At 47.3% G+C, this 57,671-nt stretch carries 52 protein-coding genes and 1 riboswitch (2 of these 53 running past the window's edge); of the genes, 47 read left to right on the forward strand and 5 right to left on the reverse strand.

Going from position 1 to position 57,671, the window contains the following annotated elements; all coding sequences use genetic code 11:
* The 16 genes from flhF to tsf form a co-directional block, all read left to right on the forward strand.
* On the forward strand, positions 1–1,089 hold the 3' portion of the coding sequence (gene flhF, locus FYJ59_RS02285) for a flagellar biosynthesis protein FlhF (protein WP_154495096.1). Its footprint begins 141 nt before the window's first position; 1,089 of the gene's 1,230 nt are visible here — the last part of the coding sequence; its start codon lies beyond the left edge, outside the window; its stop codon occupies positions 1,087–1,089.
* Positions 1,090–1,114: 25 nt separating this feature from the next.
* Positions 1,115–2,005 carry a MinD/ParA family protein gene (locus tag FYJ59_RS02290; RefSeq protein ID WP_154495097.1) on the forward strand — a complete coding sequence of 297 codons (891 nt, stop codon included), beginning with the start codon at positions 1,115–1,117 and terminating at the stop codon, positions 2,003–2,005.
* 15 nt (positions 2,006–2,020) lie between these two features.
* Positions 2,021–2,752, forward strand: coding sequence for a flagellar brake protein (locus FYJ59_RS02295; RefSeq protein WP_022153918.1), 732 nt, complete (start codon positions 2,021–2,023; stop codon positions 2,750–2,752).
* Positions 2,752–3,831, forward strand: a complete 1,080-nt coding sequence (cheB, locus tag FYJ59_RS02300) for a chemotaxis-specific protein-glutamate methyltransferase CheB (RefSeq protein WP_154495098.1) — start codon at positions 2,752–2,754, stop codon at positions 3,829–3,831. The genes FYJ59_RS02295 and cheB overlap by 1 nt, the downstream gene beginning before the upstream one ends.
* Positions 3,832–3,882: 51 nt before the next feature.
* Positions 3,883–5,976: a chemotaxis protein CheA gene (locus FYJ59_RS02305; protein ID WP_154495099.1), complete on the forward strand. Its 2,094-nt coding sequence runs from the start codon at positions 3,883–3,885 to the stop codon at positions 5,974–5,976.
* 17 nt (positions 5,977–5,993) lie between these two features.
* Complete coding sequence (locus FYJ59_RS02310; RefSeq protein ID WP_235897888.1) at positions 5,994–6,485, forward strand: chemotaxis protein CheW; 492 nt, start codon at positions 5,994–5,996, stop codon at positions 6,483–6,485.
* A gap of 13 nt (positions 6,486–6,498) precedes the next feature.
* The gene (locus FYJ59_RS02315; RefSeq protein WP_154495100.1) at positions 6,499–7,119 is read left to right on the forward strand and encodes a chemotaxis protein CheC; all 621 of its coding nucleotides are present in this window, start codon (positions 6,499–6,501) and stop codon (positions 7,117–7,119) included.
* 30 nt (positions 7,120–7,149) lie between these two features.
* Entirely contained in the window at positions 7,150–7,638 is a 489-nt protein-coding gene (locus FYJ59_RS02320) for a chemotaxis protein CheD (protein WP_154495101.1), read from the forward strand.
* Between the two features lie 24 nt (positions 7,639–7,662).
* Complete coding sequence (locus tag FYJ59_RS02325; protein ID WP_022153924.1) at positions 7,663–7,944, forward strand: hypothetical protein; 282 nt, start codon at positions 7,663–7,665, stop codon at positions 7,942–7,944.
* Positions 7,937–8,701 (forward strand): FliA/WhiG family RNA polymerase sigma factor, encoded by a 765-nt coding sequence (locus FYJ59_RS02330; protein ID WP_154495102.1) that lies wholly within the window; start codon positions 7,937–7,939, stop codon positions 8,699–8,701. The genes FYJ59_RS02325 and FYJ59_RS02330 overlap by 8 nt, the downstream gene beginning before the upstream one ends.
* A gap of 39 nt (positions 8,702–8,740) precedes the next feature.
* Positions 8,741–10,330 carry a DUF342 domain-containing protein gene (locus tag FYJ59_RS02335; RefSeq protein WP_154495103.1) on the forward strand — a complete coding sequence of 530 codons (1,590 nt, stop codon included), beginning with the start codon at positions 8,741–8,743 and terminating at the stop codon, positions 10,328–10,330.
* Positions 10,331–10,348: 18 nt separating this feature from the next.
* On the forward strand, positions 10,349–10,663 hold the full coding sequence (locus tag FYJ59_RS02340) for a hypothetical protein (protein ID WP_022153927.1): 315 nt from the start codon (positions 10,349–10,351) through the stop codon (positions 10,661–10,663).
* A 23-nt stretch (positions 10,664–10,686) separates the two neighbouring features.
* Positions 10,687–11,349: a DUF6115 domain-containing protein gene (locus FYJ59_RS02345; RefSeq protein ID WP_154495104.1), complete on the forward strand. Its 663-nt coding sequence runs from the start codon at positions 10,687–10,689 to the stop codon at positions 11,347–11,349.
* Positions 11,350–11,381: 32 nt separating this feature from the next.
* On the forward strand, positions 11,382–11,990 hold the full coding sequence (locus FYJ59_RS02350; RefSeq protein ID WP_154495105.1) for an endolytic transglycosylase MltG: 609 nt from the start codon (positions 11,382–11,384) through the stop codon (positions 11,988–11,990).
* Between the two features lie 182 nt (positions 11,991–12,172).
* On the forward strand, positions 12,173–12,928 hold the full coding sequence (gene rpsB, locus FYJ59_RS02355) for a 30S ribosomal protein S2 (RefSeq protein WP_154495106.1): 756 nt from the start codon (positions 12,173–12,175) through the stop codon (positions 12,926–12,928).
* A gap of 102 nt (positions 12,929–13,030) precedes the next feature.
* A complete protein-coding gene (gene tsf, locus FYJ59_RS02360; RefSeq protein ID WP_154495107.1) occupies positions 13,031–14,131 on the forward strand; it encodes a translation elongation factor Ts in 1,101 nt (366 codons plus the stop codon).
* 1,355 nt (positions 14,132–15,486) lie between these two features.
* On the opposite strand, the gene aroC is transcribed toward tsf, so the two are convergent.
* A complete protein-coding gene (gene aroC / locus FYJ59_RS02365; RefSeq protein WP_154495108.1) occupies positions 15,487–16,584 on the reverse strand; it encodes a chorismate synthase in 1,098 nt (365 codons plus the stop codon).
* 257 nt (positions 16,585–16,841) lie between these two features.
* On the opposite strand from aroC, the gene FYJ59_RS02370 reads away from it, so the two are divergent.
* From FYJ59_RS02370 to FYJ59_RS02445, 16 genes are all read left to right on the forward strand, one after another.
* Complete coding sequence (locus FYJ59_RS02370) at positions 16,842–17,927, forward strand: M15 family metallopeptidase (protein ID WP_118547401.1); 1,086 nt, start codon at positions 16,842–16,844, stop codon at positions 17,925–17,927.
* Positions 17,911–19,044, forward strand: coding sequence for a tRNA guanosine(34) transglycosylase Tgt (gene tgt / locus FYJ59_RS02375; RefSeq protein WP_022153842.1), 1,134 nt, complete (start codon positions 17,911–17,913; stop codon positions 19,042–19,044). The genes FYJ59_RS02370 and tgt overlap by 17 nt, the downstream gene beginning before the upstream one ends.
* A gap of 134 nt (positions 19,045–19,178) precedes the next feature.
* On the forward strand, positions 19,179–19,502 hold the full coding sequence (yajC, locus tag FYJ59_RS02380) for a preprotein translocase subunit YajC (protein WP_118550211.1): 324 nt from the start codon (positions 19,179–19,181) through the stop codon (positions 19,500–19,502).
* A 207-nt stretch (positions 19,503–19,709) separates the two neighbouring features.
* Complete coding sequence (gene leuB, locus FYJ59_RS02385) at positions 19,710–20,792, forward strand: 3-isopropylmalate dehydrogenase (protein WP_022153844.1); 1,083 nt, start codon at positions 19,710–19,712, stop codon at positions 20,790–20,792.
* A gap of 67 nt (positions 20,793–20,859) precedes the next feature.
* Positions 20,860–22,536 carry a dihydroxy-acid dehydratase gene (gene ilvD / locus FYJ59_RS02390; RefSeq protein ID WP_154495109.1) on the forward strand — a complete coding sequence of 559 codons (1,677 nt, stop codon included), beginning with the start codon at positions 20,860–20,862 and terminating at the stop codon, positions 22,534–22,536.
* A gap of 32 nt (positions 22,537–22,568) precedes the next feature.
* Positions 22,569–24,248, forward strand: a complete 1,680-nt coding sequence (gene ilvB / locus FYJ59_RS02395) for a biosynthetic-type acetolactate synthase large subunit (protein ID WP_154495110.1) — start codon at positions 22,569–22,571, stop codon at positions 24,246–24,248.
* Positions 24,248–25,657, forward strand: coding sequence for a L,D-transpeptidase family protein (locus tag FYJ59_RS02400; protein WP_154495111.1), 1,410 nt, complete (start codon positions 24,248–24,250; stop codon positions 25,655–25,657). Before ilvB ends, FYJ59_RS02400 begins: the two co-directional genes overlap by 1 nt.
* Before the next feature lie 149 nt (positions 25,658–25,806).
* Positions 25,807–26,889, forward strand: a complete 1,083-nt coding sequence (serC, locus tag FYJ59_RS02405) for a 3-phosphoserine/phosphohydroxythreonine transaminase (RefSeq protein WP_022153863.1) — start codon at positions 25,807–25,809, stop codon at positions 26,887–26,889.
* A gap of 11 nt (positions 26,890–26,900) precedes the next feature.
* Positions 26,901–28,064, forward strand: coding sequence for a phosphoglycerate dehydrogenase (locus tag FYJ59_RS02410; protein WP_154495112.1), 1,164 nt, complete (start codon positions 26,901–26,903; stop codon positions 28,062–28,064).
* Between the two features lie 164 nt (positions 28,065–28,228).
* Positions 28,229–29,002, forward strand: coding sequence for a PHP domain-containing protein (locus FYJ59_RS02415; RefSeq protein ID WP_154495113.1), 774 nt, complete (start codon positions 28,229–28,231; stop codon positions 29,000–29,002).
* A 341-nt stretch (positions 29,003–29,343) separates the two neighbouring features.
* The gene (locus tag FYJ59_RS02420) at positions 29,344–31,644 is read left to right on the forward strand and encodes an ABC transporter substrate-binding protein (protein ID WP_154495114.1); all 2,301 of its coding nucleotides are present in this window, start codon (positions 29,344–29,346) and stop codon (positions 31,642–31,644) included.
* 197 nt (positions 31,645–31,841) lie between these two features.
* Positions 31,842–32,576, forward strand: a complete 735-nt coding sequence (locus FYJ59_RS02425; protein ID WP_235897889.1) for a carbohydrate ABC transporter permease — start codon at positions 31,842–31,844, stop codon at positions 32,574–32,576.
* 83 nt (positions 32,577–32,659) lie between these two features.
* The gene (locus FYJ59_RS02430) at positions 32,660–33,526 is read left to right on the forward strand and encodes a carbohydrate ABC transporter permease (RefSeq protein ID WP_205839429.1); all 867 of its coding nucleotides are present in this window, start codon (positions 32,660–32,662) and stop codon (positions 33,524–33,526) included.
* A gap of 82 nt (positions 33,527–33,608) precedes the next feature.
* Entirely contained in the window at positions 33,609–35,327 is a 1,719-nt protein-coding gene (locus FYJ59_RS02435) for an HlyD family efflux transporter periplasmic adaptor subunit (protein ID WP_154495115.1), read from the forward strand.
* Between the two features lie 35 nt (positions 35,328–35,362).
* Positions 35,363–36,643: an ABC transporter permease gene (locus tag FYJ59_RS02440; RefSeq protein WP_154495116.1), complete on the forward strand. Its 1,281-nt coding sequence runs from the start codon at positions 35,363–35,365 to the stop codon at positions 36,641–36,643.
* Positions 36,644–36,677: 34 nt separating this feature from the next.
* Complete coding sequence (locus FYJ59_RS02445) at positions 36,678–39,203, forward strand: extracellular solute-binding protein (RefSeq protein WP_154495117.1); 2,526 nt, start codon at positions 36,678–36,680, stop codon at positions 39,201–39,203.
* 82 nt (positions 39,204–39,285) lie between these two features.
* Here the strand turns inward: FYJ59_RS02445 and FYJ59_RS02450 are convergent, their stop codons facing one another.
* Positions 39,286–39,717: a M48 metallopeptidase family protein gene (locus FYJ59_RS02450; protein WP_022153854.1), complete on the reverse strand. Its 432-nt coding sequence runs from the start codon at positions 39,715–39,717 to the stop codon at positions 39,286–39,288.
* 165 nt (positions 39,718–39,882) lie between these two features.
* Between FYJ59_RS02450 and FYJ59_RS02455 the strand changes: the two genes are divergently transcribed.
* The 7 genes from FYJ59_RS02455 to leuD all read left to right on the forward strand — a co-directional run bounded on the left by FYJ59_RS02455 (position 39,883) and on the right by leuD (position 46,989).
* Entirely contained in the window at positions 39,883–40,539 is a 657-nt protein-coding gene (locus FYJ59_RS02455; RefSeq protein ID WP_154495118.1) for a thiamine diphosphokinase, read from the forward strand.
* 86 nt (positions 40,540–40,625) lie between these two features.
* Positions 40,626–41,105: a DUF4430 domain-containing protein gene (locus FYJ59_RS02460; RefSeq protein ID WP_154495119.1), complete on the forward strand. Its 480-nt coding sequence runs from the start codon at positions 40,626–40,628 to the stop codon at positions 41,103–41,105.
* A gap of 3 nt (positions 41,106–41,108) precedes the next feature.
* Positions 41,109–41,627, forward strand: a complete 519-nt coding sequence (locus tag FYJ59_RS02465; protein WP_331464264.1) for a hypothetical protein — start codon at positions 41,109–41,111, stop codon at positions 41,625–41,627.
* 107 nt (positions 41,628–41,734) lie between these two features.
* The gene (locus FYJ59_RS02470; protein WP_022153851.1) at positions 41,735–42,451 is read left to right on the forward strand and encodes a response regulator transcription factor; all 717 of its coding nucleotides are present in this window, start codon (positions 41,735–41,737) and stop codon (positions 42,449–42,451) included.
* Positions 42,452–42,516: 65 nt separating this feature from the next.
* Positions 42,517–44,994 (forward strand): sensor histidine kinase, encoded by a 2,478-nt coding sequence (locus tag FYJ59_RS02475; protein ID WP_154495120.1) that lies wholly within the window; start codon positions 42,517–42,519, stop codon positions 44,992–44,994.
* Between the two features lie 211 nt (positions 44,995–45,205).
* The gene (gene leuC / locus FYJ59_RS02480) at positions 45,206–46,477 is read left to right on the forward strand and encodes a 3-isopropylmalate dehydratase large subunit (protein WP_154495121.1); all 1,272 of its coding nucleotides are present in this window, start codon (positions 45,206–45,208) and stop codon (positions 46,475–46,477) included.
* A 20-nt stretch (positions 46,478–46,497) separates the two neighbouring features.
* Positions 46,498–46,989 (forward strand): 3-isopropylmalate dehydratase small subunit, encoded by a 492-nt coding sequence (leuD, locus tag FYJ59_RS02485; protein WP_154495122.1) that lies wholly within the window; start codon positions 46,498–46,500, stop codon positions 46,987–46,989.
* Positions 46,990–47,074: 85 nt separating this feature from the next.
* Here leuD and typA read toward each other — a convergent pair whose 3' ends face one another.
* Entirely contained in the window at positions 47,075–48,913 is a 1,839-nt protein-coding gene (typA, locus tag FYJ59_RS02490; RefSeq protein ID WP_118547413.1) for a translational GTPase TypA, read from the reverse strand.
* A 263-nt stretch (positions 48,914–49,176) separates the two neighbouring features.
* Here typA and FYJ59_RS02495 point away from each other — a divergent pair, with 263 nt between their 5' ends.
* The 5 genes from FYJ59_RS02495 (at position 49,177) to FYJ59_RS02515 (ending at position 54,641) form a co-directional block, all read left to right on the forward strand.
* Positions 49,177–49,824, forward strand: a complete 648-nt coding sequence (locus FYJ59_RS02495; protein ID WP_022153846.1) for a single-stranded DNA-binding protein — start codon at positions 49,177–49,179, stop codon at positions 49,822–49,824.
* A 109-nt stretch (positions 49,825–49,933) separates the two neighbouring features.
* Positions 49,934–50,431, forward strand: coding sequence for a cob(I)yrinic acid a,c-diamide adenosyltransferase (locus FYJ59_RS02500; RefSeq protein ID WP_118547414.1), 498 nt, complete (start codon positions 49,934–49,936; stop codon positions 50,429–50,431).
* Positions 50,432–50,467: 36 nt separating this feature from the next.
* A riboswitch (Lysine riboswitch) is annotated at positions 50,468–50,645 on the forward strand.
* Positions 50,646–50,704: 59 nt separating this feature from the next.
* Positions 50,705–51,589, forward strand: a complete 885-nt coding sequence (dapA, locus tag FYJ59_RS02505; protein WP_118692024.1) for a 4-hydroxy-tetrahydrodipicolinate synthase — start codon at positions 50,705–50,707, stop codon at positions 51,587–51,589.
* 104 nt (positions 51,590–51,693) lie between these two features.
* The gene (gene dapB, locus FYJ59_RS02510) at positions 51,694–52,458 is read left to right on the forward strand and encodes a 4-hydroxy-tetrahydrodipicolinate reductase (protein ID WP_154495123.1); all 765 of its coding nucleotides are present in this window, start codon (positions 51,694–51,696) and stop codon (positions 52,456–52,458) included.
* A gap of 230 nt (positions 52,459–52,688) precedes the next feature.
* Complete coding sequence (locus tag FYJ59_RS02515; protein WP_154495124.1) at positions 52,689–54,641, forward strand: fructose-1,6-bisphosphatase; 1,953 nt, start codon at positions 52,689–52,691, stop codon at positions 54,639–54,641.
* Between the two features lies 1 nt (position 54,642).
* On the opposite strand, the gene FYJ59_RS02520 is transcribed toward FYJ59_RS02515, so the two are convergent.
* Positions 54,643–55,026: a hypothetical protein gene (locus FYJ59_RS02520; protein ID WP_154495125.1), complete on the reverse strand. Its 384-nt coding sequence runs from the start codon at positions 55,024–55,026 to the stop codon at positions 54,643–54,645.
* A gap of 152 nt (positions 55,027–55,178) precedes the next feature.
* On the opposite strand from FYJ59_RS02520, the gene hisA reads away from it, so the two are divergent.
* Positions 55,179–55,961: a phosphoribosylformimino-5-aminoimidazole carboxamide ribotide isomerase gene (gene hisA / locus FYJ59_RS02525; RefSeq protein ID WP_154495126.1), complete on the forward strand. Its 783-nt coding sequence runs from the start codon at positions 55,179–55,181 to the stop codon at positions 55,959–55,961.
* Positions 55,962–56,025: 64 nt separating this feature from the next.
* On the opposite strand, the gene FYJ59_RS02530 is transcribed toward hisA, so the two are convergent.
* Positions 56,026–56,226, reverse strand: a complete 201-nt coding sequence (locus tag FYJ59_RS02530; RefSeq protein ID WP_022154906.1) for a cold-shock protein — start codon at positions 56,224–56,226, stop codon at positions 56,026–56,028.
* A gap of 253 nt (positions 56,227–56,479) precedes the next feature.
* On the opposite strand from FYJ59_RS02530, the gene FYJ59_RS02535 reads away from it, so the two are divergent.
* Positions 56,480–57,205, forward strand: a complete 726-nt coding sequence (locus FYJ59_RS02535) for a M23 family metallopeptidase (RefSeq protein WP_154495127.1) — start codon at positions 56,480–56,482, stop codon at positions 57,203–57,205.
* Positions 57,206–57,228: 23 nt separating this feature from the next.
* Positions 57,229–57,671: the 5' portion of a bactofilin family protein gene (locus FYJ59_RS02540; protein ID WP_154495128.1), read on the forward strand. The gene runs 82 nt beyond the window's last position; only the first 443 of its 525 coding nucleotides appear in the window; the start codon lies at positions 57,229–57,231; its stop codon lies off the right edge, out of view.

Below are 57,671 nucleotides of genomic sequence, written 5' to 3' on the forward strand. Positions count from 1 at the left end.
ATAGAGATCACTGCTGCACTGGAGGAGGAAAAACCTCAGAAACCGCAATATGGAAGTATTACGCGCACGACGGATGCACCGTCGGAGAACAGAAATCTGTTTGTCAGAAACAGTACAGAGAATATAGAAAAAAAGCTGGACAGTCTGCAGACACTGTTGGAGAGTCAGTTAAACAGCAGACAGGCGACCGGGGAGGAGACAGGAACCCACCGGGAAACAGTCAGTGAAGAAAAAGAGAAAAAGGATTCGAAAGCGGAAACCCCGGAGAAGAAAGAGGAAGAGCAGAATCCGGAACAGGATAAATTTATCCGGCTGTTGTATAATAAAATGCTGGATAACGAGATGGACGAGAAATACGTAAACAGTATTTTGGAAGATGCCTCTAAAACCAAAAAAGCAGACCTGCCCTTTGATTATCTTCTGGCTAATATTTATCAGAAGATGGTATTGAAATTCGGAAAGTCAGAAGGGATTACGCCCTCTGCGGACGGACCGAGGATTGTATTATTTATCGGACCTACGGGAGTGGGTAAGACAACTACCATTGCCAAGCTGGCAGGAAAATATTGTGTGGAGGATAAAAAGAAAGTGGCACTGTTAACCGCAGATACCTATCGTATTGCGGCCGCAGAACAGCTAAGAACCTATGCCAATATTTTGGAGACACCTTTCCGGGTCATCTATACCCCGGAAGAACTGCAGACTGCAGTGAAGGATTATTGGGATTGTGATTATATTTTTATAGATACAGCGGGGAGATCACATCAGAATGCGGATCAGCTGGAGAAAATGAAGGAAATGGTGGGAGCACTGAAAGACCCCGGAAACTATCATGTGTTTCTGGTTCTCAGTGCAACTACCAAATATAGAGATCTTCAGAGGATTGCAGACTGTTATGGTAAGATTACGGATTATGAGCTGATCTTTACCAAGTTGGATGAAACGGAGGCAGTGGGGAATCTGCTGAATATGAAGCTTTATACCGGTGCACCGGTCGCTTATGTGACCTGTGGACAGAATGTTCCGGATGACATGGAAGTATTCAATCCACAGAAGACGGTAAAACAGATCCTTGGTGGAAAGGAATAAAGCTTAGACAGAAAGGCGCGAGAAAATGGATCAGGCGGAACAGTTAAGGATTATTAAAGCAAATAAGCAGATAAGACCGACTGCAAGAGTCATAACTGTCACCTCCGGAAAAGGTGGCGTTGGAAAATCCAATATGTCTATCAATCTGGCAATTCAATTTCGTAAAATGGGAAAAAGGGTCGTTATTTTAGATGCAGATTTCGGACTGGCGAATATTGAAATTATGTTTGGTGCAGTGCCAAAGCATAACTTATGTGATCTGGTATACGAAGGAAAAAGTATCAGTGATATTATAACCCAGGGCCCTATGGGAGTGGGATTTATCTCCGGAGGATCCGGAATTGCCGGAATGTCAAATCTGGGAAAAGATGCTCTTACCTGCATTATACAGAATCTGGCCGAGCTGGATGCCCTTACGGATGTGATCATAGTGGACACAGGAGCCGGAATATCGGACAGCGTATTAGAATTCCTGGTGGCGAGCGGCGAGGTGCTGCTGGTGACGACGCCGGAGCCTACTTCCATTACGGATTCTTATTCTTTGTTAAAGGCGTTGTACCGACATCCGAGATATGAAGAGGGCTATACTAAGGTCAAAATGGTGGCAAACAGAGTGGAAAATGTAAAAGAAGGCCAGGTGCTGTTTGATAAGCTGAATGCAGTGGTTACCAGATATCTTAAGACCTCCATGGAATATTTGGGGTGTGTACCACAGGATCCCCAGGTGGTGCAGGCAGTAATGCAACAGGTGCCTGTGTCGATACAGAATCCGGGAGCAAAATCCAGTCAGGCATATCAGAGAATTGCGGAGAGATTGTGCGATAAAACACAGGAAGAACAACCAAAGCGCGGAATGGCAGCTTTTTTCTCCCATATTATAGGGACCAGAAACAAAGCTGCAAAACAGTCCAGATAAGAGAGGTACAAAATTATGTTGTCCAGATTTGTGGAAGAAGGTTCTAAAGTAGAGCTTCGGGCGCTGGAACATGGATTGGGAGAATCCGGAGCCGAAAATACGACAAAGGTTTACCAGAGCCGTGTACTGCAGATCCTATCGGAGGATACACTGGAGATTTCCATGCCAATGGAACAGACCAGACTGATCCTTCTGCCGGTGGAAAGCGAATATGATATGGTATTTTTCGAAGAGAATAGTCTGTATCAGTGTTTTTCCAGAATCGTAGATCGTTACAAAAGTAATAATGTATATGTGCTGGTGATGGAACTGACCAGCAATCTGCGCAAATATCAGCGGAGAGAATATTATCGGTTCAGTTGTGCACTGGATATGTGTGCGCGGAATCTGGAGGAAGAAGAAATCGAGGCACTGGAAAAAAATTCACCCTATGAGCTTCAGCCGGGACTTCCGTTAAAGCATAGTGTGATCGTAGATATCAGTGGTGGCGGATTGCGCTTCCTGTCATCTCAGAAATATGAACCCGGGAGCCTGATCCTGTGCAGCTACCATCTGTTAAAAGATGGGGAAAGAAAAAAATATGATGTGGTCGGAAAGGTTTTAGCAGTCAAGGAACTGGAAAACCGGAGGGGAATGTTTGAACACAGAGTCCAGTACTACAATCTGGATGTAAATACCAGAGAAGAGATTATTCGGTTTATATTTGAAGAAGAGCGTAAGAGCCGTAAGAAGGAGAGACTGAACTGATGCCAAAAAAAATACTGGTTGTAGATGATTCTGCACTCATGAGAAGAGTGCTCTGTGATATAATAGATGCAGACATAAGGTTTCAGGTAGTTGACAGAGCAAAAGACGGATTAGAAGCTTTTGATCTGTTGAGCAGAAACAGTTATGACGCGGTTGTCCTGGATGTGAATATGCCGAGGATGAACGGACTGCAGCTGTTGCAGGAATTGCGAAAATACAAGATACCGGCAAGAGTGATGATGGCGAGTACCGACACTATGGAAGGTGCCAGAACCACCCTGGATGCACTGGAACTGGGAGCTCTTGATTTCGTACATAAGCCGGACAGTGCAGTCGACTGCCGGGGAGAGAATTTCCGCAGAGAGTTTTTACGGACACTGAATGTTGTGGCTAACGGCAGAATGCCGTCATTCAATGAGAAGAAGAAAATTTCCGAAGAGAAGGGCACAGTCAGGGAGATGATGAAGATCATCAATCATCACCCGGTCAGTGTGGGCGGCAACAAAGTGGTGGCAATTGCAAGCTCCACGGGAGGTCCGAAATCTCTGCAATCGGTGATCCCTCTGTTACCGGCCGACCTGGATGCACCGGTACTGGTAGTACAGCATATGCCGGCAGGATTCACAGCATCTCTTGCAGAGAGACTGGATAATTTAAGCCAGATTCATGTAAAAGAGGCAGCCGAGGGGGAAGAACTGAAAAAGGGCTGGGTCTATATCGCCATGGGAGGAAAGCATCTCCATGTGGTAACCTCACCGGCCGGACGTCATACACTGCATTTATCCGAAGAACCTTACAGGGAAGGAGTCAGACCCTGTGCCAATTATATGTACGAATCCCTGCAGGACAGCCGCTTTGATACGGTTGTATGTGCAGTTATGACCGGAATGGGTGCGGACGGAACGGAAGGGATCGGTAAATTGAGAACTTCCAGGAAAACATACGTGATCGCACAGGATCAGGAGACAAGCATTGTATTTGGAATGCCCAAGAGTATTATTGCAGCAGGACTGGCAGATCAGGTGGTACCGTTAGACCAGATCGCCCAGGAAATCATACTGCATGTAGGAGTAAATTAAGTAATATATGCCGTTTCCGGCAATACTGTGATCGGCAGAATGGAGGAAAAGATGGACGTAAGCCAATATCTTGAAATTTTTCTGGATGAAACAAATGAACATCTGCAGAACCTGAATACACAGATTCTGGAACTGGAGTCAGATCCCGAGAATATGGATAATATCAATGAAATATTCCGTGCGGCACATTCCCTGAAGGGTATGGCGGGAACCATGGGCTATAAGCGGATGCAGAATCTGACCCATGATATGGAAAATGTATTTTCGGAAGTGCGTAACGGCAATATTAAGGTTACACCGGAAATGATCGACGTACTGTTCCAGTGCCTGGACGCTCTGGAGGAGTATAAAAACAACATTCAGGAGACCTCCGATGAGGGAACCAATGACAATGAAAATCTGATCAAAGCCCTGAATGATATTTTGAACGGCAGCAAGACCGGACAGGCGCAGCCCGCAAAGGAAGAAAAAGCAACAGCACCCGCAGCGGAGAGCACCGGAACAGGTGCGGAAAAATGGAATGACATTGCGTTTGATGACAGCCAGATCCGCGTGATCAAAGAAGCTATGAAACAGGGCAAAAATGTATACGGTATTAATGTTGTGGTACAGGACAGCTGTATCCTGAAGGCGGCAAGAGCTTTCCTGGTGTTCAAGGCTGTGGAGGAAAAAGGAGAGATCATCGTCTCCGTACCCAGCGCACAGGATGTGGAAGACGAAAAGTTCGATAAAGATTTCACTCTGATCGTTTTGTCCGATTATTCTCTGGATGATGTGATCAAGGCAGCGGAAAGCGTATCCGAGATCGCACAGGTGACCGGTGCGGTTCTGGAACTGGAGAAGACCAAGAATTATCATTCCGAAGAGGAGACACAGGAACCCGCACAGGAGAAAAAAGAAGAAGTAGCCGAGACAAAGACTGAAACGAGAAAAGAAGAGAAGAAGCCTGCAGCTGCTAAAGCTCCGGAGAAAAAACAGGTGAGCAAGCCTGTGGTCAACCGTACTGTACGTGTAGACATCGAAAAACTGGACTCTCTGATGAATCTCGTAAGTGAGCTGATCATTGCCAAAAACTCTCTGGTAGCTGCTTCCAGCAATGACCAGGGCAACAATACGGCATTCAATGAGCAGATCGAATATCTGGAAAATGTGACAACTAATCTGCATGAATCCGTAATGAAGGTACGAATGGTACCTATCGAAAGCGTTGTAGTGAAGTTCCCCAGAATGATCCGTGATCTGTCTAAGAAGCTGGACAAGAAGATGGAACTGTATATGACCGGTGAGGAGACCGAGCTGGATCGTACCGTGGTGGATGAGATCGGGGATCCTCTGATGCATCTGCTGCGTAATTCCGCTGACCACGGCCTGGAATCCGCGGAAGTTCGTGCACAGCGCGGCAAGCCCGAGCAGGGATCTATTTTCCTGGATGCTTATCAGGATGGCAATAACGTAGTCATCGAGGTAAGAGATGATGGTAACGGTATTGATGTGGAAGCTGTTAAGAATAAAGCAATCGAACGTAATCTGGTAACCGTAGAACAGGCAGCAAATATGCCGGAGAAGGATATTATCAATCTGCTGTTCCAGCCCGGTTTCTCCACTTCCGAAAAAGTAACCGATGTATCGGGAAGAGGCGTGGGACTGGATGTCGTGAAGTCCAAGATCGAATCCTTAAGCGGTGAAGTAGAAGTGAAATCAAAATGGGGAGAGGGAAGTACCTGGACGATCCGTCTGCCTCTGACCCTTGCAATCATTCAGGCACTGATGGTAGTCGTAGGTGGAGAAAAATATGCGATCTCCCTGGGATCCATTCAGACCATCGAAGATATCTCACCGAAGGATATCAAACTGGTAGAGAACAAAGAAGTGATCAACTTAAGAGGAACGGTAATTCCCCTGATCCGTCTGACGGAAGTACTGGATGTGGAAAGTACCAGATCTCCCGAGGATAATCTGATTGTGGTAATCGTCAAGAAGGGAGACAAAATGGCAGGTCTTGTGATCGATGAACTGATCGGTCAGCAGGAGATCGTTATCAAATCTCTTGGCAAATATATCAAGCAGTGTAAATTTATCAGCGGTGCAACGATTTTGGGTGACGGTGAAGTGGCACTGATCCTGGATGCAAATGCATTACTGTAAGGAGGGAGATGACGATTATGGAAGAACTTAGCATGAAAAATACGTTAAAAGCCGGAGATGAGCGTAAAATTGAGGAGGAATTTTTCCAGTATATTGTGATCCGCCTCGGTGATGAGCAGTACGGCATTGATATCCGTTACATAGACAACATTGTCAGAATGCAGCACATTACCAGAGTACCCAAGGTACCCGCATATCTGAAAGGTGTTATTAATCTGCGTGGAGAAGTACTGCCGGTAATGAGCCTCCGACTGAAAATGGGACTGGAGGCAGACGAACTGACCCGTGCTACCAGAATTATCATTCTGAAACTGGAACAGCAGGGCAGTGTCGGCATTATTGTGGACGAAGTGAAGGAAGTTGTCACTCTCGGTACCAGCCAGATTGAAAAAATGTCTCAGAATGCCGGTGAGAATAAAAAGAGTTTTATTACAGGTGTAGGAAAACACAATGGAGAACTGATCTCTCTTCTGGATCTGAATTCCATTACACTGGAGGAAAACGCATAAAGGAGATGGATCCATGGGAGATCTGAGTTTAGAGGAAGTTTCGGAAACATATCTGGATGTTTTAAAAGAAATTGGAAACATAGGTGCAGGCAACGCTATGACAGCACTCTCCCAGATGTTAAACTGCAAGGTGGATATGAAAGTACCACAGGTAAAGCTTTTGGATTTTAACGAAGTCGGAGCACTGATGGGAGGAGAGGAACAGGTAATGATCGGTGTTTTCCTGGGGGTGGAAGGAGACATTACCGGAAGCATGATGTTCCTGGTGGAACAGAACAGCGCAAAACATCTTCTCCATAAGATCCTTGGAGATATGGTACAGCCGGAAGGTTTTTCAGAGATTGAATTTTCTGCAATGCAGGAGATCGGCAACATTATCACGGGAGCCTATCTGAATTCCCTGTCGACTCTTACGAACCTGACGATTATCCCTACCCCGCCTTCTCTGACGCTGGATATGGCGGGAGCGATCCTAAGCGTTCCGGCAATTGAATTTGGAACTTTGGGAGATAAGATTTTACTGATCCAGTCTCAGTTTTACGATGAGGTGGAGATTGATGGTTATTTCATTCTGGTTCCCGATATTGAATCCTATCCCAAGATATTATCGTCTTTGGGAATATCTGTTGCATAAGGTGCTAAGAGGCAGAAGAAGGGGAGCAGAATGAGCGAGATTATTAAGGTAGGAATGGCGGATCTGAAGACCTGCGTAAGTCCCGACGGAGTGACGACTTTGGGATTGGGATCTTGTGTGGGAATTGCAATCCGCGATCCGGTGACGAAAATAGGCGGTCTGGCGCATATTATGCTGCCAGACAGCACTACGATACGTAACAGTAGCCAGAATATTGCAAAATTTGCGGATACGGGAATTGATGAACTGGTACGCCAGATGGAAAAACTTGGTGCGAGAAAGGCAAGAATGGTTGCTAAGATTGCCGGTGGCGCTACCATGTTTACATTTCAGGGTCGTAACGACATGATGCAGGTGGGGGAGCGCAATGTACAGGCTGTTAAGAAGAAATTGAAGGAAATCAATATCCCTATTTTAGCAGAGGATACAGGCAAAAACTACGGAAGAACCGTTACATTTTATCCGGAGACCGGAGAATTTCATATCCGTGCGGTAGGAAGAGATGAATCAGTCATCTGATAAATATTGGAATGGAAGAAAATTATGAACAGAAAGAATATGCCATTGATCCTGATGCTGACAGCCGGCGCCTGTACCTGTATTGTTACGATGGTACAGGCTTACTCGGTATTGGCAAGTTTGGTGGCACTGTTTGCTGTGATGCTTTTGTTTTACTGTCTGGGAAACGGTGTCCGGCTTCTGCTGGATCGCTTTGACAGGCAGAACGAGGAAAAGGCAAAACAGGAACAGGAAGAGAAGGCGGAACAAGAAGATGCTGTATCGGAAGATGCACAACAGAAGGGTGTAAGCGAGTCAAATGGATGAAGCCGGTAAGAAAAGATTATTAGAAGAATATGCTGCTAATAAGCGACCGGAGACCAGGGAGCAGCTGATACTGGAGTATGCCCCCCTGGTGAAAGTGGTGGCCGGAAGACTGAGCATGTATCTGGGATACAACGTAGACTATGAGGATCTGGTCAGCTACGGGATCTTTGGCTTGATTGATGCAATTGACAAATTTGATTGCCTCAAAGAAGTAAAATTCGAGACCTATGCCAGTCTGCGTATCCGTGGAGCCATTCTGGATCAGATTCGTAAAATGGACTGGATACCTCGGACGATTCGCCAGAGACAGAAGAAGATTGACGCTGTCATCAAGGAAGTGGAACAGACCACGGGACGCAGTGCAACAGATGAAGATATTGCTATGGGTTTGGGAATATCCGCGGAGGAATATTTGGACTGGCAGTCGCAGATGAAAATTACGGGACTGGTGTCACTGAATGAATATATGGATCAGGGAAGCGATGTCTCGCAGGATTATAGCAGACATACCACGGCCAGATTTGACGGTCCGGAAGAGAGCATTGAGAAGGAAGAACTGACAAAAGTACTCGGAGAAGCATTGGAACTTTTGACAGAGAAAGAGAAGAAAGTAGTTACGCTGTATTATTACGAAGATCTTACGCTAAAAGAGATCAGTAATATACTGGAAGTGTCGGAATCCAGAGTCTCCCAGCTGCATACGAGAGCTCTGCAGAAAATGAAGACAAAAATGGGAAATTATATGGGACTTTTATAAAAATGTTTGACCCGCAGATTGGGTAAGAGGAGAAAATGCATGCAGAATGGCTATTTTCAGCTCGTAAATGCACTGGGAGGTTATGGGCTACAGATATTTCAACCAAAGGACGGAGGAGCGGACGTGAATCTCCAGGAAGTGTTGAATTATCTTGAACGGGAATCTGTGCCGTATGATCCTATGGCAATTAAAAAAGCAATTTTGTCGGGGGAAGATACGGTATGCTTTCTGGAGAGAAAGGATTGCCCGGCACTGGAAGAAACCTACAGTATCGAGGTCAGCCAGGATAATATGCAGGTGATTCTTCGATTCTATCCGGCATCACAAAGCGGGAAAAGAACAACCATGGACAGTGTGATCCGGGATCTCAGATACCGGAACGTTGTCTACGGAATACAGATGAACGTTCTGCAGGATCATTTTATGTCGGATGGGATCTATGGTACAGATCTGATCGTGGCCAAAGGAAAAGAACCGAGACATGGTACGGATGCGTCGGTCAGGTATTATTTTAATACGGATGTTCATGCACAGCCTACATTAAAAGATGACGGCACCGTGGATTATTTCCACCTGAATATGATCAACCCCTGCAGAAAGGGACAGCTCCTGGCGGAAATCATTCCGGAAGATGAAGGGGAATACGGAATAACGGTGCAGGGAGCCAAAATCCGCCCCAGACAGGTGAAGAAAGCACATCTGGAATTCGGACATAATATTGAAATCTCAGAGGACAGAAAAAAACTTACTTCTCTGGTGGACGGTCACGTGTCACTGGTAGAGGGCAAAGTATTTGTATCCGATGTTTATGAAGTAGAGAATGTAGATCTATCCACCGGAAATATTGAATTTGAAGGAAGCGTGCAGGTGCGTGGCAATGTTTCTTCTAATTTTGAGATCAGGGCCGGTGGCAATGTGGTCATAAGCGGTGTGGTAGAGGGTGCCTGCATCGAGGCCGGAGGAAACATTATCATTGCCCGCGGTATGAATGGTATGGCAAAAGGCATCCTGAAGGCCGGTGGCAATATCGTTGCCAAATTCCTCGAAAATGCGACGGTCAGTGCCGGTGGTTATGTGAATACGGAGTCGATTCTGCATAGCAATGTGACGGCATCTACGGAGATCCAGGTAACCGGTAAGAGAGGCTTTATCACTGGGGGACATGTACGTGCCGGTCAGAGAATCGAAGTGAAGACTCTGGGAGCGACACTGGGGGCACCGACCGTGGTAGAGGTCGGAGTGGACCCGGAGAAAAAAGCAGAATATATGAAACTCCAGAAAGAAATTTCGGAGATCGTTAAAAATATTCGGAGTATTCAGCCGATTCTTGCCAGTTTCACAGAGAAAAAAAACAGAGGAGTGCGTTTTACTCCGGATCAGTTGAATTATATCCGGAATTCCGCAGCAACGATGGAGACACAGAAAAAGAGCCTGGAGGAGAAAAACGCGCGCATGCAGGAATTGCAGATGGAGTTCAATCCACAGGAAAAGGCCGCTGTCATCGTCAAGGGAGAGGTGTATCCGGGGACTACGATCATTATCGGGGATTCCTCCATGCAGGTGAAAAATACTTACCAGTACTGTAGATTTGAACGCATCGATGGAGATGTTAAGGCTACCGCAATATAGCAGAAAAGAGGCACAGATATGGCGTTTGGTTCGTTGGAGATTGCTTCGATCCCCAGAACACAGGATTATTCCGTGATGAAGCAGAATGAGGACAATAAAGGGGCATTTCAACAGATGACTCTGGGACAGCAGTCTCAAAAACAGAGTGAAAAGCTTACGAAAGAAGTACACAGCAGTGATAATGCGGACTGGTATACCGGACAATATGATGCCAAGGAGAAGGGACACAATGAATATGCCGGAAACGGCGGAGATAAACGCCGGAAAAAGAAAGAACCGGAAGATGGTGTTGTTATCCAAAAACAGCATCGTGGTTTTGACATCAAGATCTGAAAATACAAAGGAAACGTAGTAAGATGGACATTTTAGAAGTGATCCTGCTGATCGTAGGAATTGTAATTTTTATAGGAAGTTTTTTACTGCCGGCAGGCAGATCGGACGCCGGTAGAATCGACACAGATGCGGCAAAACAGGAAATCCACGGTTTGATAGAGGAAGAAATGAAAACAGTCCGTGCACAGGTGCAGGATAAAGTGGAAGAAACCTCAGAAGATGTGGTGGAAAAGGCGGAGAGATCGCTGGAACGCCTGACTAACGAGAAAATCATGGCGGTAAATGAATATTCCGATACGGTATTACAGGAAATTCATAAAAATCATGAGGAAGCAATGTTCTTATATGATATGCTGAACAACAAGCATGCCAATATCAAAGATACCGTCTCCAAAGTGGACAAAGCGGTGAAAGCTGCGGAAGACAAGGTGAAGGTGATCGATGATACTCCGACGGTAAAAACTGAGGAAACGGAAAAAGTGATCCTGGCAGACGAACCGGCGAAAACAGAGGAGGCTGTATCTCCGGAAATCGGATTCATGGGTGAGACAGCGGAAGAAGGCCAGAACAACAACGAGAAGATCCTGGAAATGCACAGACAGGGCAAATCCACGGTAGCAATAGCCAGGGAACTCGGACTGGGCGTGGGAGAAGTAAAACTCGTAATTGACCTGTATAAGGCCTGAAGGTAATCACGAAATTAAGGACGGAGACAGAAATGAAATTAAAATATTATCTGCGCGGTCTTGGAATTGGTATGATTGTGACCGCATTGATCCTGGGAATCAGCTTTTCTCACCGTCAGGGGCAGGAGACACAGATATTGACAGATGATCAGATCAGAGAACGTGCGGAACAGCTGGGAATGGTGGACAGCAGTGAACTGACGTTAACAGCTCTGCAGAACAGCGTACAGCAGCAGGCACAGGAAAACACGGAGAAGACGGAAGCATCCCCGGAGCCTGAGACCGAAGAAGCAATGACAACAACATCGGAACCGGAGACAACGGTTGCACCGGAGAATACCATGGAACCGGAGACAACGGTTGCACCGGAAAATACCATGGAACCGGAAGCAACACCACAGCCTGAGACGATTGTAGCATCAGAAGCAGCGCAGACGGTTACCGTTACCGTAAAAAAAGGAGCAAGCTCCGGAAGCGTCAGCAGCCGGCTACAGGAAGCGGGATTGGTGGAAGATGCGAAGACATTTGACAATTACTTATGTAATAACGGCTACAGCCGCAGCATAAATCCCGGCACTTATGAGATAGTTCCCGGAACTTCCGAAGAAGAAATTGCCAAAATAATCACAGGAAAACATTAAAAACCCCTTGCCACAGGGGCTTTCCTATGTTATAATCGCACTGTTGTGACAAAAAACACGCCTTTCGATTTGACGATGGTGCTTACTGGTTTTACAGAAGTCTTTGTCAGAGCTAACCGGGTTCTTAACGCGTCCCGGCAGAAAAGAAAAGCGGAAGATTTTAACCAAACGGAGGTAAAGACATGAGCGTTATTTCTATGAAACAGTTACTTGAAGCAGGTGTTCATTTCGGACATCAGACCAGAAGATGGAACCCTAAGATGGCTCCTTACATCTTCACCGAGAGAAACGGCATCCACATCATTGATCTGCAGAAGTCTGTAGTTAAGGTTGATGAGGCTTACAAGGCAGTATCCGAGATCGCTGCACAGGGCGGCACCATTCTGTTCGTTGGTACCAAGAAGCAGGCACAGGACGCTGTAAAGGTTGAGGCTGAGCGTTGCGGTATGTACTATGTAAACGAGAGATGGTTAGGTGGTATGCTGACCAACTTCAGAACCATCCAGTCCCGTATCGCAAGACTGCATGCAATCGAGACCATGTCTCAGGACGGTACTTTCGATGTACTGCCTAAGAAGGAAGTTATTCAGTTAAAGAAAGAATGGGAGAAGCTGGAGAAGAACCTGGGCGGTATCAAGAACATGACCAGAGTTCCCGATGCTATCTTTGTTGTAGATCCTAAGAAGGAAAGAATTTGTGTACAGGAGGCTCATGCACTGGGCATTACCCTGATCGGTATCGGCGATACCAACTGTGATCCTGAAGAGCTGGATTACATCATCCCCGGTAACGATGATGCGATCAGAGCCGTTAAGCTGATCGTTTCCAAGATGGCTGACGCTGTCATCGAAGCTAAACAGGGCGAGGCTGTATACAGCGATGCTGATATAGCTACCGAAGCAGAGGATATCGAAGAGGTTGCAGCTGACGCTGAATAATCCGATTCCATAAGAGAAGCATAGGAACCCAGATTGCGATGCCTGTCATTACGGTCTGGGTTCTTGAGGATAATATATTAATTAAGAAGAGAGGATAAAAAAATGGCAATTACCGCATCTATGGTAAAAGAGCTCCGTGAAATGACCGGCGCTGGTATGATGGATTGTAAGAAGGCTCTGAGCGAGACAAATGGAGATATGGACGCAGCTGTTGAGTTCCTGAGAAAGAACGGACAGGCTAAAGCTGAGAAGAAGGCAAGTCGTATCGCAGCAGAAGGTGTTGCACGTGCAGCAATCTCCGCAGACGGCAAGACCGCTTGCGTTATTGAAGTGAACTCCGAGACCGACTTCGTTGCAAAGAACGAGACTTTTACTTCTTTTGTAGAGGCTGTTAATGGAGCTGCTCTGGCTTCCGATTTACAGGGTGGCAAGGACGGTGAAGATATCGAAGCACTGTTGGCTACTCCTTTTGAAGGCGCAACTGTTAAGGAAGCTCTGGTAGAGAAGACCGCTACCATCGGTGAAAAGCTGTCTATCCGTCGTTTCGAGAAGGTATCCGGAGATGTGGCAGTATCCTACATTCACGGTGGTGGACGCATCGGTGTTATCGTTGCAGCTAACGGTGCATCCGATGACGCAGCTAGAGAAGCACTGACCAACATCGCTATGCAGGTAGCAGCTATGAATCCTACCTACATCAGCAGAAATGATATTTCCGCAGAAGAGCTGGCTAAGTTACAGGAGATCACTGTTGACGCAGCTCTGAACGATCCTGCATCTCTGCCTAAGCCCATCCTGAATAAGCTGATCGATAAGGCTATGAACAGTTCTGCATGGAGCGATGAGGATAAGGCAATCTACGAAGAGAAGAAGAGCAACATGAACTACCTGTTCAACTTCCTGTCCAAGGAAGCAGCAGCTGCTCTGGCTGAGCTGGCTATGGCTGACAAGGACGCTATCGTATCTGATAAGATCTTCAAGGGTCTGGCAGACGGTCGTGTATCCAAGCAGCTGAAGGAGATCTGCCTGTTAGATCAGACCTATGTTAAGGCTGAGGATGGCAAGCAGACCGTAGCTAAGTATTTAGAGAGCGTTAACAAGGCTCTGACCATCGCTAAGGTTGTTCGTTTCGAAGTTGGCGAAGGCATGGAGAAGAAGAACGAAGACTTCGCAGCAGAAGTTGCCGCTCAAATCAACGCTTAATTATAACGGATTTATTTTGAAAAGGCATACGTGAGTATGCCTTTTTTACATATTGAAAGGTACGAAAGCATAGCTCATTGCGGAGAGTTGCTGTCTGCTACTCGGGGAGTTCTGTTTGTATTAAAAACGCCATTTTTTGCTAAAAAAATACAAAAACATGAAATATTGCCATGTAACAAGCTGTTATTTTCGCTGAACGTGTAAAATGAAGAAATTTCGTACAAAAATTCCTGATTTAGAATTTTTTTTGTACGGAATTCATTTTTTTGGGGGTATTTGCGACAAACTAACTTGAAAGTTAGTGAAATAGTTGTTCTAAAATCCACGCAGAAAGGGCTGCCCGCCCCGGACTCGGATGCTAGCTACAACTGTGGATTTTCTAAAGGAAAGTGGCCAAGTGTTTCTCGTCATGACGGGGCCGCCTTTACGTTGCCATCCATGGCACTTATCGGCTAACGCGAACATCGTGTTCGCGTTGCCCCTGCGGCTCAACCACTTTCCAAGAAAATCTCACAGTCTCCGCCGCATCTACGTCCGGGGGAGCAGTCCTTTTCTGCTGGGTTATGAAAAACATCCCAATTATTTAGGCAGAGCATTTGAGAATACATGTGCAGAAGTTAAAAACAAGGATTTAGTATGTGCAAAAAAGCAGGAAATACATGCGAATAATTCAAAAGTCAAAATTAAGTATGTGTAACAAGTCGGAAAATACATGCCTTAAAGCAAAAAATAATGATCCGGCATGTATGATAACCAGGAAAACACATGCGCAATAGTCTAAAATGGAAAATAGGTATGTAAATCGCTTTAGGAAACACATGTATAAAATTTAAAAATAAGAATTAAGTATGTAAATGACTTTGGAGGAATATAGAAACCAGCAACACGAGATAGACTTAGTAGTTTTTCATGGGATTTTCAAAACACAGAACGCCCACGGTGGACGGAATGTCATGCCGCGATGTCTGTCGGAGGGGGTTGATATTTTCTTGAAAAGTGCTGAAAGACAGGGTGGAGCGAACAGGACGTTCGCGACAGGCGGACGTTGCCATGGATGGCAACTGGAGCCGTGCCCGTACGGATTAGAACCGCTATATCACTTTTCGTAGAAAATTCACACCCAGAGACGCGACATCAAGGCGTGATGTTCCGTCCGCTGCGGGCGTTCGTGGATTCTATGGCAACCCTACGTTACGAGCCATGCACTCAATTCATAAATGTGTCGCAAAGGGCGCTCCACATTTATTTCATTGACGGCTGTCGCCGTATAAAGCCAAAAACAAAAACAGCGACTTGTGAGCAAGCTCCCAGATCGCTGTTTCTGTTTTGACTTTGCATGGCTCGTAACTTTCAATTTATCGATAGAATTCCAACAAAGACTCTAGCTTCGCCGACATATTCATCATCATGGCATCCAACACAGTGATGGCGGTCATGCATTCCATGACGACGACAGCTCTGGGGACGATGATGGGATCGTGGCGCCCGCGGATGGTAAGCTCGGTGTTTTCACCGGAGCGGTTCACGGTCTGCTGGGGGCGGAAGATGGAAGGAGTGGGTTTCACATAAGCACGGACAATGATAGGACTGCCGTCACTCATACCTCCTAAAATACCGCCGGAATGATTGCTGATCTTTGTGACTTTGCCGTTCTCCATGCGGAAGGGATCGTTATTCTCACTGCCGGTATGACGGGAAGCTTCTGCACCGTCGCCAATCTCTACGGCTTTCACGGCACCGATAGACATGATAGCTTTCGCAAGGTTGGCATCCAGCTTCTCGAACACCGGGTCTCCGATGCCTGCGGGAAGTCCTTCGACAAGACATTCCATGCAACCGCCCACGGAATCGCAGGCTTCTCTTGCCTGCTGCAGATAAGCACAGGCTTTTTCATCAGCTTCTACATCCGGCATAGCAGTGATCGTGGAGCGGGCAGTAGTACGGTTGAACTTTGTCAGATCCGCATCTACGGGACCGATGGAGCGGGTATAGGCGAATACGGTAATGCCCATCTGCTCTAAGATCTTCGCAGCAATGGCTCCGGCAGCCACGCGTCCGATGGTCTCACGACCGGAGGAACGTCCGCCACCCCGGTAATCCCGGAAACCGTATTTGGCATCAAAACAATAATCCGCATGGCCGGGACGATAATTCTCTGCGATCTCCGTGTAATCAGCAGAGATCTGAGAGGTATTACGTACCATCAGGGAGATAGGAGTACCGGTAGTCTTTCCTTCAAAGATGCCGGAGAGAAGCTCCACCTGATCGGCCTCTTTACGCTGAGTGGTAATGGCACTGGTGCCGGGTTTACGTCGGTCTAAGTATTTCTGTATATCTTCCTCGGAGAGAGGCAGTCCGGCGGGACAGCCGTCTACAACGACACCCAAAGCTTTCCCGTGGGATTCTCCCCAGGTAGTGATCTTGAAAATGTTTCCCAATGTTGAACCGGCCATGGCAGTTCTCCTTTTCCAACCGTTCAGCACCCACCCATACATTCGCAAAGACGCACGATGAATCATGCTTTCTTGCTGCTATGCAGCTCATTTTGCTCATTATGGGGCGGTGACTCGAATAGTTACCTTTTTATCATAGATTATACGTAATTATTGAAAAAATCGCAACTTTTTTATAGAAAAAGGATGCAACGGAATATAAAGTATGCTATCATATTATATAGTTGCTAACGGGAAGTAAAAGGTCGAATATACAAATGGAAAAAACAACGGAAGAGAAAGCAAGGGCAAAACTTCTGAAATTTGGGAAAAAGAATCGATGGAACAGGGCGGTAGCAGTACCGCTGCTGTTTTTTGTGATGCTTTTTTTTCATGTCTGTAATTATTGCAAGAATAATGGAAAACGTTTTGCCGTGATGGCGGGAACCTTCTTCCTGTTTGCGGTATACAGCAGTTTTTCATTCCCGGCGTTTATTACAGAGGATGCGGGGAATGACTATGAATTGAAAAATGCCGAGACTGCTGACATCTCTCTGGCGGAGGAGAAGGAACCGGATATGGCGGGGCTGGAACTCTTAGAGGATGAGGATGTTCTGGAACAGTCGGATTACAACAGTATTTCCCACGGCTATGCACTGGTGGACAAATACGATGCCTCCGATATTTTACGGGCTTCAGAGGAAATTGTGAGTGAAAATGCCCGGGAGACCGGAACAGGCAGTGATGCGCGGGAGACTACAGAACAGCAGGAATTCCGCTCCGACGACTGGAGACTGGTTCTGATCAACAAGCAGAACTCCATTCCGGAGGATTATACGTTCCAGTTGGGCACCATCAGGGGTTCCATGCAGTGTGACAAGAGAATCTTAGAAGACCTTCTTGCCATGCTGGAAGCAGCGGAAGAGGATGGTGTGAACCTGACGATCTGTTCGCCTTACCGGGATCTGGAGTATCAGCAGATGTTGTTCAACCGGAAGATCAAGCGCTATATGAACCGCGGAATGTCCTATATGGAAGCTTATCAGCTGTCCAGCCAGGCAGTGACGGTACCGGGAGCCAGTGAGCATCAGATCGGACTGGCACTTGATATTGTATGTAACAGTTATATGTCCCTGGACGAGGGCTTTGGAGACACAAAAGCCGGAAAATGGCTGGCAGCCAACAGCTGTCGTTTTGGATTTATTCTGAGATATCCTAAGGGGAAAGAAGATATCACCGGGATCGAGTATGAACCGTGGCATTTCCGCTATGTAGGGAAAACTGCTGCGCCTGTGATCATGGAACAGGGCATAACATTAGAAGAATTCTGGGAGGAATATGTAGAAGATGTATCGATTGATTAAACAGGAAGGACGCGCCAAAAGAGGAGAATTTACCACAGTGCATGGCGTGATCCAGACCCCTGTATTTATGAATGTGGGAACGGTAGCGGCGATCAAGGGTGCCGTATCCACAGCAGACTTAGAGCAGATCGGAACCCAGGTGGAATTATCCAACACCTACCATCTGCATGTCAGACCCGGTGATAGGATCATCAAACAGATGGGCGGACTTCACAAGTTCATGTCCTGGAACAAGCCGATCCTGACAGATTCCGGTGGATTTCAAGTCTTTTCCCTGGCGGGACTGCGTAAGATTAAGGAAGAGGGTGTTACCTTCCGTTCCCATATTGACGGTCATAAGATCTTCATGGGACCGGAGGAAAGCATGCAGATCCAGTCAAATTTGGGTTCTACCATTGCCATGGCTTTTGATGAGTGTGCTCCCAGTAAGGCGGACCGGATGTATGTACAGAATTCCGTGGAGCGTACTACCAGATGGCTGCAAAGATGCCAGGTGGAGATGAAACGCCTGAACAGTTTAGAGGATACTGTGAACCCGCATCAGCTGTTATTCGGTATCAATCAGGGTGCCATCTATGAAGATATCCGTATCGAGCATGCCAAGCGGATCGCTGAGATGGACCTGGACGGTTATGCGGTAGGCGGTCTGGCAGTTGGCGAAACCCACGAGGAAATGTACCATATTCTGGATGAAGTGGTACCTTATCTCCCGGTGAACAAACCAACCTACCTTATGGGCGTGGGTACCCCGGCTAATATTCTGGAGGGTGTAGAGCGTGGTGTTGATTTCTTTGACTGTGTATATCCCACGAGAAACGGACGCCATGGACATTTATATACCAACCATGGAAAGATTAATCTGTTCAATGCAAAATATGAGCTTGACAGCAGACCGATTGAAGAAGGCTGCGGCTGTCCGGCCTGCCAGAGATACTCCAGAGCTTATATCCGTCATCTGTTAAAAGCGAAGGAGATGTTGGGCATGCGTCTTTGTGTACTCCACAATCTGTATTTTTATAATACCATGATGACGGAGATCCGTGATGCCTTGGATGCAGGCCGCTTTGCAGAATATAAAAGACACAAGCTGGATTCCATGGCTACACCGTTGGAATAAGCTGTAACTGTCGGAGCTTAGAGGAATTTCATACAATTTTATGCAAAAAGACTTGCCCCTTAAGCTATTTTTGTGTATCATACTTACTTGTACAGAAAGTTTTACAGGCGTAACACGCCGGAATGGAGGAACAAATGGGTATTTTATTAACTGAGTCAGAGGCTGCTGCAGCAGGTTCCGGAACCAGCATGATCGTTATGCTTCTTGTATATGCAGTATTGATCGGTGCAATGTGGTTTTTCTTTATGAGACCGCAGAAGAAGGAACAGAAGAGAGTAGCTGCAATGCTGTCCAACTTAGAGACAGGTGACTGCGTTCTGACCACTTCCGGTTTCTATGGTATCATTATTGATATTACTGATGATACCGTTATCGTAGAGTTCGGTAATAACAAAAACTGCCGTATCCCTATGGAGAAATCTGCCATCAGCAAGGTTGAGAAGGCTGGAGAGAACTAAGAAGCGGTGAAAAAGGAGCAATGCCGGGATAAGGTATTGCTCCTTTTTACGTGTATGACACACTTGATAATTTGATCTATTTTAATGTGCATAATTGCATTTATGTTAATTTTCAATGTTGAAATTTCATATAGTATCAGTTATTATGAAATAAGTATTTTACGTAAAAATACAGGAAATATCACAGGAAACGAGGAAAATAACACTATGGAGTTACATATTACCTGTATTCCCGGCGACGGCATCGGACCGGAGATCGTCAGGGAGACGAAAAAAGTTTTAGACAAAGTTGCGCATAAATATGGTCATAAAATGATCTATAAGGATATTTTAATGGGTGGAGCTTCCATTGATGTCCATGGAGTCCCTCTGACAGAGGAAGCTATTGCGGATGCCAAAGCGGCAGATGCGGTGCTGATGGGATCCATTGGCGGTAATACCACCACTTCCCCCTGGTACAAATTACCTCCCGAGAAGCGCCCGGAAGCAGGACTTCTGGCAATGCGCAAGGCGTTGAATCTGTTTGCTAATTTAAGACCGGCAGTGCTCTATGATGAGCTGGCAGCGGCGTGCCCGCTGAAGGAGGAGATCAGCAAAGCGGGATTTGATATGCTGATCATGAGAGAATTGACCGGCGGACTTTATTTCGGTGAACGCAGGACCATTGAAGAGAACGGCGTGAGAAAAGCTATCGATACCCTGACCTATGATGAGAACGAGATACGCAGGATCGCCATCAAAGGCTTTGATATTGCCAGAAAGCGCAGGAAAAAGGTAACCAGCGTGGATAAGGCTAATGTATTGGATTCTTCCAGACTGTGGAGAAAAGTCGTGGAGGAGGTAGCAAAGGACTATCCCGATGTGACACTGGAACATATGCTGGTAGACAATTGCGCCATGCAGCTGGTGAAGGATCCTGCACAGTTTGATGTGATCCTGACAGAGAATATGTTCGGAGATATCCTCTCCGATGAGGCAAGTATGGTGACCGGTTCCATCGGAATGTTAGCCAGTGCCAGCTTGAATGATACAAAGTTCGGCCTCTACGAGCCCAGCCACGGATCCGCTCCGGATATTGCCGGCAAAGATATTGCAAACCCTATCGCCACTGTATTAAGTGCGGCTATGATGCTTCGTTACAGCTTTGATCTGGACGAAGAAGCAGATGCTATCGAGGCAGCGGTGAAGAAAGTATTGCAGGACGGCTTCCGCACCGGTGATATCATGTCTGAGGGCTGCACGCGGGTAGGATGTACCGAGATGGGCGACCTTCTGGCAGAGAGAATCTGATGCCATTTGCCCCGGAAGCACATTTATCCGGTATAGAAAAATAAGGAAGAGAAAGAGAGATATAATTATGAGAAGTGATTCCGTTAAGACAGGAACTGCCCAGGCACCTCACAGAAGTCTGTTCAATGCCCTGGGATTTACCGAAGAAGAGAGAAGACGCCCCATGATCGGTATCGTCAGCTCCTTCAATGAGATCGTACCCGGACACATGAATCTGGATAAGATCACAGAAGCTGTAAAAATGGGCGTAGCCATGGCAGGTGGTATGCCGGTAGTATTCCCCGCCATCGCTGTATGTGACGGTATTGCCATGGGACATGTGGGAATGAAGTATTCCCTGGTGACCAGAGATCTGATCGCCGACAGCACCGAGTGCATGGCTATGGCACACGGATTTGACGGTCTGGTATGTATTCCCAACTGTGACAAGAATGTTCCCGGACTTTTGATGGCGGCAGCCAGAGTGAATATCCCTACTATCTTTGTATCCGGCGGTCCCATGTTAGCCGGACATGTACACGGACAGAAGAGAAGCTTATCCTCTATGTTCGAGGCAGTGGGAAGTGTGGCAGCCGGTACCATGACTATGGATGAACTGGCTGAGTTCGAGGAAAAGGTATGTCCTACCTGCGGCTCCTGTTCCGGTATGTATACCGCGAACTCCATGAACTGTCTGACCGAAGCCATTGGTATGGGACTTCGCGGCAACGGTACGATTCCCGCCGTATATTCCGAGCGTATCCGTCTGGCAAAGCATGCCGGCATGAAGATCATGGAACTGGTAGAGAAAAATATCCGTCCCAGAGACATCATGACTCCGGAAGCCTTCAGAAATGCCCTGACTGTGGATATGGCACTGGGATGCTCTACCAATACCATGCTGCATCTGCCCGCTATCGCAAGAGAAGCAGGTGTGGAACTGAACCTGGAGATCGCCAACGAGATCTCTGCCAAGACTCCGAATCTGTGTCACCTGGCACCTGCCGGCCCTACTTATATGGAAGACCTGAACGAAGCAGGCGGTGTCTATGCGGTAATGAATGAACTGTCCAAAAAGGGACTTTTGAACCTCGACTGCCTGACTGCCAACGGTACGACCATAGGAGAGAATATCAAGAATTGTGTCAACAAGAATCCGGAAGTTATCCGTCCTGTGGAGAACCCCTATTCCCAGACCGGCGGTATTGCCGTACTGAAGGGCAACCTGGCACCGGACAGCGGCGTGGTCAAGAGATCTGCTGTGGCACCGGAGATGCTGGTGCACGAAGGCCCTGCCAGAGTATTTGACTGTGAAGAAGATGCGATTGATGCTATCAAGTCCGGTAAAATCGTCGCAGGCGATGTAGTAGTGATCCGCTATGAAGGACCTAAGGGCGGCCCCGGCATGAGAGAGATGCTGAATCCCACCTCTGCCATTGCAGGCATGGGACTGGGCTCCAGCGTGGCACTGATCACTGACGGACGTTTCTCCGGAGCTTCCCGTGGCGCATCCATCGGACATGTGTCTCCGGAGGCAGCAGTGGGTGGCCCGATCGCACTGGTAGAAGAGGGCGATATCATCCGCATCAACATTCCGGAGAACAAACTGGATGTACTGGTCTCCGACGAAGAACTGGCAGCCAGAAGAGCAAAATGGCAGCCCAGAGAGCCTAAGATCACGACCGGCTACCTGGCAAGATATCATGAACTGGTGACCAGCGGCAACCGCGGTGCGGTACTGGAAGCACCTTCTCAGAAGAATTAAGCAATCATTAAAATAACCGGAGGAATTTTGAAATGCAGTTAACGGGATCGGAAATTCTGGTAGAATGTCTGAAGGAGCAGGGGGTAGATACCGTATTCGGTTACCCCGGCGGAGCAATCCTTAATATTTATGACGCACTTTATAAGCACAGTGGGGAGATCAAACATATTCTGACTTCGCATGAACAGGGAGCGGCACATGCGGCGGATGGCTATGCGAGAGCTACGGGAAAAGTAGGTGTCTGCATGGCTACCAGCGGTCCCGGCGCCACAAATCTGGTCACCGGTATCGCTACGGCTTACATGGATTCTGTGCCGATGGTAGCGATCACCGCCAACGTTACCTTGCCTTTACTTGGTAAGGACAGCTTCCAGGAGGTGGATATTGCCGGCGTGACCATGCCCATTACGAAGCATGGCTATATTGTGAAAAATGTGGAGATCCTGGCTGATACCATCCGCAAGGCATTCCATATCGCCAGAAGCGGAAGACCCGGTCCTGTCCTGATCGATATTACGAAGGATGTGACGGCAGCTGCCTGTGAATATACTCCCATGACGATTCAGCAGGGGGAGAGAGTGACCCGTTACACCAGGGAAGAACTGATGCTGGTAGCGGAGATGATCCACAAGGCGAAAAAACCATACATCTATCTGGGCGGCGGAGCCATCATTTCCGAGGCAAGTGCCGAGGTGGCAGAATTCGCAGAACTGATCGATGCACCGGTATGTGATACTTTGATGGGTAAGGGAGCCTTTGATGGAAAAAGTGAGCGCTATACCGGCATGATCGGCATGCATGGTACCAAGACTTCGAACCTTGGAGTCAGCGAATGTGATCTGTTGGTGGCACTGGGAGCCAGATTCTCCGACCGTGTGACCGGTAACCCGAAGAAATTCGCGGAGAATGCAAGAATCATCCAGCTGGATGTGGATGCTGCGGAGATCAATAAGAATATTCGCGTGGACGCTTCTCTGGTAGGAGATCTGAAGAAGACTCTGACAGAATTAAATGCCTGTCTGTCCAAACAGGAACATCCGGAGTGGATGGCACATATAACGGAACTGAAGGAAAAATATCCCCTGAAATACGATGACGAAAATCTGTCCTGCCCTTATATCATGCAGGAGATTGACCGTGTAACGAACGGAGAAGCCATCATTACCACAGACGTGGGACAGCATCAGATGTGGGCGGCACAGTATTATCATTATACGAAGCCCCGTACCTTCCTGTCTTCCGGAGGATTAGGTACCATGGGTTACGGCCTTGGAGCCTGCATCGGTGCGCAGATCGGACAGCCGGATAAGGTCTGCATCAACATTGCAGGCGACGGATGCTTCCGCATGAACATGAACGAACTGGCTACTGCCAGCCGTTACAACATTCCTATCATCCAGGTGGTCATCAACAACCAGGTGCTGGGCATGGTAAGACAGTGGCAGACACTGTTCTATGGGAAACGCTATTCCCAGACAGTACTGAAGGATAAGGTGGATTTCTGCAAGGTGGCAGAAGGACTGGGCTGTACCGCCATCCGTGTGACCAAAAAGGAAGAAGTGGCACCCGCTATCGAGAAGGCCATTGCCCTGAAGGCACCGGTAATGATCGAGTGCATGATCCCGGAGGATGATAAGGTATTCCCCATGGTTCCGGCAGGAGCCCCCATCAGCGAAGTATTTGACGGAGATGATTTGAAAAGGCAGTCCTGATGAATAAGACGACGAAGAGATTACTTTTTGCGGTGCTGATATTACTGCTGTTTCTGCTGACAGTATATTTTGTCCTGGCATTATACTACAGGGAAGGTTTTTCTCTGAATACCTGGATCAACGGAGTATACTGTACCGGGAAAACGGTGGAAGAAGTGAATTCGGAGCTTTTGTCACATACAGAAGCTCCGGATGTTGTCATCGTGGATAAAGCGGGAGAGAAATACACGATCACTCTCGCTGATGTGGATTATCACGCGGACTTTAGCAGCGCACTGGAAGCATACAGACAGGAACAGAATCCTTATCTGTGGGTGGACAATGTTCTGTTTCATTCCAGGCGGACCCTGGCACCTGTGGTGACTGTGGATGAGGAGGCGCTTCGCAGAGCCTACAACGCCCTGGATTTCGTACAGACGGAACAGAAGAGAATAAAAGATTACAGCCTTACCAGGGATGCGGAGGGTGCCTATGTCTTCACGGACGGACTGAGCGACCGTATCGATCTGGAGAAGGCTTTTTTGGCGTTAAAACAAATCGTGGAGAATGGGCAGGAAACACTGAATCTGCAGGAGAGCGGATGTTACTATGAGATAACACCGGATGAGAGTCAAAAAGCCCTGCGGAATCTGTGGAAAGAGATCGAGAGATTTCAGACCTGCGATATTGTCTACTGCTTCGGCGAAGAGAGACATCCGGTGACAGCAGCGGACTGTGCTTTTTTTCTGACAGCGGAGAACGGACTGCCGGTGCAGGATGAGAAGGGAAGCTTTGTACTGGACGAGCAGGCTGTGACGGCGTATGTGCAGAGCCTGGCGGAAGAATATGACGGCTATGGACGAACCAGACAGTTTCACAGTACCCGTGGGGATGTGATCACCATCGATGGCGGAACCTATGGCAGCAAGATGGACCGGAAAAAGGAGACTGCCTACCTGCTGGAGCATCTGCTGGATCCCGGTGTACATACAGGCACGCCGCAGTCACATATACCTAGTTATGAGAGAGAAGCTTTCTGCTATGGGAAAAATGATATTGGTGACACCTATATCGAAGTGGATATGACAGAACAGAAAATGTACTATTACGAAAAAGGTGTATTGAAGCTGGAGACGGAGATTGTGACAGGCAATATGCGGCGGCGCATGGGAACGCCGGAAGGCGTCAATTTTGTCTATAATAAGCAGAAAAATCGTGTCTTACGGGGACCGGGGTATGCATCTCCTGTGAAATTCTGGATGCCTGTGAAGGGCGGTATCGGTATTCATGACGCCGGATGGCGCAAAGAATTCGGCGGGGACATCTACCAGACTGCCGGTTCCCACGGCTGTATCAATACACCAAAGGACAAAATGGAAGAATTGTTTGATTGCGTGCAGATCGGCACCCCTGTCGTAATGTTTTATTAATGGCACAGACATTTTCAGATAAATTGTCCTTGATAGACGAACAAATTGAAAATAATTTAACAATGTAGTTGACTAAAGCAAATGAAAAGCTTATTCTATACCTATGCTTTTTATAAAAAATTTAGAAAATATCGAGGAGGTCTTTGAAAATGGCAAGAGTGTATAACTTTTCCGCAGGCCCTGCAGTACTCCCTGAGGAGGTATTACAGGAAGCAGCCGATGAAATGCTGGATTATAGAGGAACCGGCATGTCCGTAATGGAGATGAGCCATCGATCTAAAGCCTATGATACGATCATTAAGGAAGCGGAAGCTGATCTCAGAGAGCTGATGAATATCCCGGACAACTATAAGGTACTGTTTTTACAGGGTGGTGCGAGCCAGCAGTTTGCCATGATCCCCATGAACCTGATGAAGAACCGTGTGGCAGACTACATCGTAACCGGTCAGTGGGCGAAGAAGGCATACCAGGAGGCTTCCCTGTACGGTAAGGCAAATAAGATCGCTTCTTCCGAGGATAAGACTTTCTCTTATATTCCCGATTGCTCCGATCTGCCCATCAGCGAGGATGCAGATTACGTGTACATATGCGAGAATAATACTATTTACGGTACGAAATTTAAGACCCTGCCCAATACCAAGGGTAAGCCCCTGGTTGCAGATGTATCCAGCTGCTTTTTATCCGAGCCGGTAGATGTGACAAAATACGGTGTGATCTATGGCGGTGTACAGAAAAATATCGGACCTGCTGGTGTGGTTATCGTAATTATCCGTGAGGATCTGATCACCGAAGATGTACTTCCCGGTACACCGACCATGCTTCGTTATAAAATCCATGCAGATGCGGATTCTCTGTACAATACGCCTCCCGCATACGGCATCTATATCTGCGGCAAGGTATTTAAATGGCTGAAGAAGATGGGCGGTCTGGAAGCAATGAAGGAGCGCAATGAGAAAAAGGCGAAGATTCTGTATGACTATCTGGATGAAAGCAAGCTGTTCAAGGGTACCGTCCGCAAGGAAGACAGATCCCTGATGAATGTTCCGTTCATTACCGGAAATGAGGAGCTGGATGCCAAGTTCGTAAAAGAAGCAAAAGAAGCCGGTTTCGAGAACCTGAAGGGTCACAGAACCGTAGGCGGCATGAGAGCAAGTATCTACAATGCAATGCCCATCGAGGGTGTGGAGAAGCTGGTAGAGTTTATGAAGAAGTTTGAAGCGGAGAACGCTTAAGGGGGAGAAAAATGTTTCAGATCAATTGCCTGAATCCCATTTCCAAAGTGGGACTGGATCGTCTGACAGCAGACTATAAAGTAACCGATAATATGAATGACGCAGAGGGCGTTTTGGTCCGCAGTGCTTCCATGCATGAGATGGATCTGCCGGAAAACCTGCTGGCAGTAGCGAGAGCCGGTGCCGGAGTCAACAACATTCCTCTGGATAAATGTGCGGAAAAGGGTATCGTAGTATTTAATACTCCCGGTGCCAACGCCAATGGCGTGAAGGAACTGGTGATCGCAGGCATGCTGTTAGCTGCCCGTGATGTGGTAGGCGGTATCGAATGGGTCAAGGCATCCAAAGACAACGCTGACATTGCCAAAGCCGCAGAAAAAGAAAAGAAGAAATTCGCCGGTACGGAAGTAATGGGCAAAAAGTTAGGTGTCATCGGTCTGGGCGCTATCGGCGTTAAGGTGGCAAATACAGCAGTAAGTCTCGGTATGGAAGTCTATGGCTATGATCCTTATGTATCTGTCAATGCTGCTTGGAACTTAAGCCGTTCTGTCAATCATGTGATGAATGTGGAAGAAATTTATGCAGACTGTGATTACATTACGATACATGTACCGCTTCTGGATTCCACAAAGGGCATGATCAACAAGGAAGCCATCAGCAAAATGAAAGATGGCGTGGTCCTGTTGAACTTTGCAAGAGATCTGCTGGCAAATGAGGCAGATGTCCTGGAGGCATTAAAGAGCGGCAAGGTAGCCCGTTATGTATCTGATTTCCCGAATCCTACGACAGCAGGACAGCCCGGCTGTATCGTGATCCCTCATCTGGGTGCAAGCACCGAGGAATCCGAGGATAACTGTGCGAAGATGGCTGTGGAAGAGATGATGGATTATCTGGAGAACGGCAATATCCGCAACAGCGTAAATTATCCTGCCTGCGACATGGGCGTATGCAGCCAGGCCGGGAGAATTGCTATTTTCCATAAAAATATTACCAATATGCTGAATCAGTTTACCGCAGTGATCGGTGAGAAGAACATCAATATCTCCGATATGACCAACAAATCCCGCGGTGAAGTGGCATATACCATGCTGGATATTGAAAATGCGGCAACACAGGATCTGGTAGAGACTTTGCAGAAGATTGACGGCGTCTTCCGTGTACGTGTGGTAAAATAGAATATCAAATAAAACATGCAGGAAAGTTACAGACAGGTATTGGGTGGAATACATCCAGTGCCTGTTTTATTTTTTCGTAAAAGCGTTGTATGCTATGAGGGAATCTGTTATACTTGGCATGGACCAAAGACGTAAGCCACAGGAGAAAGAGGGAACAAAAACAGATGAAATTTGATATGCATTGTCATACAAAAGAAGGATCTATGGATGGAAAGGTTCCTATTGACGATTTTATTGCGGAATTGATCCGCAAGGGGTTTGACGGTATGTTGGTCAGTGATCATAATTCATATAATGGTTACCGCGCGTGGAAACGAAACATCAAGGATCAAAAATATAAAGATTTTGTAGTGCTGAAGGGGATTGAATACGATACCATTGATGCCGGACATATCCTGGTGATCATGCCTGAGAATGTTAAGCTGAAAATTCTGGAGCTTCGGGGATTGCCGGTACAGATCCTGATCGATATCGTGCATAAGAACGGTGGGATATTAGGACCGGCACATCCCTGCGGAGAGAAATATTTAAGCTTCACCAATACCCTGAAGAAGCGGAATCAGATGGCTGTGATGAATCAGTTTGATTTCCTGGAAGGCTTCAATGCCTGTGAGAGTGTAGAGAACAACCATTGCGCCAAGGTACTGGCGGAAATGTACGCGCTGCCAACCTTCGGTGGAAGCGATGCTCACAAAACGGACTGTGTCGGTATGGCGTATACAGACATCCCTGAGCAGATCCATTGTGAATCCGATCTGATCCGGGCAGTGAAGCTGGGAGAAGGGATCAAATGCGGAGGATCCTATTACCGGGGCACTACCAAGGAGAAGATCGGAAAAGCCAATAATATTCTGGTACAGTCCTTCTGGTTCTACAACAGACTGGGAAGCCTGTACCGGCATCACAGAAGAAAAGCGGAAATGCATAAAATGGTATAGGTCCCCTGGGCCTATACTTTTTGTAACTATTCAGAGCCATGTAAAGATTATCAAATGAGCGTCGAATGCTTGCATTCGTAAGAGCAATTGATAATCTTTATAGGGCGAAGTAACCACATGAGCAAAAGAAAAGCCTTGCAGAGGCGGTTTTGCGAATGGGGTTCTGAATAGTTACTTTTTTTAATACAAATCATAATCTGAGTTCATAAATTCTTAAGATGCTTTTACTATGGAAATAGGGTATAATATGCATAAATAAGTAAGTAATATGGAAGGTCCGTAGAACTTGCTTTTAGGGGAAGAGCGTAAGGCGCTACCCGTAATTAAGAGGTGAGAAATATATGAGAAAAAATTTAAGGGGCAGAAAAGCAACCGCGATCGCGCTGGCATCCGTTATGGCAATGTCGCTTGCAGCCTGCGGCAAGCAGGATGGATCGAATCCGGGGGGACAGACAGAACAGAAGGAATATGTATATGTTCCCGAATACCTGGAGTTGGATGATAATACGAATTCCAGCTACAGTAACATGACAGTACAGGGAGATAAGCTGTATTATACAAATTACCAATGGGATGAAGCTTCCGGTGAGAGCAAGGTCGTGCTTGGAGCTTATTCGCTGACAGACGGTTCCAGGGAGGATCTGCCGATCACCATTAATGCGGACGGCGGTGGAATCTATTCCATGCAGGCAGACGAGGAAGGTAATATTTATACTGCGGAATTTGAGTGGAATGCCACAGAAGGTGATGACGCTTATACACAGCAGACAACGGTATTGCACAAGTACGATGCATCCGGTACGGAGCTGATGGCACAGGATATCACGGATATCATGCAGCAGGATGAGAACAATTCCTATGTGGGCAGCATGTGTCTGGACGACCAGGGCAGATTTTATATCAGCTCTGATTCACTGATCCGGCTGTTTGGCAGTGACGGACAATTTCAGGGAGCTGTGCAGACGGACAGCCAGTGGATACAGGGCATGGGAAAAGCAAAAGACGGCAAGGTATACCTGGCTTATTATGACCAATCCGGCAACGTGAAGCTATCCCAGATCGACTTTGACGGCAAAGCATTGGGACAGACATATGATAACTTTCCGAACACAAACGGCAACGGAGGATTATGTGCCGGAATAGACAATGATCTCCTGGTGAATACGGATACTGCCCTGTATGATTATAGTCTCGCAGACCAGAAGACTACCGAAATACTGAGCTGGCTGGACAGTGATATTAACGGCAGTTATGTCACATATGCCGCAGCCACCGCAGACGGTAAGATCCTGGCAGTGGTCAATGACTGGAACACAGGGGAAACTGACCTGGTGAAGCTGACCAAAACCAAGGCCAGTGAGGTGGCACAGAAGTCCCAGATCACGATCGGAACCCTGTATACCTCCCAGAGCCTTCAGGCAGCAGCCGTAGCCTTCAACAAGCAGAGTAATGAATATCATGTCAATATTAAAACATATATTGATGATAATAACTGGACCGAAACTTCCTGGGCGGATGGCATAACAGCCATGAACAATGATATTACCTCCGGAGCCGGGTGCCCGGATATCCTGGATCTGTCCAACCTGGATGTCAAGGAACTGGCTTCCAAGGGTGTATTTGAGGATATGACACCCTATCTGGAGAAGAGCAGTGTATTAAGCAAGGACGATTTCTTTGAGAATATTGTAGACAGTTATACCTTTGACGGAAAACTGGTGGGAATTCCGAAGAGCTTCACTTTAAACACGATCGTCGGCAAGACCTCCGAAGTAGGTGATAAGAAGGGCTGGACCATTGACGATATTATAGTCTATGCAGGCCAGCACGAAGGTGCTTCCCTGTTTGAGGGCATGACCAAGAGCGGTATGCTGTACACACTGTTAGCCTATGATCTGGACAGCTATATTGACTGGGAGACGGGAAAGTGCAGTTTTGATTCGGAAGATTTCCAGAAAGTACTGGAATTTGTCAATACTTTCCCCGAAGAGTATGACTGGCAGAATGACGACAGATCTACACCGGTGAAGATCCAGTCCGGTGAAGTACTGTTAAATATGACAGGCATCTATCAGCTGAACAGTATTCAGGAGGAGGAAGCTATGTTTGGCGAACCGGTAACCTATATCGGATATCCTACCTCCGGCGGTGGCAGCGGCACTTATATGCAGGCCAGTGAACTGTATGCGATTACCGCCAAATCCTCCAACAAGGACGGCGCATGGGCATTTATTGAGAATTACCTGAATCAGCCATTTGATAATTTATATTCCTATGGACTTCCCGCCAAAAAGTCTGCGCTGGATGATATGGTGGAGCAGGCGATGAATGTAACATATATGACGGATGAAAACGGTGAGCAGATCCTGGATGAGAATGGGAATCCGATTCCGGAGGATGGTACTTCCAGCATCAGCTACGGAGACTGGGAATATTCCTATCATATACCTACACAGGAGGAAGTGGCAACCCTGCAGGATCTGATCAGTGTGGCTGAGCCTTCCAGTGCAACCGGTAATGATGAGATCACCAATATCATCACGGAGGAAGCGGAAGCATTCTTCAAGGGCCAGAAATCTGTAGCGGATGTAGCGAATGTCATTCAGAGCCGTGTACAGGTCTATGTAAATGAAAACAGATAAGGAAAGGCTTGATTATCGTGAGCAGGCAGCAGGTGGATCAGAAGCGGAAGCGGCATCACAAATTGGATAAGAGAATGCGGAAACTCAAGAGGAGCTCGGGGCTTTTTATAGCCCCAAGCTTTCTTGGAGTACTTGCTTTCTTTTTTCTTCCTTTTCTGGTTGTGATATTTTATTCGCTGGTGGATAACCCTATCAGCATGAACTTTGTATTTTTAGACAACTTTGTAAGTGTAATAAAAAATGCGGCATTCCGTACGGCAGTGCATAATACAGTGGTATTTTCCGCAATTGCGGTGCCACTGGCCGTGGTTTTGTCCCTGCTTCTGGCAGTGGTACTGGAAGCAAAGCTTCCTTTCCGGAGTCAGTTCCGTACCTTTTTCTTAAGTCCCATGATGGTGCCGGTGGCATCCATTGTATTGATCTGGCAGGTATTGTTCCATTATAACGGTGCGGTCAATGATCTGTTGGGAGTCTTCGGTGTGGAGAAGATCGACTGGCTGAAGTCTGGCTACTCTATTATTGTAATAGTGATCTTATTCCTATGGAAGAATCTGGGATATAATATGATCCTGTTTATGGCAGCACTTGCCAGCATACCCAGGGATCTGCTAGAGGTGGCGAGACTGGAAAATGCCACATCGTTACAGACCTTTTTCTATATTAAGATCCGGTATTTGTCTTCCACCTTTTTGTTTGTGACGATCATGTCCCTGATCAGCTCTTTTAAGATCTTCCGTGAGATCTATCTGCTGACAACGGATTATCCTTACGATTCCATCTATATGCTTCAGCACTTCATGAACAATAAGTTCAAGAGTCTGGATTATCAGACGCTGTCTGCAGCAGCGATACTGATGTCTCTCGTCATGGTTGTGATCATTGGACTTCTGTTCGCAGTGGAAAATCATTTCGGAAAGGATGTGGAAGGCTGATGGAGCAGAAGCTTAAAAAACCTGTCCCGCCTGAACTTAGAAGGGCGATCCGATTCAAGAAGAGAAAGAAGATATTTGAGAATATGCGCATCAGCATAGCAACAGTGATCGCAGCCTTTTTTGCTATACTGTTTCTGATGCCGATCGTCCTGACGATCACCAATTCTTTCATGTCATCTTCGGAGATATCAGCGAACTATGGTTCGGTATTTGCCACAAATGATAAGGGCGGCAAGGTCTATATTTCCGAAAAAGTGAATTTGAAATTTATTCCGGATATCGTATCCTTCAGCCAGTATACTACGGTACTTTTGAAAAGCCCGGAATATCTGCTGAAATTCTGGAATTCTGTGATCCTGGTGGGACCGATCGTGCTGTTTCAGCTGATCGTGGCATCGCTGGCGTCTTATGGATTCGCCAGGTACTCGGGGAAGCTGAGGTCATTGGTATTTTTCTCTTATGTGATATTGATGCTGATGCCGTATCAGGTAACGCTGGTACCAAATTATCTGGTGGCGGAAAAGCTGAATATATTAAATACGTACTGGGCTATCTGGCTGCCCGGGATCTTTTCACCCTTTGCAGTCTATCTGCTGACGAAGTTCATGAAGAGAATTCCTGTGGGAGTCATGGAAGCGGCACAGATCGACGGTGCCGGAGAGTGGCAGATCTATCGGCTGATCTGTATGCCGTTGTGCAAAGGAGCTCTGTGTTCTGCAGCCATTCTTGTATTTATCGATTACTGGAATATGGTGGAACAGCCGCTGATCCTGTTATCCGATGCGGAGACGCATCCCTTGTCCGTATTCTTAAGCAAGATCAATTCCGGAGAGATCGGACTGGCATTCGCCGTGGCTACGATCTACATGGTGCCCAGTCTTTTGGTATTTCTCTACGGGGAAGAATATCTGGTAGACGGAATTACCTACCAGGGCGGTGTCAAAGGCTAGGATCACTGATTTTTGATGATATACCGGCATGGATCCGACTGTCGGAGTACAGATAGAAAGAGAAGTATAGAGGAGAAGCAAGATGAACGAGAACGGTGGAAAAAAGAGAAGAGAATGGGTAAAAAATGCAGCCATTATATTCTTGTCTGTAATGTTAGTGCTGACATTTTTCTCCAACACATTTATGAACTATTCCCTTCCGGAGGTGGCGGCCCAGTACGTGCAGTCTGGAACGATCACGGCAAAGATCCGCGGTACTGGTACGGTGGAAAGCGGAGATCCCTATAATGTGAAGATCAGTGAAACCCGTACCATTTCCAGCGTCCTGGTGAAGACCGGGGATAAGGTGGAGAAGGGAGCCCCCCTGCTGTTACTGGAGGATAAGGAAAGCAAGGAACTGACCGATGCCCAGGCAGCACTGGATAAGGCAATGCTGGATTTCGAACTGGCGCTTCTGTCCGGGGATATTTCCAATTCCGCCTTCCAAAATGTACAGAACGGCAATGTGGCTTCCCTCAATACCTATCAGAGCCGGATCGTAGCAGCGGAAGCGGAAATAGACAAATGGCAGAAGCAGGTGGAGGAAGCTACGACAGCTATCAATCAGTTAAAGACTGCACAGGTGAATGTGGATGCCGGCGGAGCACCTGACACCAGCTCGGAACAGGCAAAAGTAGCAGAAGCCCAGGCAGCATTGAACAATGACTGGGTCAAGATCGCAAAGGATAAGATCAGCGAGTGGCAGACAGCCAAGGCAGCCTGCGATGCCACCATTGCAAAGTACAATGAGGGAATATTAAGTTCTGTATCCGGAAATGACAGTCAGAATCAGGTACCTAAGGAAGAGTACGATGTGGCAGTGGTTAACAGTGCAACCTATCAGAAACTGATCGACGAAAAGCAGGCGCAGATTAATGCAGATCCGGCAGCTGTGACAGCATATAATAATAAAGTGAACGCCCTGGCAGAAGCTAACAAAAAACTGGCAGAGAAGCAGAACAGCAAAACAAATACCACCAGCTCCCTGACGGTACAGACCCAGAACTGGCAGAATGAACTGGACAACAGAAATGCAAAGCTGAAGGCGGCACAGGACTTTAAGGCACAGCTATTGAAGGATATCTCCACAGAGCTGAATCTGGATTACCAGTTAGACAGCCTTAAGAAGCAGAGAGATGATATCGCAAAATTGCAGGAGAATGCGGTAGGCGCCAGCATCGAAGCCCCCATTTCAGGAACCATTACCAGCGTAACAGTCAAGGCAGGAGACGAGGCACAGCCGGATACTGCCCTGGTGACCATGCAGCCGGAGGGTAAGGGCTTTACCATGAGCTTCTCCGTGACCAATGATCAGGCGAAGAGACTTTCCGTGGGAGATAAGGCAGATCTGGTGAACTCCTGGAGATACAGTGATATGGATATTACTCTGGCAAGCATCAAGCCGGATACCACAGATCCCGGACAGAAGAAGCTGCTGACCTTTGATATCACCGGAGATGAAGTGACACCCGGACAGTCCTTGAATGTATCCGTAGGACAGAAGAGTGCCAATTACGATCTGATCGTACCCAACAGTGCCATCCGTGAGGACAGTAACGGCAAGTTTATCCTGATCGTGGAATCCAAGAGCAGCCCCTTAGGTAACCGCTATGTGGCAACCCGTGTGGATGTGGAGGTACTGGCAAGTGATGACACCCAGTCCGCAGTGAGCGGAGCTTTATATGGCTATGAATTTGTCATTACGACATCTACCCAGCCGGTAGAGGCAGGAAAGCTGGTCAGACTGGCAAATAATTCATAAGCGTTTAATCTTACAGGAAGGAAGAAACAGACTATATGTTTCGGATGCAGATACAGAGTAAAAAAAAGTGCATATGGTATTGCAGTGCGGCAGTATCCTTCCTACTGTTCCTGCTATTGAATCTATGGTGTGATCATCTGGTCAATATGCAGGACGCCCAGCAGATGGCCGGACGCTGGAGTGAAAAAAAGGATGTGGCACAGATCAGCTGCTTTTTCTCCTCAAAAGCGGAAGTGACGGAGGATACCATTCAAAGCTTTGAATATTCACTGAAAAATGTGCTGCAGGAGGCCTCTATTACAGAGACCTCAGAGAATCCAAGTGCCAGACTCTGGGTGGATGCTTATAGCGCAGACGGTAAGATCACCCTGGTGAACGGAAGCAATACACTGGATGCCAATGCGATTGGGATCGGAGGGGATTTTTTCCTGTTCCATCCGCTAAAGCTGATCACCGGCTCCTATTTTTCCGGTAACGATCTGATGCAGGACTATTGTATTATCGATCAGGATGCGGCATGGCAACTGTTCGGCTCCAATGATGTGGTGGGAATGACCGTATATATTGGCAATGTCCCGCACATTGTGACCGGAGTGGTACGCAGACCCCAGGGCAGAATGGAAAAGGCAGCAGGCTTAACTTCCACGGTAGTCTATGTATCTTATGAAACCCTGGAGGCCTATGGGACCAGCAACGGTATCAATCATTATGAGATCGTGATGCCGAACCCTGTGGATGAGTTCGCCTACGGCAAAGTAAAAGACGGGATCGGTATAGACGAGAAAAACGTCGAGATCGTGGAAAACAGCAGACGGTATTCCCTGCCCAACCGGATCAAAACAATCCTTGCCTTCGGAACACGTTCCATGAACGGCAAAGCCATCATCTACCCCTACTGGGAGAATCTGGCGAGAGGCTATGAAGACATTATTGCATTACTTACAGTATTTATGCTGTTTCTGTTATTATATCCGGTAGTGACCGTTATCTGGTGCTTTGTACACTGGTGGCGCCATAAGGGCTGGACTTTGAAGGATGTATGGCATACCGGTAAGGATAAGGCAGAGCGGGCTGTGGAACGCCGCAGGGAGAAAAAGCACCCACACAAAGAGAGGGATGTCCTGGAGGAACTGGAACGGGAGCTGGAGGAAGACCCTTATGCTGACAGTGAATTCTCCTGGCTGACGGATGAGCCGGCGGTGGGAGCAGAGCCTGCGGATGCAGCTTCGGAAGAGCCGGAGAAAGTGCAGACAATGAAAATGCAGACGGAGGAAACGCAGACACCACAGGAGACAAAAGAGGAACAGCAGTCGTAAAACAACAGACACAGACAAGAAAAGGAGAGGGAGAATGAAAAAGAAAGGGAAAAAACTGATCAGTATCGCATTGACCGTGGCAATGATCGCAGGTCTGACAGCCTGTGGAAAGGGTAACGGTGGGAACGGAAACGGTGGCGGCAGTGCGGCTGATGCCAGCCTTGCAAAACAGTATGTATTTAAGGAACAGGCGTTGGATCTCAATATGGATTCAGACAATATGAATATTGACTTGCTGACCAGAAAGGGAGATACGATTTATCTTCTGTTTGAGACCTATGACTATTCCGATAACGGCAGTCAGAGTAAGCTGCATCTTGCTACAATGAAGCAGGACGGTACCGTCATCGACACCGTAGAACTGCCTATGTGGAAGGAAGGAGAGGCTCCGGCGACTCCGGCACCTGCACAGGGCGGTGAGGATCCTGTAGATACACCTGCGGATGGAGCGGACGGAAGTGAAGCAATGCCGCTTACAGAGCAGGAGACCAGCACACAGGATATTGCGGCAGCGGATATGGATGTGGTAGATGCACCGGCTGGGAACGGCAATTATACATACACATCGCTCAACAATTGCACGATCGGTTCGGATGGAAATGTCTACGGAATACGTAATTACTATAGTGAGACATATTCCGAAGACGATTACAGCAGTACGAATGATTATGCATTGATCTGCTGGAGCGCGGATGGAACTATCAAATGGGAAGCTGATCTGAATGATATGAATACGGAAGAAAGCTATTCCTGGGTACATAGTATCATCCCCAATGAGGATGGAAGCCTGACACTGCTGTTAAGCGGTGATAAAATAGAGAAATGCACTGTGACGGAAGAGGGTATCACAGACCGGAAGGATCTGCCGGAGGCAGCAGCAACACTGTTCAACAATGCAAGCTCGAATATCATTACGCAGGATGGCAAGGTGCAGATCATCTATTATGATGAGAGCAATTACACGGATATGTATATCGCAACCTATGATCCTGCAACAGATGCGGTATCAGAAGGAATAAAGCTTTCCTCGACACTGACCAACGGCGGTTATTATAATATGGTGCCCGGAGACGGTGACATCCTGTACTATGCCGATAGTAACGGCCTGTTCAGTTATAATGTGCAGACACAGGAGTCGAAGCAGATCATGAGTTATATCAATTCGGATCTGGCTGCCGGCAGCCTGAACAATTTCCTGGTACTGGACGAGGAACAGTTCCTGGGCTTTTACTATGATAACAACGAAGGCAAAATGTGCGGCGGTCTGTTCACCCACGTGAAGCCGGAGGATATCAAGGACCGGATCGTCCTTACACTGGCCGGTAACTATATTGACTATGATCTGAAGAGAAAAGTAGTAGAGTATAATAAGTCCGGTGACACCTATCGTATTGTAGTTAAGGAATATAATACCTACAACACTGCAGAGGATTATACTCTCGGTGTGAAGCAGTTAAATAATGATATCATCTCCGGAGGAATGCCGGATATTCTGGTCGTGGACAGCAATATGTCAATGGACAGCTATATTGCCAAGGGACTGGTGGCAAATGTGGATGACCTTATTGCCAAGGATGAGGAATTATCGAAAAACGACTATCTGCAGAATGTCTGGGATGCGTACCGTGTGGACGGTAAACTGTACTATGTGATTCCTTCGTTTTATATCTCTACTATGGTAGGAAAAGAAGCTATTTTCGGTGACCGTACCTCCATTACTATGGAAGAGCTGCAGACGATCCGGGATACCATGCCGGAAGGAACCGCACTCTTCAGTGATGAGACCAGAGACAGCTTCCTGTATACCATGATGAACTATTGCGGCAGTGATTTCGTGGATGTATCCACCGGAAAATGTGCATTTGATACGGATAATTTTGTGGCAATGCTGACCTATGCAGCCGAGCTGCCGGTAGAATATGGAGAGGATTACTGGGGAGAGGATTACTGGAATAACTATGAATCCCAGTTCCGTGAGGACAGAACACTGCTGGATGGCATCTCCATCAGCAACATCCGTGATCTGAACGGTACGATCAACGGTGTCTTCGGTGAGGATATCTCCTTTGTGGGCTTCCCGACCGATGGAGATATGGGATCCGTATTATGGGCAGGTAACAGGATGTATGCCCTGTCTGCAAAGTCCAAGAACCTGGACGGTGCATGGGAATTCCTGCGCTACTATCTGACACAGGAATATCAGGATAAGATACAGGAACAGGAATACAATCTTCCGGTACTTCGCAGCACCTTTGAGAAGAATGTGCAGGATGCTACGAAGAAGCCGTACTATATGGATGAGAACGGCAACAAAGTGGAATACGATGAGACCTATTACATCAACGGTGAGGAAATACTGCTGCCGCAACTGACACAGGAGCAGGTGGACAGAATCGTAAGCTTTGTGGAAAGCGTGAATAAGAGGGGATACTATAATGAGGCAATCTCCAATATCATTTCGGAAGAAGCCGGTGCATACTTCTCAGGACAGAAGAGTGCGAGGGATGTGGCAAGTGTCATTCAGAGCCGTGTACAGGTCTATGTAAACGAGAACAGATAAACGGAAGATAGCACTGCGTAGAGTAGAATAGTAAAAGATGGCGGTCTGTTGAAAAACAGGCCGCCATTTATAGTAAGGTGCTTCAGCTAAGGCGGATGGGAATGCCCTGCTTTTTCAGATGTGTCGTCAGGGTAAGCTCCTGTCCGTGCTCCCTTAGCCACTGTTTATAGATCCGGTAATCCGGCATGATGCGCTCGACCATGTTCCAGAAGTCCTTCGAATGGTTCATATGAGTCAGGTGGCAGAGCTCGTGGACTACCACATAATCCAGAGGACCGGCAGGACCGTAGATCAGACGGTAATTGAAGGATAAAGTCCCTCTCGAGGAACAGCTTCCCCAGCGGGTCTTCTGGTCACGGATGGTGATAGAAGTATAGTGGCCGCCGGTGAAGCGGTGGTAGTATTCCACACGATTCGTAAACACTTCTCTGGCAGCATTCCGATATCGGTTTTCCAAAGCCTGCAGCCTGCGGAGCTCCGCAACGGTCAGTGGCTGATTTTCATATAGATTCATGAGAGCACCTTTCACATACAGGGATGTTGATCCTCTGGGTATCTTTGTAAGTTTGAACAGATTAAATATACTGCGTATGGCTTGAAAAGTAAACGCAGAAATTGTAGAATAGTGCGTGACGGCTCGTGGACGGAACCGTTACAGGAAAGGAAAACAGTAAATACTATGGGTAAATGTATTTTGATCGGCGCAGGAGACCTCACGATGGGAGAGCTGGCTGTGACGGAGGAAGATTATGTGATCGCGGTGGACGGCGGCTTAAGCTACTGTGGGCTCCTGAATGTGGAGCCGGACCTGATCATTGGAGATTTTGATTCGATGAGCGAACAGGAGAAGCTTGCTGTGGAACAGTTACAACAGACCGTTCCGGAGAAGATCTGCCAGCTGCCGCAGTGTAAGGATGACACAGACATGCTGGCAGCTATCAAGCGGGGGCTGGAGCTGGGCTATACCGATTTCCGTATTTATGCGGCCACCGGTGGGAGATTTGATCATACCCTGGCAAATATCCAGTGTCTGCTGTATCTCAAAAATCACGGTGCGGTGGGGTACCTGGTAGACGGTACGGGAATGGTGCTGGTACTGCAGAACGAAGCCGTGCATTTCCGGAAGGAGCTGGAGGGCACCATGTCGCTGTTTGCCCTGACGAAGGAGGCAAAAGGCGTGAATATCCGCGGCATGAAATATCCTTTGGAAAATGCCGTGATCACCAACGATTTCCCCATCGGGATCAGCAATGAATTCCTGGGAGAGGAAGCGGAGGTGTCCGTAGAGGACGGTGAACTGGTATGCATGATCCGGTACTATGAGGATGAAGTATAACCATGTAAGCTGTGAAAAATAAACAGGTCTGATGCGATTTCGCACAACGAAGATGAAGTCGTCAATAATAAAAACGGAGGAAAATTATGAAAAAATTGGTAAGTGGAGAATGGAATGTAAGAGTCTGCGGAGTACTGCTGGCAGTAACCATGGCAGCCGGAATGACCGCCTGCGGCAGTAAGTCCGGGGATAACGGCAACACACAGGGGACGGTACAGGAATTTGCACAGGCGCAGCCAGACGGAGCTTTTGCGGACGGCAGTGAGCTGGGAGAGGGCAATACCGAGTTTACCCTGACCGTAACGGATAAGGAAGGCGCTGAGAGCAGTTTTACCATTCATACTGACAAGGAAAATGTGGGGGATGCCCTGACGGAAATCGGCATGATCGCAGGGGAAGAGGGAGATTATGGTCTCTATGTGAAGACCGTCAACGGTGTAACGGCAGATTATGATGTGGACCAGACCTACTGGGCATTTTACATCAACGGCGAATATGCTTCTACCGGTGTAGATGCCACTCCTGTGACTGCCGGTGATATCTATTCCTTTAAAGTGGAGAAATAACAGTTGAAAAATGGGAAACTGACGATCAGAGAGATGGCGGTTTTCGCAATGTTGGGAGCGTTAATGTACGCTTCGAAGATGATCATGGAGGTGGCACCGAATGTCCACCTCCTTGGTGTTTTTACGATTGCGTTTACCGTGGTATATCGGAAAAAAGCATTGTATCCCATCTATACATATGTGCTGCTGAACGGGATATTCTGCGGCTTTGCCACCTGGTGGATCCCGTACCTGTATCTGTGGGCAGTGCTGTGGGGAGCGACCATGCTGTTACCCAAACGGATTCCGGAGAAGCTTCGTCCGCTTGTCTATATGCTGCTGTGTGCTGCCCATGGCTTCTTATTCGGAACTTTGTATGCACCGGCGCAGGCACTGCTGTACGGTTTAAGCTTTCAGAAAATGATTGCCTGGATCATCAGTGGACTGCCCTGGGATTTCGTGCACGGTGTCAGTAATTTTTTCTGTGGGATACTGATCGTACCCATAATTAAAATACTTACGTTTCTGGAAAAAAATCTTTAGAAAATCTTTCGTTTTTTCAGTAGGTGAAATTAGAAATTATAAATTAAAATCAGAAACAGACAGGGGAGAGGATCCCCTTGCCGCATGTGGCAGAATGAGAGGGAGTCATGGAGAACAATAAATATCATATTCTCATCGTGGAGGATGATAAGGAAATCCGGGATGGTGTGGAAATCTATCTGAAAAATCAGGGGTATCAGGTATGGAAGGCTGCCAACGGTAAGGAAGGACTGGAGATCGTAGCACAGGAGGAGATCCATCTGGCTATCCTGGATATTATGATGCCGGTGATGGACGGTGTGACGATGTTAATGAAGCTGCGGGAGCAGAATCACGAGTTCCCGGTGATCATGCTGTCCGCCAAGTCCGAGGAAGTGGATAAGATCATGGGATTAAATATGGGAGCGGATGACTATGTGACCAAACCCTTTACACCGTTGGAGCTGTTGGCGAGGGTAAATTCCCATCTGCGCAGATATTCCAAATATCTGACGGCAGTCAGTGGGGAAGAACAGGAGAAATCCCATGTGTATACCATCGGCGGACTGGAACTAAACGAAGAAACCGTAGAAGTGACGGTGGACGGAGAAGCGGTGAAGCTGACTCCCATGGAATTCAAGATCGTACAGCTTTTGATCAAGAATCCGGGCAGAGTGTTTTCCGCAGATGAGATCTATGAGCGTATCTGGAATGAGAAAGCGGTCAACACCGATACCATTATGGTACATGTGCGTAACATCCGCGAAAAAATCGAGATCGATCCGAGAAATCCCAAGTATCTGAAAGTGGTATGGGGTGTAGGATATAAGATCGACAAACAATAAATGCGGTTGTGGGAAACAAAGTGTTTCGGCAGGCAGAGCAGGGAAATGGCCGGAGAGGTGTAAGAATGGAACAGGTAACAGAGGCTGTGAAAGCGGAGACAACGGAAAAACGGGAAAACCGAGAAAACAGAAAGCCTGCAGTCATATGGCTGATCATCGGACTGATTGTCAGTCTGGCAGCTTCCGGTATTTTTACCGCATGCTACGGAATCTTCGAGCGCAGAGCGGAGAGCAGGAGGAATGAACAATACATTGAGGATCCGTTGGAGACGTCGAATACGATTACTTATCTGTATCAGAACTGCTATCTGCTCTACCGCGATCTGTACAACAAAGAACACCAGACTTCCTTAAACTATGTGGAATTATATATGCAGCCAACAGAGGGAAACGAATGGCTCAATGATGACCGGAAACGGGCAGAAGTGGCATATGGAGATACGGAGGAGCTCACGATACCGGAAGGAGCAGATCCCGAAAACTATGCGGCCCAGGGAATCTTGGCGGCGCAGACCGGGGAATACTTGGAAGAACATTTCAATACCCTGGAAAACTCTTTTGGTCAGTTGAATAATTTGTATGATTATAGGATCCGGGATACTCAGACCGGAGAGATCCTAAGTAATCTGGCGGATACGGATATCGTGGCGGAGGAACAGAGCTTTTATCTGACTTTTGTATTTGATTCCTATGGAAATGATGCTACCTTAGGGAATACGGTGATCGGATCGGATACAACAACCCTTCGCAAGACAGCGGCGGAAGTGATCCGTAATTGCGGTCTTACGCGAATGGTGGATGCCAATATGGGCACAACGATCGATGCCAGTCATAATACCATGTTCCGGCTGGAAATGCCGAAAAATTGTGAGATCACCTTCTGCATCTCCAGACAGGCGGCACAGAGCCTGGGACAGAACGGTCAGTATATTTATTATGATCAGGATATGAACAATGTCAGTGTTTACTTTTCCATGGGAGAGCAGTATGCATCCTATTATCTGTCCGGATGTCAGCAGATGTTTCTGATCCTGGCACTGTTGATCTTCCTGCTGGCGCTTGTATTTCCGGGACTTGGGGAAGAGAGAGCCTGGGAGAAGGTGATGCTGCTGAAGCTGCCTGTCGAGGCGATTGTTGTGATTCTTGTGGCGATCGCCGGCATTGGAAGTGAACAGGTGGTAGGACTGGTATCCTGGGTGAGAAGCGGTCATGCGCTGGGCACAGTTTTACGTGGAAACAGTGCGCAGATACAGTTATTAACTATAATACTGACCTATGCATTAAATGTTCTGGCGGTGGCAGCCTTGTTTTTCATTGCCTGGTGCTTGGGAGTATCCCTGCGGGCAATGCGGGTTCAGGGAGCCAGAGCGTATTTGAAACAGCACAGCTTGTGCTATCTGTTAGTGCCTTTCTGGAAAAAATTGTGGAGAGGAATGAAGAAGGGATTCTCCATTGGCAGGGATAAGGTGGTGGATGTCTATCATGATGCAGAGCATTTTGATGTGACGAAGGATGCCAAAAAACTGATCCTGCGGATCGTATTGTGGAATGCCCTGATTCTGGTGATCGTATGCAGCCTTCCTCTGGGAGGAGTGACGATCGCAGTCATTTACTCTGTGATACTGTATTTTGTACTGCGGCGTTATGTCAGCAAATTGCAGAAAAAGTACGGATTGCTGTTAAAGGCCACCAATGAGATCGCTCAGGGTAATCTGAACGTGACCATAGAGGAAGATCTGGGCGTGTTTGAACCCTTTAAACCGCAGATCTACCGGATTGAGGAAGGCTTCCGTAATGCGGTGGCGGAGGAAGTGAAAAGCCAGCGGATGAAGTCGGAACTGATCACGAATGTATCTCACGATCTGAAGACGCCACTGACAGCTATCATTACTTATGTAAAGCTGCTACAGGAGCCGGGAGTGACGGAAGAACAGCGGAAGGAGTACTTAGAGACATTGGATCGTAAATCGCTGCGCCTGAAGGCATTGATCGAGGACCTGTTCGAAGTCAGCAAGGCAAATTCCCAGAATATCACGCTTGATATCCGCGATGTGGATATCGTAAGCATGGTGAAACAGGTCGAATTTGAGATGGAAGATAAGCTCGCGGATGCCGGACTGGATGTGCGGATGAACCTGCCGGAAGAGAAGGTCATTGTGCCGTTGGACAGTCAGAAGACCTTCCGTATTTTTGAAAATCTGTTTGGCAATATTGCAAAATATGCTTTGCCCGGGACCAGAGTCTATGTCAACGGTTTTACGGCAAAGGATGAGGTGACCATTATCTTAAAAAATATCGCAGCGCAGGAATTATCCGCGTCGGGAGAGGAACTGACCGAGCGATTCGTCAGAGGGGATGCTTCCCGTAACACGGAAGGAAGCGGACTGGGACTGGCAATTGCAAAAAGCTTTACAGAAATTCAGGGCGGAAAGTTTCGGATCGAACTGGACGGAGATTTATTCAAGGTGGTGTTGATCTGGAAGGTAAAACAGGAGAATAAGGAGCCGGAAAATGCTAATTCAGCCCAAATGGAGAATAAATAACCCAAGATAATGATATTAAAATAAATCAATAAATTAAAGCAAAAACATCCGTATTTATGTAGAAATAGGTTAAATGCGGATGTTTTCAATTAGATATTAGTATGCTACAATGTATCTTGTTCGGAGCCGGATGATGAGAGAAAAAGCAAGCTGGTTCATCGATACGATTCGGATAGTTAAGAAGTAGGAAGAGAAAAAGGAGCCGTGAATAATGGGAATGACAATGACACAGAAGATACTTGCACAGGCAGCAGGTCTTACGCAGGTACAGGCAGGACAGCTGATCGAGGCACAGCTGGATCTGGTGCTGGGCAACGATATCACCAGTCCGGTGGCAATCAAGGAAATGGATAAAATGAAGCTACAGGGAGTGTTTGATAAGGATAAGATCGCACTGGTACCGGATCATTTTGTTCCCAATAAGGATATTAAATCTGCGGAGCACTGCAAATGTGTCCGTGAGTTTGCAAGACGCAATGAGATCACCAATTATTTCGAAGTAGGAGAGATGGGTATCGAACATGCCCTGCTTCCGGAGAAAGGACTTACCGTAGCCGGAGATGTGATCATCGGTGCGGATTCCCATACCTGTACTTACGGTGCGCTGGGTGCATTTTCCACCGGTGTGGGAAGCACGGATATGGCAGCCGGTATGGCTACCGGCAAGGCATGGTTCAAAGTACCTGCGGCGATCAAATTCAATCTGACCGGCAAACCCGCAGAATGGGTCAGCGGTAAGGATGTGATCTTACATATCATCGGCATGATCGGTGTGGACGGTGCACTGTATAAGTCTATGGAATTTGTGGGAGACGGTATTGCTAATCTGTCCATGGATGACCGCTTCACCATTGCCAACATGGCTATCGAAGCCGGCGGTAAGAACGGTATTTTCCCTGTGGATGAGAAGACTATTGCTTACATGAAAGAGCATTCAAAACGCCCCTATAAGGTATTTGAAGCAGATCCGGATGCACAGTACGATGCAGAATATACCATTGATCTGAGCACTTTACGGCCTACCGTGGCATTCCCGCATCTGCCGGAGAATACACATACCATCGATGAGATCCACGAGATGGAGCCCATCGACATTGATCAGGTAGTGATCGGATCCTGTACCAACGGACGTATCGACGATCTGCGCACCGCAGCGAAGGTACTTGCAGGCAGACATGTGGCAAAGGGAATGCGCTGTATCGTGATCCCCGCCACCCAGTCCATCTACATGCAGGCAATGGAAGAGGGACTTCTTAAGACCTTCATTGAAGCGGGAGCAGTGGTAAGTACACCTACATGCGGACCCTGTCTTGGCGGATATATGGGTATCCTGGCGGAGGGAGAGAGATGTGTCTCCACGACCAATCGTAATTTTGTGGGACGTATGGGACATGTAAAGAGTGAGATCTATCTGGCGAGCCCTGCAGTGGCAGCAGCCAGCGCTATCACCGGCAAGATTTCCTGCCCTTGTGAACTGAAATAAAATAAAAGAGGTAATAGAAAATGAACAACGCAAAAGGAATAGTTTTCAAATTCGGGGATAACGTGGATACAGATGTTATCATTCCCGCAAGATACCTGAATTCTTCCGACCCAGCAGAACTGGCGACTCACTGCATGGAGGATATTGACAAGGACTTTATCAAAAATGTGAAAAAAGGTGACATTATCGTAGCGGAGAAAAACTTCGGCTGCGGCTCCTCCAGAGAGCATGCCCCCATCGCCATCAAGGCGGCAGGTGTCAGCTGCGTCATCGCCGAGACCTTCGCAAGAATCTTCTACCGTAATGCCATCAATATCGGGTTGCCCATCATTGAGTGTCCAGAGGCATCCCGCAAGATCAACAATGGCGATGAAGTCGAGATAGACTTCAATACCGGCGTGATCAAAGATCTCACCACCGGCGAAAGCTTCCAGGGACAGGCATTCCCCGAGTTCATGCAGAAGATCATTGCCGCAGAGGGATTGATCAACTATATCAACAGCCAAAAATAGAAACAGCTTTTAAGCTTACAAAAATACCTCCCTGTTACCGTTTCCGGAATACAGGGAGGTATTTTTAAATTCTAGTCTTATTAAGTTAAGCTTTTTTATTGATCATGGCACGTTTTCTCAGGGTCGGATCCAGGATCTTCTTACGGATACGAAGGTTTGTGGGAGTTACCTCCAACAGTTCGTCGGTATCGATGAAGTCCAGAGCCTGCTCCAGAGACAGGATCCTGGGCGGTGTCAGACGCAGAGCTTCGTCGGCACTGGAGGAACGGGTGTTGGTCAGCTGCTTTTTCTTGCAGACATTGATCTCGATGTCCTCACTGCGGCCGGTCTGACCGATGACCATACCGGAGTATACTTTCTCGCCGGGCCCGATGAAGAGAGTACCGCGTTCCTGTGCATTGTACAGACCGTAGGTGATAGATTCACCGGATTCGAAAGCGATCAGGGAACCCATCTTACGATACTGGATATCTCCCTTGTAAGGACCGTAATCATCAAATACGGTGTTCAGGATACCGTTACCCTTGGTGTCGGTCATGAACTCGCCACGGTAACCGATCAGTCCTCTTGCGGGGATGGAGAACTCCAGACGGGTGTAAGTGCCGCCGGAGATGGAACCCATGTTACGAAGCTCACCTTTCCGCTGTCCCAGCTTCTCGATGACAGCACCGGCAAACTCGTTGGGGACATCGATATAAGCCAGCTCCATAGGCTCTAACTTTTTACCGTTTTCATCGGTATGATACAGAACCTCTGCCTTACTTACGGCGAATTCGAAACCTTCACGACGCATATTCTCGATCAACACGGACAGATGCAGCTCACCACGGCCGGATACTTTGAAACGGTCGGGAGAATCGGTCTCTTCCACACGTAAGGATACATCGGTATTTAACTCGCGGAACAGTCTGTCACGCAGGTGACGGCTGGTAACGAATTTACCCTCCTGGCCTGCCAGAGGAGAATCATTTACCATGAACTGCATGGCGATGGTGGGCTCACTGATCTTCTGGAAAGGAATGGGTACCACATTTTCCGGAGAGCAGATGGTGTCACCGATGTGAAGCTCGCTGATACCGGAGACGGCAACGATGGAACCGATGCCTGCTTCCTTTACCTCTACTTTATTCAGACCATCAAATTCGTACAGCTTGCTAACCTTGGTCTTGATGATCTTGTCGGGGTTGTGGTGGTTACAGATGACCACATCCTGATTCACACGGATGGTACCGTTGTCTACCTTACCGACACCGATACGTCCTACATATTCATTATAATCGATGGTACTGATCAGTACCTGGGTAGCTGCCTCGGGGTCACCTTCGGGAGCGGGAATGTAGTTGATGATGGTCTCGAACAGAGGCTCCATATCAGTACCCATCTCGTCGGCATCCAGGGAAGCAATACCTGCCTTGGCGGAAGCGTACACAAAAGGACAGTCTAACTGGGAATCGTCCGCATCCAGTTCTAAGAACAGTTCCAGTACTTCGTCTACGACTTCATCAGGTCTTGCTTCGGGTCGATCGATCTTGTTGATACATACGATAACGGGAAGCTTCAATTCCAGAGCCTTACGGAGTACGAATTTGGTCTGGGGCATAGCACCTTCGAAAGCATCTACTACCAGGATAACACCGTTTACCATCTTCAGGACACGTTCTACTTCGCCGCCGAAGTCTGCGTGCCCCGGGGTGTCGATGATGTTGATCTTGGTACCCTTATACATAACAGCAGTGTTCTTGGACAGAATGGTGATACCACGCTCGCGCTCGATATCGTTGGAGTCCATGACACGCTCAGCAACTTCCTGATTTTCACGGAATACACCGCTTTGTTTTAACAGCTCATCCACCAAGGTGGTTTTACCGTGGTCTACGTGAGCAATGATTGCAACGTTTCTGACATCTTCTCTTTTTTGTCTCATAAAAATCCTTGCCTTTCTAAAAATGCGTGCAGCTGATTTATCCTTTTTTCAAACTGTTTCAGTATAGCACTTATCATTTCCGGACGCAAGAAAAAACCGTGTAAAATCAACGTTTTTTGTGGTTCCTAACAACTTTTGGGCGGTATTTGCATTTTTATGCGATGGGTTTTAGTACTCAAACGATAAAAAATAGAGTATAAATAGTAGTGCAATACATAAGGATTGTTGTAGAAGAGTCAGAAGATGTAGAAGGGAGAACAAAAATGACAGATAAGGTTATTGAAAACAATCAGGTAACGGTGATGGGGGAAGTGGTAAGCGATTTTTCCTACAGCCATGAGATCTACGGGGAAGGATTCTACATGGTGGACTTAAGGTGTACGAGACTGAGTGACAGCTTTGACATCATACCGGTGATGGTCTCGGAGAGACTTTTAGATGTGACAGCGAGCTATATTGGAATGCTTTTGTGCGTTAATGGGCAGTTCCGATCCTATAACCGTCATGAGGAGCGTAAGAACAGACTGGTATTGTCTGTATTTGCCAGAGAGGTGAAATTTATTGAGGAGATGGAAGAAAGTTCCAAGACGAACCAGATCTATCTCGATGGATATATATGTAAGGAGCCGGTATACCGCAAGACACCGTTAGGAAGGGAGATCGCAGACCTGCTGCTTGCCGTGAACCGCCCTTACGGCAAGTCTGATTACATTCCCTGCATCTGCTGGGGACGCAATGCACGCTATGCAGAACATTTCAAAGTGGGCGAGCGCTGTGCTATCTGGGGCCGGATCCAAAGCCGTGAATATATGAAGAAACTGGATGAAGAAAATGTGGAGAAACGTGTCGCATTCGAAGTGTCCGTCAGCAAACTGGAGCTGTTGGAGGAAGCCCGGGAATCCATAGTCTGACGACAAAAGATTGCAAAAATTTACAATATATGGTATAAAGAAATGCATAAGTAACTAGCAACTGCGGACAGCTATCTGCCGCAAACGCAGATAGACCATGAGGTGTGTAATGGCAGAAGGATGCATCTATATTTATACCGGCGATGGCAGAGGCAAATCACCGGCAGCGATCGGAAGAGCAGTACAGGCAGCGGTAGAGGGGAAGAGAGTCGTTATCATTCAGTTCCTGAAGGGAAAGGGACTGGAGGATTCGGATTTCCTGCGCAGGATGGAACCGGAGATCAAATTGTTCCGTTTCGAAAAATCGGACAGCAATTTTGCAGAATTGCCTGAGGAGAAGAAGCAGGAGGAGATTCAGAACATCCGTAACGGAATCGGCTTTGCTAAAAAGGTGCTGACCACCGGAGAATGCGATCTGCTGATCTTAGACGAAGTGCTGGGACTGGTGGAAAAGGATATCATTACAGTGGATACTTTGAAGACACTGTTGGAATGCAGAGGAGATACGGATGTGATCCTGACAGGAATCACTTTGAACGATGAAATATGCGTTCTGGCAGATGAGGTATCCAAGATCGAGACCGTAAAATTCAAGGTCTGGGATTGACAGTCACATGGGTTAATGCTATCATAAAATTATATTTTAGAAGATAGAGGTTGCGTTTTTCAAGAGTATTTTTTCGGAGGTAACAGGTACCGTTGAGGGAAGAAGAAAGGGGAACACGCCGAAAGATAAGGTATCCTGTATATTGTTATCTTGGGCATACGTTTAAGAAGCGTATGACTGTCATCTCGTAAGCAGATGGGGCGCTATCAAATAAGCTTGGATAATCAGCGCCGGCGCCATTGTGCGCTGGCGTTTTGCAAATGGAGGAAACATATGGCTATTTTTAAAGGAGCAGGCGTGGCAATCGTCACACCCATGAACGAAGACGGATCTGTCAACTATGAGAAATTCGGTGAACTGATCGAATTCCAGATCGCAAACGGCACAGATGCCATTATCGTATGCGGTACTACAGGAGAATCCTCAACGTTGACCCATGAGGAACATCTGGATACCATCAAATACTGTGTAGACAAAGTAGCGAAGAGAATCCCCGTAGTGGCCGGTACAGGTTCTAATTGTACCGATACCGCAGTATATCTGTCCCAGGAAGCGGAAAAATACGGTGTGGACGGCATCCTGCTGGTAAGCCCCTATTACAATAAAGCAACCCAGAAGGGATTGTATCGTCACTTCAAGACCGTTGCGGATTCCGTGAAGGTTCCTGCTATTCTGTACAACGTGCCCAGCCGCACCGGCTGCAATATCCTGCCGGAGACTGTGGTGAAGCTGTGTAAGGATGTAGAGAACATCGTAGGCGTCAAGGAAGCCAGCGGCAATATCAGCCAGATCGCACATCTGGCAGCTATCGGTCAGGGCGTCGTGGATATCTATTCCGGCAATGATGACCAGATCGTACCTATCCTGTCTCTGGGCGGTATCGGAGTTATCTCCGTGCTTTCCAATGTAGCACCTACACAGACTCACGAGATCTGCCAGAAGTTCTTCGACGGAGATGTGGCAGGCAGCCGTCAGATGCAGCTGGATGCTATGGATCTGTGCAATGCACTGTTCTGCGAAGTGAACCCGATCCCGGTGAAGACAGCACTGAATATGATGGGAATGGGAGCAGGAGCGTTCCGTATGCCTCTGTGCGAAATGGATGAGGCAAATGCCAAGAGGCTTGAAAAAGCCCTGAAGGATTATGGTATCCTGTAGGCTGGAAATTAAAAAGCAAGAGTGGAAGAATCCCGCCTGTGAAATTTTTATCATAGGCGGGATGTTTTTAAATATATAAGAATATTAAGATAGGAGAGAACAAAATGGTAAAAGTAATCATGCATGGATGTAACGGAAAAATGGGACAGGTGATCAGCGGACTGATCACGGCAGATCCCGATATGGAACTGGTGGCGGGAATCGATGCCAGAGACGATGGACACAATCCTTACCCTGTATTCACGGATATTGCAAAATGCGATGTGGCTGCAGATTGCATCATTGATTTCTCTGCGGCAGTAGCAGTAGACAAGTTGTTAAATTACTGCGTAGAGAAGAAAATCCCCTGCGTGCTGTGCACCACCGGCCTGTCCGAGGCACAGCTGGCGAAAGTAGACGAAACAGCGAAAAAGGTGGCCATCTTAAAATCCGCCAATATGTCCCTGGGTATCAACCTGATGTTAAAGCTGTTAAAAGAAGCAGCTGGAGTGTTGGCACCTGCGGGATTTGATATTGAGATCGTAGAAAAACATCATAACCTGAAACTAGACGCTCCCAGTGGCACCGCACTGGCACTGGCGGACTCCATTAACGAAGAATTCGATAACGAATACGAATACGTCTACGACCGCAGTACACGCAGAGAACGCAGACCCAAGAAAGAGATCGGTATCAGTGCCGTCAGAGGTGGCACCATCGTCGGCGACCATGACGTCATCTTCGCCGGAGCAGACGAAGTCGTAACCTTCTCCCATACCGCCTACTCCAAAGCTGTATTCGGCAAAGGTGCCGTACAGGCTGCCAAATTCCTGGCAGGCAAACCCGCCGGCATGTACAACATGTCCAAAGTGATCGATGCAGCAATGTAATATATTTTTATGGAATTTTCAATAAACCAGCAGCTTGACTGAGTGTAAGAATAAGCAGGCCGTAAGCAGACGTCGGTACCATAGCGTCCCAAGGGACGCATTACGAGGGTACTATCCTCGCTTATGTACCGCTACGCTCTGCGACATGAGCGCATCGTACTAAAGTACGAGCGTGCCGCGTTTCTTATACTCAGGCGAAGCTGCGTAGGGGACAGAGAAAGGCGAACTTCATGAACGAAATGGAACAGAAGGTTCTAAAGACCCTCTCACACCAATATAAAACACAAGCGGCAGCCTCCACGGAGATCATCAACCTCCAGTCCATCCTGAACCTCCCCAAAGGAACCGAACACTTCCTCACTGACATCCACGGCGAATACGAGCAGTTCAATCACGTCTTAAAGAATGGATCCGGTTCCGTGCGCCGTAAGATCGACGAGGAATTCGGCAATACCATCAGCAGTAAGGATAAAAAAAGTCTGGCCACTCTCATTTATTATCCGGAGAGCAAGCTGGAGATCGTTGAGAGAGAAGAGGACAATCTGGAAGACTGGTACAAAATATCCCTGCACCGGCTGGTACAGGTCATTAAGCGTGTCTCTTCAAAATATACAAGGTCCAAGGTCAGAAAAGCATTGCCGAAGGATTTCGCCTATGTCATCGAAGAACTGATTACGGAAAAGGAAGAAATTCAGGATAAAGAAGCATACTATAATGAGATCATCCATACCATCATCCGGATCGGCAGGGCACCGCAATTTATCATCGCATTAAGCCATCTGATCCAGCGACTGGTCATTGATCATCTGCATATTGTGGGAGATATTTACGACAGAGGCCCCGGGCCTCATATTATTATGGATACACTATGCCAATACCATTCTGTAGATGTACAGTGGGGGAACCATGACATGGTGTGGATGGGTGCAGCGGCCGGAAGCCTGGCCTGTATCGCCAATGTGATACGGATGTCTGCCAGATATGGCAACCTGGCAACCCTGGAGGATGGCTACGGCATTAACCTGCTTCCACTGGCCACCTTTGCACTGGAAACCTATGAAAATACTGACTGTGATGCATTTGCCATAAAATTCAATACAGATTATAACACCAAAGATCTGGGACTGGATACGAAAATGCATAAAGCCATTGCCATTCTACAGTTCAAACTGGAAGGACAGCTGATCATGCGGCACCCGGAATTCCACATGGAGAGTCGGATGCTGCTGGATAAAATAGATTTTCAGAAAAAGACGGTCTGCGTGGATGGAAAAACCTATCCTATGAAGGATGTGGATTTCCCTACGTTGGATCCGGAACACCCCTATGAACTCACCGAGGAAGAGAGCAAGGTCATGCTGCGTTTGCAGCAGGTGTTCATGCGCTGTGAAAAATTACAGAGACATGTAAAATTCCTCTATTCCAAAGGCGGAATGTATAAGATCTACAATGGAAATCTGTTATATCATGGTTGCGTGCCTCTGAATCCGGACGGAAGCTTCAAACAGGTGGAAATCTGCGGAAAAGAATATTCCGGGAAAGCGCTGTATGATATTTTGGAATACCATGCCAGAAGAGGTTATTACGCCAAGGATGCTAAGGAACGTGCGTTAGGACAGGATATGATCTGGTATATTTGGGCAGGCCCCGGCTCCCCGGTATTCGGCAAGGCCAAAATGGCTACTTTCGAACGTTATTTTCTGGAGGATAAGGAAACACACATAGAAGAAAAAAACAGTTATTATAAGCTGTTGGAGAATGAGGAAGTCATAGGCAGTATTCTGGAAGAGTTCGGCCTGGACAAGGCGGATGCACACATCGTGAACGGCCATGTTCCCGTAGAGCAGATTCACGGAGAGTCACCCATCAAATGCGGAGGAAAGCTGTTGATCATTGATGGGGGATTTTCCAAGGCCTATCAGAAAAAGACGGGAATCGCCGGATATACCCTGGTATGCAATTCCCGGGGAATGCGTCTGGTGGCCCATGAACCTTTTGAATCTACAGAAGCGGCTATTTTAAAGGAGTCAGATATTTTCTCGGATTCCATTGTAGTGGAGAATTTTCCCCGGAGAAAAATGGTGGCGGATACCGATACCGGTAAGGAGATCCAGGAGAATATCTTCTATCTGGAAGAACTCCTGGAAGCTTACCGGGAAGGTACGATCATGGAAGAAGTCTGAGTTATCGCTGATCGGTTCCGGTGGTAGCGTTATCATTGCCTACCAGATCGTTCGTGATATCGGATATACCGTTTGCAGCATCATCCACAATATTGCCTACCGTATCACCGGCTTCATCTACCGCATTGCCGGCGTTATCCAGCATGGAATCATTCTCGGATACCGTATTGCCGTTGCCATTGGTATCACCCATGTTGTCTGTGGCAGAGGTGCCCTTCTCCACGGACGGTGTAACCGTACTCTCCGGAGTGGCAGCCATGCTGCTGCCATTTCCGTTGCCGTTTCCTTTGTTTGTACCGCAGGCTGTTGCCATGCACAGGTAAACAGTAAGGATTCCAAACACCAGTAACTTTTTACTTAACTTGGATTTTGCGCTATTTTTCATAATGTCCTCCATTTCAAAATGTCCCATTGCGGGTATATTCTATCCGGACAGAAATGACCGGTTTAAGGGTAGTATGTGAGGATTTGGAAAAAATATACGTATGAATTCCAAAACAGACAGATGCAGAGGCGTCTGCAGAAATGAGGAAATAAATGGAATTTCGTCCCTGTATTGATATTCATAATGGAAAAGTAAAACAGATCGTCGGCGGAAGTCTGAAAGACAGCGGCGATCAGGCACAGGAAAATTTTGTGTCGGAGCAGGATGCAGCCTTTTACGCAGCACTTTATCAAAAAAATAAGTTAAAAGGTGGTCATATTATTCTGTTAAATTCCTATGACAGTCCCTACTATGAGGAGACCAGAAAACAGGCATTGGCAGCTTTACAGGCGTATCCGGGAGGATTGCAGGTGGGAGGCGGTATCACTCCGGAAAATGCCGGAGATTATCTGAATGCCGGAGCTTCTCATGTGATCGTGACTTCCTATGTATTCAGAGAGGGCAGGATCGATTATGACAGACTGGAACGACTGGTATACGCGGTGGGTAGAGAACGGCTGGTGCTGGATGTCAGTTGTAAGCGTGTGGGAGAAAAGTATCTCGTAGTGACAGACCGCTGGCAGAAGCTGACGGAAGAGATCGTGAATGAGGCGCTGCTGGAAAAGCTGTCAGCATATTGCGGGGAATTTCTGATCCATGCGGTAGATGTGGAAGGGAAGGTCCGGGGGATCGAACAGGATCTGGTAAAGAACCTCGGAGGTTACACCGGGAATCCCGTCACATATGCGGGTGGTGTCCATTCCATGGAAGATCTGCTCCTTCTGAAGGAATTGGGACGAAACCGGATGAATGTGACCATCGGAAGTGCACTTGACCTGTTCGGAGGCAGTATGAAATGGGAAGACGTACTGAAGATATGCAGCGAGGAAGCTTAATGAATATAAAAATGCCGCAGGCAAATAATGTCTGCGGCATTTTGTACGCTGTAGTTTTATAAAATTAAAGCTTGGTTACGTTAACAGCCTGGGGACCCTTTTCACCATCTACGATATCGAAAGAAACGGCTGCGCCTTCCTCCAGAGTCTTGTAACCATCCATGTTCAGTCCGCTGTAATGTACGAATACATCCTTGCCGGATTCATCAGAGATGAAGCCATAACCCTTCTGATTGTTAAACCACTTTACGGTACCTTTGTTCATAATACATACCTCCAAAAATCACTTTTCTAACAGCTGTGCTGTCGATCTTCCCGACAACAGCATAAGAATAGCACAGCCCATATAAAAAGTAAATATAGTATTATTGAATTTGCACAAAAAATACAGGGAATTCCCTTATAAATAGAGATAAATGAAAGAAAATATTGGGAATTTATTACAAAATTGTTAAGAAATGATTGCTGTAAGGGATTTCATATGATAAAATGGAGTGATATTTATTGGAGGTGACTCTATGAAAGAACGTAAACATAAGCGGAAACTGAACCATGTGCTGATCCTTACATCCGATGCAGCAGATGCAAATGTAAAGCAGTTTCGGATACGGGCATGGCTCGCGGAAGTAATTGTAATTATGCTGTGTATACTCATTGGCGGAGTGATAGGCTATTTTATCTATGAAGGTCAATTATGGGAAAATGCCGGCAGACGAAGCCATGAACAGGTGGTAGCCCTGGAAGAGGAAAACAAGACACTGGCGGAGCAGAACAGCAAGTTGGAAGCTAAGGTAACGGAACAGGCGGAAGAAATCCAGATACTTAGTGATACCGTAAGCCAGAAGGTGCAGAGTGAGAACGAGTTGTCGGCGACTCTGGAGAAGCAGAGTCTTCCTACGGAATTCCCGCTGACCGGTTCGGCATCTATGGAAGAAGTAACGGAGGGTGAGCCTATGTGCATTTTCCATGCATCGGTAGGCACTACGGTGGTTGCTGCAGCAAGCGGTACGGTAATGGCAGTGAATGATGATGAGACCTATGGACACAGTGTGTGGGTGGATCATGGTAACGGATATATCACAATCTATCGGAATAAGGGAGATGCCACAGTAGCTGTCGGAGATTCCGTGGTGCAGGGGACGACTCTGTTTGTGATAGGAGAAGACAATGCGGATCTGGGTTACCAGATGCAGAAGGACGGAAGTTATATCAATCCTATGGATATGTTGGCAATCAGCGGCTGATTGCGGAAAGGTTTGGAAAATACATGTTAGGTAAAAAGAGTACAGATACAAAAATGAATACACTGATCGGTGCCGGTGCGGAATTGAACGGTGATTTTACGCTGGATGGATCTGCAAGAATTGACGGTAAGATCGGCGGCAATGTAACGGTAACGGGCAGTCTGATTCTTGGTGCCGGCAGTGTGGTCACCGGAGAAGTACAGGCGGCCTCCGTACTGATCGGCGGAGAAGTGACCGGAAATATTACGGCTCCGGAGAAGGCAGAACTGACGGCTTCTGCAAAGGTACTGGGAGATATCGCCACCAAGGTCATTGTGATTGATGAACATGCCATATTTCAGGGTAAGATCGATATGAACCAGACGGTACCGGATAAAAAGGAAAAAGCGAAAGCGGCCAAAGCGACGCGTGTGGGACGTAAGAGTGCAAAGGCTGCAATTGCAGAAGCACTGAAAGAAGTGGAAGA

Origin of the sequence: Waltera intestinalis (genome assembly GCF_009695995.1) — a bacterium.
GTDB lineage: Bacteria > Bacillota > Clostridia > Lachnospirales > Lachnospiraceae > Acetatifactor > Acetatifactor intestinalis.

Excerpts from the sequence above, each read along its gene's own strand:
- FYJ59_RS02290 (WP_154495097.1), top strand. The coding sequence starts at position 1,115 with ATGGATCAGGCGGAACAGTTAAGGATTATTAAAGCAAATAAGCAGATA.
- FYJ59_RS02295 (WP_022153918.1), top strand. The coding sequence starts at position 2,021 with ATGTTGTCCAGATTTGTGGAAGAAGGTTCTAAAGTAGAGCTTCGGGCG.
- cheB (WP_154495098.1), top strand. The coding sequence starts at position 2,752 with ATGCCAAAAAAAATACTGGTTGTAGATGATTCTGCACTCATGAGAAGA.
- FYJ59_RS02305 (WP_154495099.1), top strand. The coding sequence starts at position 3,883 with ATGGACGTAAGCCAATATCTTGAAATTTTTCTGGATGAAACAAATGAA.
- FYJ59_RS02310 (WP_235897888.1), top strand. The coding sequence starts at position 5,994 with ATGGAAGAACTTAGCATGAAAAATACGTTAAAAGCCGGAGATGAGCGT.
- FYJ59_RS02315 (WP_154495100.1), top strand. The coding sequence starts at position 6,499 with ATGGGAGATCTGAGTTTAGAGGAAGTTTCGGAAACATATCTGGATGTT.
- FYJ59_RS02320 (WP_154495101.1), top strand. The coding sequence starts at position 7,150 with ATGAGCGAGATTATTAAGGTAGGAATGGCGGATCTGAAGACCTGCGTA.
- FYJ59_RS02325 (WP_022153924.1), top strand. The coding sequence starts at position 7,663 with ATGAACAGAAAGAATATGCCATTGATCCTGATGCTGACAGCCGGCGCC.
- FYJ59_RS02330 (WP_154495102.1), top strand. The coding sequence starts at position 7,937 with ATGGATGAAGCCGGTAAGAAAAGATTATTAGAAGAATATGCTGCTAAT.
- FYJ59_RS02335 (WP_154495103.1), top strand. The coding sequence starts at position 8,741 with ATGCAGAATGGCTATTTTCAGCTCGTAAATGCACTGGGAGGTTATGGG.
- FYJ59_RS02340 (WP_022153927.1), top strand. The coding sequence starts at position 10,349 with ATGGCGTTTGGTTCGTTGGAGATTGCTTCGATCCCCAGAACACAGGAT.
- FYJ59_RS02345 (WP_154495104.1), top strand. The coding sequence starts at position 10,687 with ATGGACATTTTAGAAGTGATCCTGCTGATCGTAGGAATTGTAATTTTT.
- FYJ59_RS02350 (WP_154495105.1), top strand. The coding sequence starts at position 11,382 with ATGAAATTAAAATATTATCTGCGCGGTCTTGGAATTGGTATGATTGTG.
- rpsB (WP_154495106.1), top strand. The coding sequence starts at position 12,173 with ATGAGCGTTATTTCTATGAAACAGTTACTTGAAGCAGGTGTTCATTTC.
- tsf (WP_154495107.1), top strand. The coding sequence starts at position 13,031 with ATGGCAATTACCGCATCTATGGTAAAAGAGCTCCGTGAAATGACCGGC.
- aroC (WP_154495108.1), bottom strand. The coding sequence starts at position 16,584 with ATGGCCGGTTCAACATTGGGAAACATTTTCAAGATCACTACCTGGGGA.
- FYJ59_RS02370 (WP_118547401.1), top strand. The coding sequence starts at position 16,842 with ATGGAAAAAACAACGGAAGAGAAAGCAAGGGCAAAACTTCTGAAATTT.
- tgt (WP_022153842.1), top strand. The coding sequence starts at position 17,911 with ATGTATCGATTGATTAAACAGGAAGGACGCGCCAAAAGAGGAGAATTT.
- yajC (WP_118550211.1), top strand. The coding sequence starts at position 19,179 with ATGGGTATTTTATTAACTGAGTCAGAGGCTGCTGCAGCAGGTTCCGGA.
- leuB (WP_022153844.1), top strand. The coding sequence starts at position 19,710 with ATGGAGTTACATATTACCTGTATTCCCGGCGACGGCATCGGACCGGAG.
- ilvD (WP_154495109.1), top strand. The coding sequence starts at position 20,860 with ATGAGAAGTGATTCCGTTAAGACAGGAACTGCCCAGGCACCTCACAGA.
- ilvB (WP_154495110.1), top strand. The coding sequence starts at position 22,569 with ATGCAGTTAACGGGATCGGAAATTCTGGTAGAATGTCTGAAGGAGCAG.
- FYJ59_RS02400 (WP_154495111.1), top strand. The coding sequence starts at position 24,248 with ATGAATAAGACGACGAAGAGATTACTTTTTGCGGTGCTGATATTACTG.
- serC (WP_022153863.1), top strand. The coding sequence starts at position 25,807 with ATGGCAAGAGTGTATAACTTTTCCGCAGGCCCTGCAGTACTCCCTGAG.
- FYJ59_RS02410 (WP_154495112.1), top strand. The coding sequence starts at position 26,901 with ATGTTTCAGATCAATTGCCTGAATCCCATTTCCAAAGTGGGACTGGAT.
- FYJ59_RS02415 (WP_154495113.1), top strand. The coding sequence starts at position 28,229 with ATGAAATTTGATATGCATTGTCATACAAAAGAAGGATCTATGGATGGA.
- FYJ59_RS02420 (WP_154495114.1), top strand. The coding sequence starts at position 29,344 with ATGAGAAAAAATTTAAGGGGCAGAAAAGCAACCGCGATCGCGCTGGCA.
- FYJ59_RS02425 (WP_235897889.1), top strand. The coding sequence starts at position 31,842 with ATGAACTTTGTATTTTTAGACAACTTTGTAAGTGTAATAAAAAATGCG.
- FYJ59_RS02430 (WP_205839429.1), top strand. The coding sequence starts at position 32,660 with ATGCGCATCAGCATAGCAACAGTGATCGCAGCCTTTTTTGCTATACTG.
- FYJ59_RS02435 (WP_154495115.1), top strand. The coding sequence starts at position 33,609 with ATGAACGAGAACGGTGGAAAAAAGAGAAGAGAATGGGTAAAAAATGCA.
- FYJ59_RS02440 (WP_154495116.1), top strand. The coding sequence starts at position 35,363 with ATGTTTCGGATGCAGATACAGAGTAAAAAAAAGTGCATATGGTATTGC.
- FYJ59_RS02445 (WP_154495117.1), top strand. The coding sequence starts at position 36,678 with ATGAAAAAGAAAGGGAAAAAACTGATCAGTATCGCATTGACCGTGGCA.
- FYJ59_RS02450 (WP_022153854.1), bottom strand. The coding sequence starts at position 39,717 with ATGAATCTATATGAAAATCAGCCACTGACCGTTGCGGAGCTCCGCAGG.
- FYJ59_RS02455 (WP_154495118.1), top strand. The coding sequence starts at position 39,883 with ATGGGTAAATGTATTTTGATCGGCGCAGGAGACCTCACGATGGGAGAG.
- FYJ59_RS02460 (WP_154495119.1), top strand. The coding sequence starts at position 40,626 with ATGAAAAAATTGGTAAGTGGAGAATGGAATGTAAGAGTCTGCGGAGTA.
- FYJ59_RS02470 (WP_022153851.1), top strand. The coding sequence starts at position 41,735 with ATGGAGAACAATAAATATCATATTCTCATCGTGGAGGATGATAAGGAA.
- FYJ59_RS02475 (WP_154495120.1), top strand. The coding sequence starts at position 42,517 with ATGGAACAGGTAACAGAGGCTGTGAAAGCGGAGACAACGGAAAAACGG.
- leuC (WP_154495121.1), top strand. The coding sequence starts at position 45,206 with ATGGGAATGACAATGACACAGAAGATACTTGCACAGGCAGCAGGTCTT.
- leuD (WP_154495122.1), top strand. The coding sequence starts at position 46,498 with ATGAACAACGCAAAAGGAATAGTTTTCAAATTCGGGGATAACGTGGAT.
- typA (WP_118547413.1), bottom strand. The coding sequence starts at position 48,913 with ATGAGACAAAAAAGAGAAGATGTCAGAAACGTTGCAATCATTGCTCAC.
- FYJ59_RS02495 (WP_022153846.1), top strand. The coding sequence starts at position 49,177 with ATGACAGATAAGGTTATTGAAAACAATCAGGTAACGGTGATGGGGGAA.
- FYJ59_RS02500 (WP_118547414.1), top strand. The coding sequence starts at position 49,934 with ATGGCAGAAGGATGCATCTATATTTATACCGGCGATGGCAGAGGCAAA.
- dapA (WP_118692024.1), top strand. The coding sequence starts at position 50,705 with ATGGCTATTTTTAAAGGAGCAGGCGTGGCAATCGTCACACCCATGAAC.
- dapB (WP_154495123.1), top strand. The coding sequence starts at position 51,694 with ATGGTAAAAGTAATCATGCATGGATGTAACGGAAAAATGGGACAGGTG.
- FYJ59_RS02515 (WP_154495124.1), top strand. The coding sequence starts at position 52,689 with ATGAACGAAATGGAACAGAAGGTTCTAAAGACCCTCTCACACCAATAT.
- FYJ59_RS02520 (WP_154495125.1), bottom strand. The coding sequence starts at position 55,026 with ATGAAAAATAGCGCAAAATCCAAGTTAAGTAAAAAGTTACTGGTGTTT.
- hisA (WP_154495126.1), top strand. The coding sequence starts at position 55,179 with ATGGAATTTCGTCCCTGTATTGATATTCATAATGGAAAAGTAAAACAG.
- FYJ59_RS02530 (WP_022154906.1), bottom strand. The coding sequence starts at position 56,226 with ATGAACAAAGGTACCGTAAAGTGGTTTAACAATCAGAAGGGTTATGGC.
- FYJ59_RS02535 (WP_154495127.1), top strand. The coding sequence starts at position 56,480 with ATGAAAGAACGTAAACATAAGCGGAAACTGAACCATGTGCTGATCCTT.